The 57,671-nt window shown below is 55.8% G+C and carries 46 protein-coding genes and 1 tRNA gene (2 of these 47 cut by a window edge); 24 read left to right on the top strand and 23 right to left on the bottom strand.

Going from position 1 to position 57,671, the window contains the following annotated elements; all coding sequences use genetic code 11:
* From ACJ77P_RS13600 to ACJ77P_RS13580, 5 genes are all read left to right on the top strand, one after another.
* On the top strand, window positions 1-1,460 hold the 3' portion of the coding sequence (locus tag ACJ77P_RS13600) for an FAD-binding protein (RefSeq protein WP_367360013.1). Its footprint begins 385 nt before the window's first position; only the last 1,460 of its 1,845 coding nucleotides appear in the window; the start codon falls outside the window, past its left edge; its stop codon occupies window positions 1,458-1,460.
* A gap of 42 nt (window positions 1,461-1,502) precedes the next feature.
* Window positions 1,503-2,912, top strand: a complete 1,410-nt coding sequence (locus tag ACJ77P_RS13595; RefSeq protein ID WP_367360012.1) for a glutamate synthase-related protein — start codon at window positions 1,503-1,505, stop codon at window positions 2,910-2,912.
* Window positions 2,909-4,390: a glutamate synthase-related protein gene (locus ACJ77P_RS13590; protein WP_367360011.1), complete on the top strand. Its 1,482-nt coding sequence runs from the start codon at window positions 2,909-2,911 to the stop codon at window positions 4,388-4,390. The genes ACJ77P_RS13595 and ACJ77P_RS13590 overlap by 4 nt, the downstream gene beginning before the upstream one ends.
* A gap of 17 nt (window positions 4,391-4,407) precedes the next feature.
* Window positions 4,408-7,080, top strand: a complete 2,673-nt coding sequence (locus tag ACJ77P_RS13585; protein WP_367360010.1) for a glutamate synthase — start codon at window positions 4,408-4,410, stop codon at window positions 7,078-7,080.
* 97 nt (window positions 7,081-7,177) lie between these two features.
* Window positions 7,178-7,251: transfer RNA gene (locus ACJ77P_RS13580), tRNA-Gln, on the top strand.
* 123 nt (window positions 7,252-7,374) lie between these two features.
* Here ACJ77P_RS13580 and ACJ77P_RS13575 read toward each other — a convergent pair.
* The 3 genes from ACJ77P_RS13575 to ACJ77P_RS13565 form a co-directional block, all read right to left on the bottom strand.
* Entirely contained in the window at window positions 7,375-8,769 is a 1,395-nt protein-coding gene (locus ACJ77P_RS13575) for a deoxyribodipyrimidine photo-lyase (protein WP_408998542.1), read from the bottom strand.
* A 156-nt stretch (window positions 8,770-8,925) separates the two neighbouring features.
* Entirely contained in the window at window positions 8,926-11,529 is a 2,604-nt protein-coding gene (locus ACJ77P_RS13570) for a PEP/pyruvate-binding domain-containing protein (RefSeq protein ID WP_408998541.1), read from the bottom strand.
* Between the two features lie 296 nt (window positions 11,530-11,825).
* A complete protein-coding gene (locus tag ACJ77P_RS13565) occupies window positions 11,826-12,377 on the bottom strand; it encodes a class I SAM-dependent methyltransferase (protein ID WP_408998540.1) in 552 nt (183 codons plus the stop codon).
* Between the two features lie 783 nt (window positions 12,378-13,160).
* On the opposite strand from ACJ77P_RS13565, the gene ACJ77P_RS13560 reads away from it, so the two are divergent.
* From ACJ77P_RS13560 to ACJ77P_RS13520, 9 genes are all read left to right on the top strand, one after another.
* Window positions 13,161-15,257, top strand: coding sequence for a glutamine synthetase III (locus ACJ77P_RS13560; protein WP_408998539.1), 2,097 nt, complete (start codon window positions 13,161-13,163; stop codon window positions 15,255-15,257).
* A 346-nt stretch (window positions 15,258-15,603) separates the two neighbouring features.
* Complete coding sequence (locus ACJ77P_RS13555; protein ID WP_367360006.1) at window positions 15,604-16,218, top strand: hypothetical protein; 615 nt, start codon at window positions 15,604-15,606, stop codon at window positions 16,216-16,218.
* Window positions 16,219-16,406: 188 nt separating this feature from the next.
* Window positions 16,407-17,195 carry an enoyl-CoA hydratase/isomerase family protein gene (locus ACJ77P_RS13550; RefSeq protein WP_367360005.1) on the top strand — a complete coding sequence of 263 codons (789 nt, stop codon included), beginning with the start codon at window positions 16,407-16,409 and terminating at the stop codon, window positions 17,193-17,195.
* 12 nt (window positions 17,196-17,207) lie between these two features.
* Window positions 17,208-17,666, top strand: coding sequence for a VanZ family protein (locus ACJ77P_RS13545; RefSeq protein WP_367360004.1), 459 nt, complete (start codon window positions 17,208-17,210; stop codon window positions 17,664-17,666).
* A gap of 198 nt (window positions 17,667-17,864) precedes the next feature.
* On the top strand, window positions 17,865-19,808 hold the full coding sequence (acs, locus tag ACJ77P_RS13540) for an acetate--CoA ligase (RefSeq protein ID WP_367360141.1): 1,944 nt from the start codon (window positions 17,865-17,867) through the stop codon (window positions 19,806-19,808).
* A 90-nt stretch (window positions 19,809-19,898) separates the two neighbouring features.
* Window positions 19,899-22,349, top strand: a complete 2,451-nt coding sequence (locus tag ACJ77P_RS13535; RefSeq protein WP_408998538.1) for a glycogen/starch/alpha-glucan phosphorylase — start codon at window positions 19,899-19,901, stop codon at window positions 22,347-22,349.
* Window positions 22,346-23,554: a PP2C family protein-serine/threonine phosphatase gene (locus ACJ77P_RS13530; RefSeq protein ID WP_367360002.1), complete on the top strand. Its 1,209-nt coding sequence runs from the start codon at window positions 22,346-22,348 to the stop codon at window positions 23,552-23,554. Before ACJ77P_RS13535 ends, ACJ77P_RS13530 begins: the two co-directional genes overlap by 4 nt.
* Window positions 23,555-23,581: 27 nt before the next feature.
* Window positions 23,582-23,926, top strand: coding sequence for an STAS domain-containing protein (locus ACJ77P_RS13525; RefSeq protein ID WP_367360001.1), 345 nt, complete (start codon window positions 23,582-23,584; stop codon window positions 23,924-23,926).
* Window positions 23,927-23,932: 6 nt separating this feature from the next.
* Entirely contained in the window at window positions 23,933-24,361 is a 429-nt protein-coding gene (locus ACJ77P_RS13520) for an ATP-binding protein (RefSeq protein WP_367360000.1), read from the top strand.
* Between the two features lie 183 nt (window positions 24,362-24,544).
* On the opposite strand, the gene ACJ77P_RS13515 is transcribed toward ACJ77P_RS13520, so the two are convergent.
* From ACJ77P_RS13515 to bioB, 6 genes are all read right to left on the bottom strand, one after another.
* Window positions 24,545-24,859, bottom strand: coding sequence for an Hpt domain-containing protein (locus ACJ77P_RS13515; protein WP_367359999.1), 315 nt, complete (start codon window positions 24,857-24,859; stop codon window positions 24,545-24,547).
* The gene (locus tag ACJ77P_RS13510; protein WP_408998537.1) at window positions 24,840-26,903 is read right to left on the bottom strand and encodes a response regulator; all 2,064 of its coding nucleotides are present in this window, start codon (window positions 26,901-26,903) and stop codon (window positions 24,840-24,842) included. The genes ACJ77P_RS13515 and ACJ77P_RS13510 overlap by 20 nt, the downstream gene beginning before the upstream one ends.
* Before the next feature lie 117 nt (window positions 26,904-27,020).
* On the bottom strand, window positions 27,021-28,736 hold the full coding sequence (locus ACJ77P_RS13505) for a murein L,D-transpeptidase (RefSeq protein WP_408998536.1): 1,716 nt from the start codon (window positions 28,734-28,736) through the stop codon (window positions 27,021-27,023).
* 172 nt (window positions 28,737-28,908) lie between these two features.
* Entirely contained in the window at window positions 28,909-29,721 is an 813-nt protein-coding gene (gene murI, locus ACJ77P_RS13500) for a glutamate racemase (RefSeq protein WP_367359996.1), read from the bottom strand.
* Window positions 29,722-29,876: 155 nt separating this feature from the next.
* Complete coding sequence (locus tag ACJ77P_RS13495; protein ID WP_408998535.1) at window positions 29,877-31,097, bottom strand: class I SAM-dependent RNA methyltransferase; 1,221 nt, start codon at window positions 31,095-31,097, stop codon at window positions 29,877-29,879.
* Window positions 31,094-32,077: a biotin synthase BioB gene (gene bioB, locus ACJ77P_RS13490; protein ID WP_408998534.1), complete on the bottom strand. Its 984-nt coding sequence runs from the start codon at window positions 32,075-32,077 to the stop codon at window positions 31,094-31,096. Before bioB ends, ACJ77P_RS13495 begins: the two co-directional genes overlap by 4 nt.
* Before the next feature lie 89 nt (window positions 32,078-32,166).
* On the opposite strand from bioB, the gene ACJ77P_RS13485 reads away from it, so the two are divergent.
* Both ACJ77P_RS13485 and ACJ77P_RS13480 read left to right on the top strand, forming a co-directional pair.
* Window positions 32,167-33,177, top strand: a complete 1,011-nt coding sequence (locus ACJ77P_RS13485) for a biotin--[acetyl-CoA-carboxylase] ligase (RefSeq protein WP_408998533.1) — start codon at window positions 32,167-32,169, stop codon at window positions 33,175-33,177.
* A gap of 265 nt (window positions 33,178-33,442) precedes the next feature.
* Window positions 33,443-34,165, top strand: coding sequence for a hypothetical protein (locus ACJ77P_RS13480; protein ID WP_367359993.1), 723 nt, complete (start codon window positions 33,443-33,445; stop codon window positions 34,163-34,165).
* Between the two features lie 298 nt (window positions 34,166-34,463).
* Here the strand turns inward: ACJ77P_RS13480 and ACJ77P_RS13475 are convergent, their stop codons facing one another.
* A complete protein-coding gene (locus ACJ77P_RS13475) occupies window positions 34,464-34,619 on the bottom strand; it encodes a hypothetical protein (RefSeq protein ID WP_367359992.1) in 156 nt (51 codons plus the stop codon).
* A 184-nt stretch (window positions 34,620-34,803) separates the two neighbouring features.
* Window positions 34,804-35,130: a hypothetical protein gene (locus tag ACJ77P_RS13470; RefSeq protein ID WP_408998532.1), complete on the bottom strand. Its 327-nt coding sequence runs from the start codon at window positions 35,128-35,130 to the stop codon at window positions 34,804-34,806.
* Between the two features lie 459 nt (window positions 35,131-35,589).
* Between ACJ77P_RS13470 and ACJ77P_RS13465 the strand changes: the two genes are divergently transcribed.
* Window positions 35,590-36,000, top strand: coding sequence for a hypothetical protein (locus ACJ77P_RS13465; protein ID WP_408998531.1), 411 nt, complete (start codon window positions 35,590-35,592; stop codon window positions 35,998-36,000).
* A 104-nt stretch (window positions 36,001-36,104) separates the two neighbouring features.
* Here the strand turns inward: ACJ77P_RS13465 and ACJ77P_RS13460 are convergent, their stop codons facing one another.
* Both ACJ77P_RS13460 and ACJ77P_RS13455 read right to left on the bottom strand, forming a co-directional pair.
* On the bottom strand, window positions 36,105-37,106 hold the full coding sequence (locus tag ACJ77P_RS13460) for an inorganic phosphate transporter (RefSeq protein WP_367359989.1): 1,002 nt from the start codon (window positions 37,104-37,106) through the stop codon (window positions 36,105-36,107).
* Entirely contained in the window at window positions 37,099-37,719 is a 621-nt protein-coding gene (locus ACJ77P_RS13455) for a DUF47 domain-containing protein (protein ID WP_367359988.1), read from the bottom strand. Before ACJ77P_RS13455 ends, ACJ77P_RS13460 begins: the two co-directional genes overlap by 8 nt.
* Before the next feature lie 416 nt (window positions 37,720-38,135).
* Between ACJ77P_RS13455 and mutM the strand changes: the two genes are divergently transcribed.
* Window positions 38,136-38,915, top strand: coding sequence for a bifunctional DNA-formamidopyrimidine glycosylase/DNA-(apurinic or apyrimidinic site) lyase (mutM, locus tag ACJ77P_RS13450; protein WP_367359987.1), 780 nt, complete (start codon window positions 38,136-38,138; stop codon window positions 38,913-38,915).
* 102 nt (window positions 38,916-39,017) lie between these two features.
* Here mutM and ACJ77P_RS13445 read toward each other — a convergent pair whose 3' ends face one another.
* On the bottom strand, window positions 39,018-39,785 hold the full coding sequence (locus tag ACJ77P_RS13445) for a DsbA family protein (RefSeq protein WP_408998530.1): 768 nt from the start codon (window positions 39,783-39,785) through the stop codon (window positions 39,018-39,020).
* Between the two features lie 181 nt (window positions 39,786-39,966).
* Between ACJ77P_RS13445 and ACJ77P_RS13440 the strand changes: the two genes are divergently transcribed.
* The 4 genes from ACJ77P_RS13440 to ACJ77P_RS13425 all read left to right on the top strand — a co-directional run bounded on the left by ACJ77P_RS13440 (window position 39,967) and on the right by ACJ77P_RS13425 (window position 44,779).
* Window positions 39,967-40,200, top strand: coding sequence for a DUF3343 domain-containing protein (locus tag ACJ77P_RS13440; RefSeq protein ID WP_367359985.1), 234 nt, complete (start codon window positions 39,967-39,969; stop codon window positions 40,198-40,200).
* 469 nt (window positions 40,201-40,669) lie between these two features.
* Entirely contained in the window at window positions 40,670-42,316 is a 1,647-nt protein-coding gene (locus ACJ77P_RS13435) for a methyl-accepting chemotaxis protein (RefSeq protein ID WP_408998529.1), read from the top strand.
* A gap of 241 nt (window positions 42,317-42,557) precedes the next feature.
* Window positions 42,558-42,758: a cold-shock protein gene (locus ACJ77P_RS13430; protein ID WP_093883538.1), complete on the top strand. Its 201-nt coding sequence runs from the start codon at window positions 42,558-42,560 to the stop codon at window positions 42,756-42,758.
* Between the two features lie 248 nt (window positions 42,759-43,006).
* Complete coding sequence (locus ACJ77P_RS13425) at window positions 43,007-44,779, top strand: DEAD/DEAH box helicase (protein ID WP_408998528.1); 1,773 nt, start codon at window positions 43,007-43,009, stop codon at window positions 44,777-44,779.
* 73 nt (window positions 44,780-44,852) lie between these two features.
* Here ACJ77P_RS13425 and pheA read toward each other — a convergent pair whose 3' ends face one another.
* Together pheA and aroF are read right to left on the bottom strand one after the other, a co-directional pair.
* Window positions 44,853-45,917, bottom strand: coding sequence for a prephenate dehydratase (pheA, locus tag ACJ77P_RS13420; protein WP_367359983.1), 1,065 nt, complete (start codon window positions 45,915-45,917; stop codon window positions 44,853-44,855).
* A complete protein-coding gene (gene aroF, locus ACJ77P_RS13415) occupies window positions 45,904-46,728 on the bottom strand; it encodes a 3-deoxy-7-phosphoheptulonate synthase (RefSeq protein ID WP_408998527.1) in 825 nt (274 codons plus the stop codon). Before aroF ends, pheA begins: the two co-directional genes overlap by 14 nt.
* Before the next feature lie 411 nt (window positions 46,729-47,139).
* Between aroF and ACJ77P_RS13410 the strand changes: the two genes are divergently transcribed.
* Window positions 47,140-48,099: a hypothetical protein gene (locus ACJ77P_RS13410; RefSeq protein WP_408998526.1), complete on the top strand. Its 960-nt coding sequence runs from the start codon at window positions 47,140-47,142 to the stop codon at window positions 48,097-48,099.
* On the opposite strand, the gene ACJ77P_RS13405 is transcribed toward ACJ77P_RS13410, so the two are convergent.
* The 7 genes from ACJ77P_RS13405 to ACJ77P_RS13375 all read right to left on the bottom strand — a co-directional run bounded on the left by ACJ77P_RS13405 (window position 48,060) and on the right by ACJ77P_RS13375 (window position 57,307).
* A complete protein-coding gene (locus ACJ77P_RS13405) occupies window positions 48,060-48,224 on the bottom strand; it encodes a hypothetical protein (RefSeq protein WP_408998525.1) in 165 nt (54 codons plus the stop codon). The genes ACJ77P_RS13410 and ACJ77P_RS13405 overlap by 40 nt on opposite strands.
* A 65-nt stretch (window positions 48,225-48,289) precedes the next feature.
* Window positions 48,290-50,329 (bottom strand): acetate--CoA ligase family protein, encoded by a 2,040-nt coding sequence (locus ACJ77P_RS13400; RefSeq protein ID WP_367359979.1) that lies wholly within the window; start codon window positions 50,327-50,329, stop codon window positions 48,290-48,292.
* 391 nt (window positions 50,330-50,720) lie between these two features.
* Entirely contained in the window at window positions 50,721-51,392 is a 672-nt protein-coding gene (locus ACJ77P_RS13395; RefSeq protein ID WP_367359978.1) for a formate dehydrogenase subunit gamma, read from the bottom strand.
* 2 nt (window positions 51,393-51,394) lie between these two features.
* Window positions 51,395-52,192 carry a 4Fe-4S dicluster domain-containing protein gene (locus tag ACJ77P_RS13390; RefSeq protein WP_367359977.1) on the bottom strand — a complete coding sequence of 266 codons (798 nt, stop codon included), beginning with the start codon at window positions 52,190-52,192 and terminating at the stop codon, window positions 51,395-51,397.
* 10 nt (window positions 52,193-52,202) lie between these two features.
* Window positions 52,203-55,271 (bottom strand): formate dehydrogenase-N subunit alpha, encoded by a 3,069-nt coding sequence (gene fdnG / locus ACJ77P_RS13385; protein ID WP_367359976.1) that lies wholly within the window; start codon window positions 55,269-55,271, stop codon window positions 52,203-52,205.
* A gap of 302 nt (window positions 55,272-55,573) precedes the next feature.
* A complete protein-coding gene (locus tag ACJ77P_RS13380; RefSeq protein WP_408998524.1) occupies window positions 55,574-56,458 on the bottom strand; it encodes a formate dehydrogenase accessory protein FdhE in 885 nt (294 codons plus the stop codon).
* A gap of 279 nt (window positions 56,459-56,737) precedes the next feature.
* Window positions 56,738-57,307, bottom strand: a complete 570-nt coding sequence (locus ACJ77P_RS13375; protein WP_367359974.1) for an FmdE family protein — start codon at window positions 57,305-57,307, stop codon at window positions 56,738-56,740.
* 117 nt (window positions 57,308-57,424) lie between these two features.
* Between ACJ77P_RS13375 and ACJ77P_RS13370 the strand changes: the two genes are divergently transcribed.
* Window positions 57,425-57,671 carry the 5' portion of an integrase core domain-containing protein gene (locus tag ACJ77P_RS13370; RefSeq protein ID WP_408999433.1) on the top strand. It continues 65 nt past the right edge of the window, so only the first 247 of its 312 coding nucleotides appear in the window; its start codon is at window positions 57,425-57,427; its stop codon lies off the right edge, out of view.

The raw sequence follows: 57,671 nt of genomic DNA, 5'->3' as shown, positions 1-57,671 counted from the left end.
AGGTTGGGCTGTGCCTGATGACCTACCCCTCCAGCAAGTTCTCTACCGTGGCCGGCTGGATCTCCACGGGGGGCTACGGAATCAACAGCTTCAGGTACGGGCACCTGTCAAGGCAGATTGTGTCGATGAAGGTGATCACCGGCGCCGGGGAGCTCAAGGCGCTTTCCCCTTCCGACCCGGAATTCAACTTCTTTGTGTCCACCGAAGGGGAGCTTGGGATCATCGTTGAGGCCACGCTCAAACTGCGGGATGTGCCGGAAGCCTCCTATGCCCATCTGCTTTATTTCAAGGACGACCGGTCGGCTTTTGAATTCATCGGCCGCTTCTTGAAAAGCAGGAGGTCCGAGAATCTCAATCCCAACGTCATCCGCTTTCTGGATGAGAATCATCTCAACGACACCAACGAGGTCATCCGGGCTGAGATTTTCAGGAAGAGCGCCGGCGTCCTGTTTGAGTTCGGCAGTGCCGAGGATGAAGAACGCTTTGAAGGATACATTGCCAAATCAGGGATCGTCGAGGCGGCGCCCCGCTATGCCGCGCGCTACCTCTGGAATGAGCGCCTTTTCGGAATGAAGACCAAGCGCCTGGGGCCGACCATTCTGGCGAGCGAAATCATCATCCCGATTTCCGCGGCCGCAGAGTTTATTGAAGAGGCAAAGATGCTTGGAGACCGGTTCGGCGTGGAAATCTGCATCGATTCCTATATCCTCGATGAAAAAAAGGCGCTGATCATGGCCACCTTCCTCTGTGACTCACGGAAGAAAAAATACATGATCAATATGCCCCTCGTTTCCATGCTTACTCAAAAGGCCGTTTCCCTGGGGGCCGAGCCCTACGGCCTGGGCCTCTGGAATGCCGCCTTCATCGATGCCCTGTACAATCCGGAGAGGCAGCGGGCGCTCAAGGCGTACAAAGCCAAGATGGATCCGAACGGCATCCTGAACCCGGGAAAATTCTTTGCGGTCGACTCAACGGCCCTTGCCTCCCTCGTCTTTCAACCGGCTGTGTTCCGCTTTTCCATGAATCTCCTGACCTTGCTGTCTCCGGTCATCGGCAAGGCGGCCACGCTGCTCTTCGGGAAGGACAGGAAAATCGACCACCTTGATTTCGAGTTAAGCACCCATGCCTGCGCCAAGTGCGGCAACTGCCTTGCCGTCTGTCCAGCCTACCTGATCACGCACAACGAGGGGGTCACGGCAAAGGGGAAAGTCGCCCTGGCCAAGAAACTCATTGAAGGAAAGGAAGTGACCAGGGATGAAGCGGCAAATGCCTTCATGTGCATGCACTGCAAGGCCTGCGAGGAGATCTGCCAGACCAATCTCGAACTGATGAGGTTCTGGGATGCTCTGGAACAGAGGCTTGAAGGCAAGTTCGGCCGTCCGGAAGCCCAGATAAAGGAATTTCTGCAGAAGGTCGACAAGAGTAACGAATACTGGGAGATGGTGGAGAGAAACGCCTGATCCAGATCGATCAACTTCATTTCACAGAGAAGAAGAACGACGATGCCGAAGAAATACCACATTTCCACAAAAGCGACCCCCCTGGACATGGAATACCTGTTCAAGTTCAGGATCACGCGGGGAGAAAACTGCATCAACTGCGGCAAGTGCACCAAGGTGTGCATCTATGAAGCCCATAAGAGGGAGAGGGGCGATCCCCGGAAGATGGCGGCTCCCAACACGGCCGTCTGCAGGAACTGTTTCCGGTGCATCCAGGAGTGCCCCCGGGGGGCCCTGGAAAAATCGCTGAACCAGGACTTCCTGAACAACGACGGCTCTTACTGGAAATCCCATATGCTCATTGCCCTCTGGAAGCAGGCGGAGGACGGAAAGGTGCCCGTATCCGGTGCCGGATACAGAGGTCCATTCACCGGTGCGGGATTTGACGGCATGTGGACGGACATGTCGGAGATCGTCCGTCCGACCCGGGACGGAATCCATGGACGTGAGTACATCAGCACCGCCGTTGAGCTGGGCAGGAAACTCAATCATCTGTCCTTTGATGACAAGGGGCGGCTGCTGTCGAAGACATTCGATACGGTCCATCTCCCCCTTCCCCTGGTCTTCGACCTTCCGGCCGACAACCTGAAGGGAAATGTCCTGGCAGCCCTGGCCAAAGCGGCGGCGGAGATTGAGACATTCCTTCTTCTGCCCGCGGACGGCCTGACGCCGGAGATGGAGCCCTACGCCGGAAACATTGTTCCATTGCTGACCCATCAGGACATCGACCGGCACTCGGCTTTCCTGAAAAAAGCGCGGCTGGCCGCCCTGGAGTATGACGGTGAACTTCTGAACAATATTTCGGGCATAAAGGACAAAATGAAGGAAATCTGCGGCGCTCCGGTCATCGTTCGGATCCAGGCGGGCAACGGCGTCGAGGACGCGGTTTCCAGGCTTGCCCAACGCGGCGTGGAGATCATCCATATCGTTGCCGACTACCGCGGCATGGAGGCGGATGGTCATGCCACCTCCCCTCCGAGGGTGCTCAAGGACATCATCCGGTCCGTCCACCAGCGGCTTGTCCGTGAAAGGATCCGCGACGAGGTCACCCTGATCTTTTCCGGGGGAATCGCCATGGCGGAGCATGTTCCCAAGGCCATGATCTGCGGCGCGGACCTGGCGGCCGTGGACCTGCCCCTGCTCATCGCGATGGGGGTCCGGCTGTATGAAGAGCCTGAAAAGTTCCTGGTTTTTCCAAGCGGACTGGAAGAAATCCCCGTACCGATCCTTGCCCAGAGGGTCATCAATCTCATGGGCGCCTGGCATTCGCAGCTCCTCGAGGTGATGGGAGCCATGGGAATCCGGGAAGCCCGCCGTCTGCGGGGAGAAACAGGCCGGGCGATCTTCTTCGAGGAGGTCGACGAGGACACTTTTGGAAAACTATTTAAAAACAGGGAAGCAGTCAACCTATGAAACCATCAGCCGTAACCATCAAAGAGATCCCTTCGCGTTTCCGGCACCAGGTGCCGAAATACAAGATCACCCGGTCGGATGCCTGCATCAACTGCGGAACCTGCGCCAGGACGTGCCCTTACGGCGTTCATGAACGAGTGGAGGGGCACAACAGGGTGAATCCGCCGATCGACTACAAGTGCATCGGCTTTGAGTGCCGGAGCAAGGAGTTCTGCTGCATCGGCAAGTGCCCGCGCCAGGCCTTGAGCCTGTCGCTCAACCCCATGTACGATACCCTGGGAGATTATCGCTGGACGGCGGACATCATTACGGCGACGTGGATCATGGCCGAGACGGGTTACCCGCCCACGCGGACGGACCTTGAATATTCCGTCGGCAATTCCGGCGGCGGCTTCGACAAGCTGCGGTTCAAATTCCCAGCCAATCCGCCGTATGTCGACACTTCCCAAATCTCCACGGCCATCGAGCTGAACCGGAGAAACGACGGGCGGGGGAATGTGGTCATCTCGACCCCCATGTACGGCGGTGGAATGTCCTTCGGTTCCGTCAGCCTCCCCACCATGGTGTCCAAGGCGCACAATGCCACCATCTGGAACACCTTTACCTGTTCCGGTGAAGGCGGTTATCCGGAGAACCTCATCCCCTATGATGACCATGTGATCACCCAGGTGGCCACCGGTCTCTTCGGGGTCCGCGAGGAGACGATCCAGCGGGTGAGGATCGTCGAGTTCAAGTACGCCCAGGGTGCGAAGCCAGGTCTTGGCGGACACCTGCTGGGAGAGAAGAATACGGAAAGCGTCGCCAGGATGCGCGAGGCCGTCAAGGGAACCTCCCTGTTTTCGCCCTTTCCCTTTCACTCGGTCTATTCCATCGAGGATCACAAGAAGCACATCGACTGGATCAAGGAGATGAACCCCCAGGCCCTGGTATCCGTGAAGGTTTCCACGCCCAATGACGTGGACATGGTGGCTGTCGGCTCCTACTATGCCGGTGCGCATATCATCCACATCGACGGCGGTTACGGGGGCACCGGCGCGGCGCCGGATATCGCCAAGAAAAACATCGCCATGCCCATCGAATACGGCATCGTCAAGGTTCATCGTTTCCTGAAGGATGAGGGCGTCCGGGACGCCATTACCCTCATCGCTTCGGGAGGGATCCGGACCGCCCATGACCTGGCGAAGGCGATCTGCCTTGGCGCAGACGGGGCCGTGGTTGGAACGGCTGAGTTGATTGCCCTGGAATGTGTCCGCTGCGGCAATTGTGAATCGGGGCGCGGCTGCGCCCGGGGCATCGCTTCAACGGACTCCGAGCTGGCAGACCTCTTCACCGAGGAGTGGGCGACCCAACGCCTGACCAATTTCTACCATGCATGGAATGTCCAGCTCGTTGAGATCCTTCAGAAGTTCGGCATGAAGAGCGTTAAGGAGCTTGTCGGGCGGACGGATCTGCTGGAGCACATAGATTACAGTAATTAAGGCGGAGCTTGCAAATCATGGATAGCGCTGACAAAATATTGCTTTCACGCACGGAACTCTGCAGCCGGGTGCCCGATCTCCCCTCGAATACGGAGGAGGAAGGCGGCTGCGGCGTTACGGGATTCATCAGTTCCATCCCCGTCACCGGGAAGAACATCTTCGAGCCGTCCGTCCAGATGCACAACCGGGGCAACGGGAAGGGCGGGGGCATCGGCGCGGTGGGGTTTATTCCGGAAGCGCTGGGAGTCTCCCGGCAGGTCCTCGATGAGGATTACATGCTCCACATCGCCCTCCTTGAAACCGATGTGGCCGAGGAGATAGAACAGACTTACATTCAACCGTATTTCCGGATTGACAAGTCCGAGAAACTGGCCACGATCGATGATTATCGAAGCATCGGCCTTGAAGTCAGACCCCCGGACATTATGCGCTATTTCGTCCGCGTCAGGGACGACGTCCTGGACCAGTTCATTCGGGAACATGATTTCTCCTCGCTGGACCGGCGGGATGCCGAGGACGAATTCGTCTATCAGAACAGCTTCCGGATCAACACCCGGTATTACGCCTCTCTCGGTGAAAAGAAGGCCTTTGTCATGTCCCATGGCCGGAACATGATGATCCTGAAAATCGTCGGGTATGCGGAAAATGTGGTCCGCTACTACAAACTGGATGACTTCAAGGCGCACGTCTGGCTGGCCCACCAGCGGTATCCCACCCGGGGGCGCGTCTGGCACCCCGGCGGTTGCCACCCCTTCAGCGCCCTCAATGAAGCCCTGGTGCACAACGGTGATTTTGCGAACTATCAGGCCATTTATGAATACCTCAAGCAGAGGAACTACACCCCCCTGTTTCTCACCGATACGGAGGAAGCTGCGCTGCTCCTGGACCTGTGGAGCCGCGTCTACAAGTATCCCCTGGAATACCTGATCGAGGCCATGGCGCCGACCTCCGAAATGGACTTCGACATGCTTCCGGCAGAAAAGCAGGAGCTCTACAAGGCCATTTCGACCCATCACGTCAACGCCTCACCCGACGGACCCTGGTTCTTCATCATTGCCCGCAATGACGTCAGGAACAGCCGGTTTCAACTGATCGGCATTACGGACACGGCCATGCTCCGCCCCCAGGTGTTCGCCCTTCAGGAGGGGGAGGTGTCCATCGGCCTGATCTGTTCAGAAAAGCAGGCCATCGATGCAACGCTCATCTCCCTGGAACGGGAAGATCCGCGCTTCGGGCCCATTGCCGACAAATACTGGAATGCCCGCGGCGGCAGCTATACGGACGGCGGCTCTTTCATCTTCAGTCTTCAGGATGCCGGCGACGGTTCGGAAAACAGGAAGCTCATCTGTACGGACAAGTTCGGAAAGGTCATCGAAACGCCCAAAGACAAGCTCATCTGTGACCTCTCAAAACCGGTGGCCGTGACGGAATCGTGTAAGGAAATCGAACAAAAGCTGGCGGGCCTGTTTTCCGAAAAAGAACCTACGGATGCAGCACAGAAAATGTTCACCTATATCCGGAGCCAGATCGTGAATTTTGAACCCGGCGACTTCCGGTTTGCCATTGAAACCATTAAACGGTATGCCTTGGAAAAAGATGAATTCAAGCAAATGGCGATTGAGGCCCTGACTCTTTTGTACGATCGGCGGTACGACACGGGCAGGATCAAGAGAAGTTCCGTCCAGCATGTCCTGAAGGTCAACCTGGATGAGATCTTTTCCATGACTCCGCTGATTTCGGAAGAATCGGAGTCCGCTTTTCGCCGGATCGATTTTACGACCCGGGATCAGCTGCGGGCGCCCAGGAAGAATGAGCGGACCCTCATTGTCGACGCAGAACGCTTCGAGCCGGAAGGTGACCTCTGTGACGCGGTGCTGATCGTGGCCGCTTACAAACTTGGCTGGAAGAGGTTCATTGTTTACAGATACCGTGGCCAGCGATTTACCGGCTGCGGGTTCGGCCCGGTCGTCAAGGATGTGCGGATTGATGTTTATGACTCCTCGGGTGATTACCTGGCATCAGGCATCGACGGCCTGGAGATCCATGTTCATGGAAATGCCCAGGATCAGCTCTGCCAGATCATGAAAGACGGGAAGCTGGTTGTCTACGGCGATGTCGGCCAGACATTCATGTACGGTGCCAAGGGCGGCAGTGCCTACATCATGGGGAATGCCGCAGGACGGCCCCTGATCAACGCCGTCGGCAAACCCCGTGTCGTCATCAACGGGACGGCACTGGACTACCTTGCGGAGTCCTTCATGGCCGGCGATCCCCTCAACGGCGGCGGCTTCGTGATCCTCAACGGCATCGGTTTCGACGATAACGACGGATCGATCCGCGAGTATGAATCGCCATATCCGGGCTCCAACATCTTTTCCCTGGCGTCCGGCGGGGCGATCTACGTGAGGGATCCCCGGAAAAGGCTGGTCAATGAGCAGCTCAACGGCGGGCAGTTTGCGTCCGTCACCGAGGCGGACTGGAATCTCATCCTGCCCTACCTCGAGGAGAACGAAAGACTGTTTGGCATCTCAGTGGACAGGCTCCTGACGGTTGACGGACAAAAAAGACCGCCGGCAGGGGTGTACCGAAAGATTATCCCGCAGGCGGCCGGGGCCCCCGCGAAAAACGACGACGGGCTCAGCGAGTGGGAATCCGGACAGGGGGCAATGCCCTGCGGCGCCGCATCATAAAGCATGGACAGCCGGAGCAGATCCCGGAAACGGACCTTTGCCGCCAGCGGCGGAAGAGCAATACGAATCCGGATCGGGATCTTTCCCCTTCTGTCCTTGAGGGGTCGTCTAACGGTAGGACGCCTGGTTCTGGCCCTGGAAATCGAGGTTCGAGTCCTTGCCCCTCAGCCATTCCGCCTTTCAGGCGCCGCGGAGAAGGCCCGCTTCCTGCCTCTGCAGGGGAGCCTTCTCAATCCGGTTGCCGGCGAGGTGAGGCCGGATCTCTTTTCATATCCTGACTCCCGGCTGATTTTTCTAGCGGGGAAGATCGTTCCCCCCTGCTCCGGCTTCAGCGTTCTGTGATTCCCATCGTCGGACCAATTGCACATACCCGTCCGCATCAAATTTTCTCTTCAATCCCCCTGCGTTCATGTATCGGACGTTGCCGAAAATGGGACGCTCTCCCCAGGGGCGGTCGTGCTTCCCGAAGCACCAGGCGACCCCCATGAAGCCGCTGGGATCCCTGCCGTCCAGTTCATACTTGTTGTTGAGGTAGAGGGCGGTCTGGTAAGCCTCCTCGGGAGTCGAACTCCACTCCAGGATTTTCTTTCCCCAGTACATTCTCATATAACCGTGCATCTTCCCCCGTAACACCATCTCCTTCTGCGCCGCGTTCCAATAGGGATCGTGAGTGTTCCCCTCCTCGAATTCCCGGCGGGAGTAACGATAAGGCCGGGGGTCATGCCTGTGGGCCTTGAGGCTCCTGATTGCCCAGTCGGGAAGGGATGCAAACGTATCGTAGCGGTCATTGTAGAAGACGAAGTTGATGCCCAACTCCCGCCGCACGATGAGTTCCTCGAGATAGGCCTCGGCGTCGGCGGCTCCCGAGCCGGAGATTCTCAGGGCGATGTGCAGGGGTGAGATCTGTCCGAAATGGAGATAGGGGCTCATGAGAGAGAGGTAATCCCGCGTGGGATCATTTCTGAACTCGGCATAATGCTCCAGTTTGTCCTCGAGAAAAATTTCAAGATGCCTGCCCGCCTCCCCGGATCCGCCCCGAAGAACGGGGACCGGCTGGACACTCCGATCCACTTCGAGGTGCGAAAGGGCCTTTTCCACATCCTCGACGGGAAAAGATTCGAAATCCAGGGCAAGGGAATCGGCCAGGGGCCGGGTCTCCTTCAAAGGGATCAGGTACGAAGTCAGCTTACGATGAATTTTTTTCCGGATCGTGGCTGCGGAATATTCCTCCTTGGGGGACGCTTCTTTTACCGGGACGACGACGTCGCTTTCGACCTGGAGGAGAGGGCAATCCATGGCCGCGGCCCCATCCCTTCGCCAGGCCTTCTGTATCCTGAGATAGCCCCGGTCCACAACCGCCAGGGAGGCATCCCGGCTCATCATGACGGCCCCCCGCTCCGGCGAACAGCGCTGGATCACGAGCTGTATGCCCCTCTTCTCCAGGGTGCGCTTTGCATCGCGGAGGCCCTCCAGCATAAACGTGTAATGCCGCTGGTTGCCCTCGGGAAAAGAGTCCGTCATTCCGAAAAATGCAACAACCGGTATGCCAAGGGCATTGGCCTGCACAATGGCATATTCCAGGGCATGGTTGCACTGCGCTCTCTGGGAAGCCTGCATCCAGTACAGCACATACTTCCCCTTTCTTTGCTCCGCGGCATTGAGCGCCTCGACTCTTTCCTCCTGGATCATGATCCTCCCTCGGCATTCCTGGATGCTTCTTTGATGGATCCAATCGATCGTGGCCGCGGTGTCAGTCCTGTAACCCTGACCTTGATGGCTTCCGTGTGATGGACGTCCACAAAGAGATTATTCCTGATACTGGAAAAAGATGCAAGAGGCCGCTTCCTACCGGATGATCGAACGGTAACAGAGAACCTTCCGGGAAACGATGTCGGCAAAGAGCGAGAATTCCTCCTTTTCCACGTCACGGACGATGACCGTCTTTCCATGGCGGGCGCTTTCCGGGAGAAGAACGGGCAGCCGGTTTTCCCCCTCCCTGATGACGCCGACATTGAAGAGGAACTCCTCCTGTTCCGGGAAGAGGGCCACATAAAAAATGTCCGTCTCCACCAGGTCCTGGAAGAAGTGCGTGCCGTAGGACAGTTCCGGCATCAGGCTCCCCGTCATGTAGGCGATTTCGACAATCGCAACGAAATTGTTGATCTCGGCGAACCGCACCGGCACGCCCAGCGAGGGGGTCGTGGTGCCCCATCGGCCCGGTCCCAACAGAATGGCGGGGCAGTCCTCCCGCTTGCTGATCCGGTTCAGTCTGCCGATCAGCCGGGCAACATCGTATTTTTCCGAGAGAGACAGCCGGCTGTATTCTTCGTAATCCACGTAGACAAGACGCTTCAGCCCCTGGGCAATGCTGCCGCCCATAAAGTTGCCCTCCGTCTGGAAAAGGATCTGCTCCAGGGCCGGCTTGGACGGGATGTCCACCCGGGTCCCCTCGCGCCGGCCCTTGGTCTGCAGCGGACGGCACTGGACGAGATTGATCATGAAAGCGCCGTCGCCGGTAAAATTGGTCGTAAATTCGATATCCACGGGATAATCGTACTTCTCTTCAAGCGTTTTCATCATGTTCTGCATGACGCCCGGGAAAGGGGTTTCAGAGAGAAGCCTGTCAAAGGTCAGGATCCACCTCTCTTCGCCGCCCCGCCCCCGCTCTTTTAACAGCTGCTCACTTTCATGATCCCGAATCCCGACCATCTCGGACTGGATTCCCATATCCCCGGACAGGACAGCATTGGCCGGGATGGTTTCAAATTCATTTTTGCCGATGTTGAGGACATCCACATCGTGCTGAGAATATCTCCTGATGTCACTGCCCCCGGAATGGGGACGCAGGGAAGGGGCATCCAGGGGAAAAACGCGGGGGTAATCGTTCTCGACCCGGTTGACCGCCCGTGTTCCCAGCCCCAGCACCAGCCGGACCATTCCGGCCCTGGGGTCCATCTCCTTCTTCCAGACAAAGGTGTTGTAGGAGATGCCGACGCCCGCCAGATCGGGGAAGAAAAACTCCTTCCGGTAGGAGCCGGAGACCCGCTGAACCAGGAGGGCCATCTGCTCGTCATGCTGTTCCAATCCCCGCTGCAGCCGGTAGGCCAGGGCGTCTTCATTCATCGTGCTGGCGAAAATGCGACGAACCGCCTCCCTGAACTGCCGGTAGCGTTCTTCGGGAGGCCCCTGGTTGACGCAGAACAGGCTTTCATATTTGCCCGCAAAGGCATTTCCAAAGGCATCTTCCAGGAGGCTGCTGGAGCGCACAATCAGCGGGGATTGGCCAAAATACTCAATCACCCGCCAGAACTGTTCCTCGATTTCATCGGGAAATCTGCCGTGAAGCATCTGCTCGCGCAAAGTCCGCGCGACATCGAAGTACCCTTCCTGAGTCTTCTGATCCATGCGCAGTTTCCACCAGCCATTTTCCACAATGTAGGTGTAGAAGACATCCGAGCCGATGAAAAAGGAGTCGTGCGGCTCCAGATAGCGCGGCCAGTCGAAGGAAGGATCCTGAAGGAGCATTTTGCGCGCGATCAGCATGCCTGCCGCCTTGCCGCCGATGTAGCCCGTCCCGATGAGCCGTGCCTTGATGTTGCAGAGGTCTTCCAGGGTGAGGTAGTTTCTGGCGAGCTCATGGATCCGCTCCTCCCGCCCGATCATGATCTCGCAGAGATGGTCGAGGATCTTTCCTTTCTCCTCGTCGTCCATCTCTCCCTGCAGCAGATCCCGGACATGAAGAAAAAGCCGATCCCAGTAATCGAGATTTCGTTTGGCGCTTTCCAGCCCCTTTCCGGAAAAATAGCGGACGAGCTGCCCTGTGTCCACGCTGCTGCTTACCGGCGAAAAACGGTTTCCACTCTTGAGGTGCGGGAGAAACATGGTGGGAAGATGGCGTCCCATGACCTTCAGGGGATGGACGTATATCCTGTCTTCCACATTGTAGACATCCAGGAGAACCTGGGTGGTTTCCCGAATCCGGGCAACGGTTTTATAGGAGTGGTTGTCGCGCAGCAGGGCAAAATAGGCAACGGTATCGAGCTGGTAAAGATAGGGACAGGTGATCCGGAAGAAGTTGCCGATCATCAGATCCGTGGCCCAGGCGGACAGAAGATCCGAAAGGGAATCAAAGACGTAAAAGACCCCATCTCCTTCGCGGGTCGCAATGTTGTAAACCTCCGACGAAAACGACTCGAAGCCGCTCTGGGCATCGAGGTGATAACGGGTAATCCGCCTGTTCTCTTCCAGAAGCGGCTCATGCTGTGCAAAACGCAGATAAACGACTTTTCGATTTTCAGAAAGGGCGTGCTGCACGAAAGGCTTGACAAAAGAGCGGTAGTCCGAGATGGAATCCACCTGCCAGACGACATTGTCGCCGATTCTCAGGCCGTCGATAACCTTGTCTAAACCTTCGAGCCCCGTGCTCACTCGGGCGGGTATTTTTTCCATGACATCTTCTCCAGGGAACTCGTGAAAATTGTTCTGAAGCGGTTTGATTAACACAGCGAACCTTCCGCTCGTCACCTGCGGGTCAGCGCATCAGCCGGCATGGCCGGGAACCCTGCCGCGTTGAAAAACCGAATCATCCTTCGCTCATTTCAAGTAAGATCAAGATGTGTGCCCATGAACAAGAAATGTCCAACTAGCTGATCATGAACGATATCTGTAAAAATTTTCTAAAGGGCTTTTCCCCTGGCCGGGGCATGGATCAACAATTTTGTTCCAGATGGACATCGGGATGGGAATCAGGCGGGCTTGCGGCAGACAAGCTGGGCCATCGCCCTGGTGGGATTTTCCAGAAGGCCTTCAAAGGAATGGATGATCTCCCAGTCCCTGAACCAGCCAGCCAGTTCCCCGGGCCTCAACAGAAAATCGGGATTGCGGGGGCGGCCGTATCTGGGCTGTTCGATGGTGAACGTTTCATAAATGAGGATTCCTCCCCTGCGGATCGCCCGCCTCAGAGACGGCATCAAGGGCCGGTGGAGGTAACGGAAAACCATGATGGCCCGGTAATAGTCCTCCTGGAGGGGGTTCTCTCCCGTCTCCAGGTCGATTTCCCGGAACTGGACCTGAAGGCCTCTGGCCTCTGCCGATCGCCTGGCGTCTTCCAGCGCCTCCCTGGACTGGTCAGCCAGGATAACCGGCAGGTTCAAACCGGCCAGAAACAGGCCGTTTTGTCCCGCACCGCACGCCAGATCCAGGATGGGGCCTTCGGGTTCCTGCGCCTTCAGAAGGGGTGAAAACTTGACGAGCAGCGGGTTCGGGGCCTTCTCCCCCTTGCCTTTATGGTCGTTCATGGTTGATCTCCTCTCATCACGATGGCTTCCCATCCTTTTCTACCATATCCGAAATCGGGCAGGCAAGGCCAATGGCAAATCCCTTCCATAGGGCCGTTCTGGAATCCTTATATTCATTCCGGAATAATTATGTTATGTTCGCGGAAAATTCAGCCTGGAAAGCCATGCCTGAACAAAAATCCCGTCTCAGATTTCCTGAACGACCCCGATCTCTGCCCAAGGCAAACTCTACAAAATGGGAAAGAGGCGAAAACCGTGAGGAGCCATGAGACGAACATCTGTCTGGATTCAAGAACAGAGGGGATCGACCCGGCCGCAATGACAGTATCTTCTTGAGTATTCTCTCTTGTCACGGCCGTCTGAAGATTGCACCCCGGGTCTTTTTCCCTGCTATTTCACCTCCGTGCAGGATGGCAGGAAAGATGCACTTTACAAGCCGGTGAAAAGAACGTTATGGAACAGCCGGTGAACACCGGGAGAATTCCTTCCGTCGACGAAAGAATTCAGACAGGAAAACGGACAGCGGCACATCAGAATTAATGAAGTATTACAAGATGTTGTAACGATATCTTTTTGGAGCATCCCACGGATGCCGAAAAGAAAAGGATTTTGACGCAGAGGGGAAAGGCGGGAAACGCCCGGTGGTATTTAACACAAAAATGTGCACATTCCCTGTTGTCGATACAATAATGTGCGCACTGAAACGGTCGGCTAAGAATAACTCCAGGCTCATGAGGTGAAATTCATGGGCATGATGCGAAAAGGTAAAATAAGGAGATAACGATGGATCTTGCTGAAATTTTTGGTTCTAACGTATTCAGCGATAAAGTGATGAAGGGGCGGTTGCCCAAGGATGTTTACAAGGCGCTGAAGGAAACGATCGAAAAAGACATGCCCTTGCGGCCGGACATCGCCAATGTCGTTGCCAATGCCATGAAGGATTGGGCTGTCGAAAAAGGGGCGACGCACTATACACACTGGTTTCAGCCCCTGACAGGAATAACCGCTGAAAAACACGACTCTTTCATCTCGCCTGCCGCAGACGGCAGCGGAATTGTGGAATTTTCCGGCAAGCAGCTTATTCAGGGAGAGCCGGATGCATCCTCCTTCCCGAGCGGTGGTCTGCGATCCACCTTCGAGGCGAGAGGTTATACCGCCTGGGATTGCACCTCCAACGCCTTTCTGAAGGAGGACGAAAGCGGCAACGTCACCCTGACGATTCCCACGGCCTTTTACTCCTACCACGGCGAAGCTCTCGACAAGAAGACGCCTCTGCTGCGCTCCATGAAAGCCGTGTCCAAGCAGGCCCTGAGGGTTTTAAAGGCCATGGGCAACGTGACCGCAACCAAGGTCACCTCCACCGTCGGCCCGGAGCAGGAATATTTCCTGGTTGACAAGCAGTTCTACATGGAGCGTCTCGATCTGATGCTGGCGGGGCGAACGATCTTCGGCGCGCCGGCCCCCAAGGGGCAGGAACTGGAAGACCAGTATTTCGGCTCCATCAAGGACCGGGTTTCGGATTACATGAAAGATCTCAATACCGAGCTGTGGAAGATGGGCATAAGCTCCAAAACACAGCACAACGAGGTGGCGCCGACGCAGTTTGAGATGGCTCCGCTGTATGCCACAACAAACATCGCCACCGACCACAACCAGCTCGTCATGGAAACCATGCAGAAGGTCGCCCTGCGCCATGATCTGGTCTGCCTGCTCCATGAGAAGCCCTATGCGGGGATCAATGGTTCCGGAAAGCACAACAACTGGTCGCTGTCCACCGATGACGGCACCAATCTCCTGGACCCCGGCCGCACCCCCGGTGAGAATGTCCTGTTCCTCCTGTTTCTGAGCGCCCTGATCAAGGCTGTCGACACCCATGCCGACATCCTCCGGGCGACCTGTGCGTCTGCCGGGAATGATCACCGTCTCGGTGCCAACGAAGCGCCTCCAGCCATTGTCTCCATTTTCATGGGGGAAGAAGTCACGGAAATTCTGGGAAAGCTTTTCAAGGGCGAAAAGGTCGCGGCCAAGGGTGAGCAGTATATGAAGGTCGGTGTGGATACCCTGCCCGAAATTCCCATGGACAATACGGACCGCAATCGAACCTCGCCCTTTGCCTTTACGGGAAACAAGTTCGAGTTCCGGATGGTCGGATCGGCACAATCCATTGCAGGGGTCAACGTGGCCTTGAATACCATTGCCGCCGAAGCCCTCGATGAAATCGCCACCCGCCTCGAAAAGGCCAGGGATAAAAATAAAGAAGCCGCGGCGATCATCAAGGAAATCTACGAGAAGCATCACCGGATCATCTTCAACGGAAACAATTACAGCGAGGAGTGGGTCCGGGAAGCTGAGAGGCGGGGCCTGCCCAATGTAAAAAACTCCATCGACGCCTTGAAGGCCTTTGTCACGGAGAAGGCTATCGGCCTTTTCCGAACGTATGAAGTTCTGTCCGAAAAGGAACTGCATTCCCGCTACGAGATCTATGTTGACACCTATGCGAAACAGATCAACATCGAAGCGCGGGTAGCCATCGACATGGTCAAGAAGCAGATTCTGCCCGCCGGTCTTGAATATGCGACATTCCTGGCGGATTCCATTTCCAGTTTCCAGGCTGTTTCGGTCCGTGCGTCTGTCCAGGAAGATCTGATCAAAAAGCTGGGCGCCCTGCTCTCATCGACCTATAAAAATCTGGCCAGGCTTGAAGAAGCCTTGACAGCGGCTCAGGGGATTTCCGATTGCTCCAGGCAGGCTGAGGCCTATCGTGACAAGGTGTTTCCGGCGATACAGACCTTGCGGACAGATATCGACGGCATTGAGATGCTGATGCCCAGCGACATGTGGCCCATCCCCACGTATGTGGACCTTCTCTTCAAACTGTAAAAGGACCTGCAGACGGGAAAGGCAGGATCATGTCCATGATCCTGCCTTTCCCGTTCGTTCCGGAATCACGCGATGGGCTCTTCGAATCAATGGAGTTCGTTGCAATGCCCTTGAAGTACGCCGTGCGGATTGGAAAACAGGTCATATTCCATTTTTTCTTAGCCGACTACGCCTCACGCCTAATCCATGTTTCCCAAACCGTAGTGAAAATACCTTAAAACTGGTATTGCATTATTTTGAAAATCAGGCTTTTATAGCACAGTGATTGCAAGGTTTGCAGGGAATGTCAACTTCAAGATCCGTGGAACACGCTTTAACTTTGATGGATAAGCCGGTGGGAGGTCTTATGAAAAAGCTTCTGGTTGTTTTCCTGTGGGCATGTGCTCTGTCATTGGGCCTATCGGCAGTGGCAGGGGCCGCAGAGCTTGATTTCGATGATCTCAGCGGGACCTTGACGCCCCTGCCTGATGGTTACGCAGGTTATTCCTGGTCCAATTTTACCTATCTTGACGCTACGGCCTCTCAGTATGCGAAAAGCGGCTACTCCGCGGGCGTGGTGTCGATCAACAACGTGGTCTATAACAGCCAGGCTCGCGATGCATCCATCGTAGCCGATTCGCCTTTCACCTTCAGCGGGGCCTATTTTACAGCCGCATGGAACAATGGCCTTCACATTGAGATCAGTGGATACCGCTCAGGGATGCTTATCGGGTCGGATGAAATTGTCGTCTCTGCCTACGCTCCCATGTGGTATGCTCCAAACTGGTCCGGCGGCGTTGACCGGTTGGCTTTCCACTCTTACGGAGGGACGGGTGTTGCCGCGTATTCCGGCTTCGGAAAACACTTTGCCATGGACAACTTGCGAGTTGCTCCAGTGCCCCTGCCTCCGGCGGCCCTCCTGCTCGCCCCGGGACTGATCGGTATCGCGGTCATCCGGCGACGACGGATCGGCAAGCGGTGAAAGAACAGAATGGCCGAAAAAGGCGGGGTTTCACCCCGCCTTTTTTATTGCCTCCTTACTCCGTTCGGCGGTTGAATCTTTTCTGCAGGATATGATATCTCTCGCGTGACGGGGCAGAGTGCCCTCTGGAAGGGCCGGAGAAACTCTGCGGCAGATGATCAACATGCCACAAAGCCTGGAGAAAAATCATGACTGAAGACCATATCCTGTACAGCGTTGAGGGACATCGCGCCATGATCACCCTGAACAGGCCGGAGGCGAAGAACGCCTTCAGCCCCGAGATGATCCGGCTGTGGCGCCAATGCCTTGAGGAGGCGCGGAGAGACGATCGGGTCAGGGTGGTCGTCATTACGGGGAAGGGGGACACGTTCTGCTCGGGCGGCGATATCCGGGATATGGCCGAGGGGAAACTACGCTCCTGGGACATGAAGAGTTACCTCTGGGAAGGGGTTCATCGCATTGTCCTGACCCTGGAGGACCTCGACAAACCGGTCATTGCGGCAATCAACGGCGCCGCCATGGGCGCGGGCCTGGACATGGCCCTCATGTGCGACATCCGGATCTGTTCGGACAAGGCGAAGCTTGCCGAATCCTATATTCTCCTGGGCGTCGTACCGGGGGACGGAGGGGCATACTTTCTGCCGCGCCTGGTCGGCGTCTCCAAGGCCCTGGAGCTTCTCCTCACCGGTGATGTTCTCTCTCCCGAAGAAGCCCTCCGGCTGGGCCTTGTAAATCGAGTCGTACCCCACGACCGCCTCCTGGACGAAAGCATCGCCCTGGCGGAAAAAATAGCCGACAGGCCGCCGCTGGCTGTCCGGATGACGAAACGGGCCGTCTACCAGGCGCAGACCAGCACCTTGAGGGCGCACCTCGACTACATTTCTTCGCAATTATCCCTCCTTACCGAAACGGAAGATCATCTTGAGGCGGCGAAGGCCTTTCTGGAAAAAAGAAAGCCCGTCTTTCAAGGACGATAGACAGGTGAGCCGGTGAATCATCCGTTTCTTCGATACTGGCTTCCCGTTCTTATCTGGATGGGCGTAATCTTCTCCATGTCCACCGGAACATTCTCTGCGGATCATACATCCCGGTTTATCGGGCCTCTCCTGCGCTTCCTGCTGCCAGGATACCCGGAGCATGACATCGCCGTGCTTCATGGACTCATTCGAAAGGCCGGACACGTCACGGAGTATTTTATCCTGGGACTGCTTTTCTTCCGTGCCCTCCGTGGAAATGCTCGGCAGGGCTGGCAGCTGCGGTGGGCCCTCTGCACGATTCTTGCTGTGGCGGTCTTTGCCCTGAGCGATGAGTTTCATCAATCCTGGGTCGCTTCGAGAACGGCTTCTCTGGTGGATGTGAGCATTGATTCGGCAGGCGGCGTCCTTGCCCTGATCGCTATTCTCCTGAAAAATAGATTTTTTGGACATGCCAACTCCGGACTCGCCTGAGATTGCCTGAGCGGTTTCATATTTCTGAAAAATCTTCTTGAAATAATTAATAATTACAGATACATAATTACATCATGCCGGTCGTGCAATTTCTTCGACAAGAAGAATCCATCAGGAAAAAAGAAGGCCACATTTCCGGTGGCAAAAGAGAAAAGCGAAGAATTTTCCAGTTACAGAGAGGCGTTAAAGGGGGGAGCCATGACGGATACGTTGTTTCCTGTTCCGGATTCCTGGGCAAAAGCGGCCTGGATAGACAATGTTACCTATCGGCGAATGTACGAGCAGTCGCTTTCAGATCCCGAGGGTTTTTGGGGAGAACAGGCCGGCTGCCTCGATTGGTTTCGCCCATGGACGAAAGTGAAGGAGGGATCCTTCGACGGCGATGTCCATATTTCCTGGTTCTGTGGTGGGAAACTGAACGTCAGTTATAACTGCCTGGATCGTCATCTGCCCATGCGTGGCGATGCGGTCGCCCTCATCTGGGAGGGGGACGATCCCGCGGTAAGCAGGTCCTTTTCCTATCGCCAGCTGCATGAAGAGGTCTGCAGGTTCGCCAATGTTCTGAAGTCTTTGGGATTGCGGCGGGGTGATCGCGTCACCATCTATCTGCCCATGATTCCCGAACTGGCGGTGGCCATGCTGGCCTGTACCCGGATCGGAGTCGTGCACTCCATCGTATTCGGCGGTTTTTCCGCGGACTCTCTGGCGGAACGTATCCGGGACTGCCAGGGGCGGGTTTTGATCACTGCTGATGAGGGATTGCGCGGAGGGCAGAGAATTCCCGCAAAAGAGAACGCGGACAAGGCCGTAGAAAAATGTCCCATTGTCGAAAAGGTGATCGTGGTGAAGCGCACGGGCGCCGCCATTTCATGGATACCGGGAAGAGATCTTCCGTGGGGCGAACTTATGGAAAATGCATCGACCGACTGTCCGCCGGAAGAAATGGATGCCGAGGACCCGCTTTTTATCCTCTATACCTCCGGGTCCACGGGAAAGCCCAAAGGCGTGCTGCACACAACGGGGGGCTATCTGGTCTTTTCGGCCATGACCCATAAGCACATCTTCGACTATCACGATGGCGACATTTACTGGTGTACCGCGGACATCGGCTGGGTAACGGGACACAGCTATATCATTTACGGCCCGCTGGCCAACGGCGCTACCACGGTCATGTTCGAAGGTGTACCCCATTATCCGGACTGGTCCCGCTTTTGGAATATCGTTGACAAGCACGGGATCTCCATTCTCTATACCGCTCCGACGGCCATTCGCGCCCTGATGCGCCAGGGCGACGAGCCGGTGCAAAAAACATCCCGCAGGAGTCTGCGACTCTTGGGCACTGTCGGGGAACCCATCAATCCTGAAGCCTGGCTCTGGTATTACGACGTGGTTGGCGAAAAACGCTGTCCCATTGTAGATACCTGGTGGCAGACGGAAACAGGCGGAATTCTCATTTCACCCCTGCCGGGCGCCATGCCCCTCAAACCGGGGTCAGCCGCCCGGCCCTATTTCGGTGTAAAGCCGGCCATCGTTGATGCCGCCGGCAATTTCCTGGAGGGGCCGGCAGACGGCAATCTCGTCATTACCGATCCATGGCCGGGTATGCTGCGAACGATCTATGGCGATCATTCCCGATTTCTCCAGACTTATTTCTCCATGTACAAGGGGGTTTACTTCACAGGTGACGGCGCGCGCCGGGATGAGGATGGCGACTACTGGATTACGGGGCGGATCGATGACGTCATCAATGTATCGGGGCACCGCCTGGGAACAGCAGAGGTGGAAAGCGCCTTGGTGGCTCATCCCGGCGTGGCGGAGGCGGCCGTAGTGGGTTTTCCCCACGAGATCAAGGGCCAGGGCATTTATGCCTATGTGACCTTGAAAGCGGATTGCCCCCCTTCTGAGGTGCTGCGGGAAGAGCTCCTGCTGTGGGTCAGGAAGGAAATCGGGGCCATCGCCGTGCCCGATGTTCTCCAGTGGTCTCCCGGCCTGCCCAAGACCCGCTCGGGGAAGATCATGCGGCGGATCCTCCGTAAAATCGCCGCAAATTCACTTGACGATCTGGGCGATACGAGCACCCTCGCCGAACCTGCCGTCGTTGAGGAGCTGACCAGGAACCGGCCGGCTGCAGCCGGGGGATAAATCAGGCATTGCGTCTCCTTTTTGATTGACAAGATCGGCAAGTCTTATCAGAATGACAGCTTAAATAACGAACCATCGAGGATTCCATCCATGACTCGGAACTACCTGGACAATTCAAGAGCGGCCCTGAAGGAATCGATGGATTATCATCTCCGTTGTTCACTCTGTAGGGAGACTCCATCAAAGGACTATCGGGATCATTTTCTCGCGACGGCTTTTTCCTTGCGGGACCGGATGACGGAGAAGATCCTCCAGACCGAACGGCGCTATCAGGAGGCCGGGGCAAAGAGGGTCTATTACCTCTCCATGGAATTTCTAATCGGAAGGCTGCTGGGCGACAGCCTCTACAATCTAGGCCTTTTCGACCTTTGCCGGGATGTTTTGTCCGAAGCCGGCATTGATATTGATGAGGTCCGGGAGCAGGAAAACGATGCCGGGCTCGGTAACGGGGGGCTGGGGCGTTTGGCGGCCTGTTTTCTCGATTCCATGGCGACACTCGATATCCCCGGGTTCGGTTACGGAATTCATTATGAATACGGCCTTTTCAAGCAGGAGGTCGATAACGGTTACCAGAAGGAAAAACCCGATAACTGGCTGGCGGAATTCAGCCCCTGGGAGATCAAGCGCCCCGACGAGAAATGTATCGTTCCCATCTATGGCCGGATCGAGCACTTTCAGGACCGTGCAGGCGAATACAATCCCATGTGGCTCGACTGGAAGGTGATCATGGGCATTCCCTTTGATATTCCCGTCGTCGGCTACGGGGGGAAGACGGTCAACTGGCTGCGTCTCTACGGAGCCGGTTCCTCCACGGATTTTGATATTCAGATCTTCAATGAGGGGGACTATTTCCGGGCGGTGGAACAGAAGGTTTCCTCAGAAACCATCACCAAGATGCTTTATCCCCGGGATACCCTCAAATCGGGGAAAGAGCTCCGTCTGGTGCAGGAGTACTTTCTGGTGGCCTGCTCCCTGAGGGATATTGTCCGTCGATACCTGAAGGACCATGGTGACTTCGACCGATTTTCCGATTCGGTGGCCATCCAGATGAATGACACCCATCCCTCGCTAGCGGTGGCGGAGCTGATGAGACTGCTCGTCGACGAGTACGCCCTTCCCTGGGATTCCGCCTGGGAGATCACCCAGAGGACGATGGCCTACACCAATCATACCATTCTTTCCGAGGCCCTGGAGAAGTGGCCGGTAAGCCTTCTGGAGCGGGTGATTCCCCGTCATCTCCAGATCATCTATGAAATCAATTCCCGTTTTCTCGCGACAGTGGCCTCCCTCCATCCCAGCGATATCGATCTGATACGCCGGATGTCGCTTATCGAGGAAGGCGAAAACAAGCAGGTCCGAATGGCCCACCTGGCCATGGTGGGTTCCCATTCCATCAACGGCGTCTCGGCCCTCCATACGGAAATACTGATGAAGAATAATTTCTCCGATTTCCATGCCCTTTGGCCGGAGCGCTTTGTGAGCATCACCAACGGAATCACCCAGCGACGCTGGCTCCTCAAGTCCAATCCGCAGTTAGCCGGGCTGATATCCGAAAAGATCGGGGATTCCTGGATAACCGATCTTGCTCAACTCAAGCGGCTGGAGTCCTGCGCCGATGACCCGGACTTCCAGGACCGGTTCCGCGGGATTAAGCGGGCCAACAAGGAGGCTTTGAGCAGGATCATATCGAGAACCGCCTGGGTTTCCGTCAATCCCGATTCCCTGTTCGATGTCCACGTCAAGAGGATTCATGAGTACAAACGCCAGCTGCTGAAGATCATGCATATCATCTATGAGTATCTGCAGATTGTCCGGGGAGAAAAAACCCCGACGGTCGCCAAAACCTATATCTTCGGCGGCAAGGCCGCGCCCGGCTACTGGGTGGCGAAGCAGATCATCAAATTGATCCACAACGTGGGACAGGTGATCAACTCGGACAAAAGGCTGCAGGACATCATGAAGGTTGTCTTCCTGCCCGATTACCGGGTGTCGCTGGCGGAGAAGATCATTCCCGCGGCGGATCTCAGCGAGCAGATCTCCATGGCCGGCACGGAGGCCTCCGGAACGGGGAATATGAAATTCATGCTGAACGGCGCGCTGACCGTGGGAACGCTTGACGGCGCCAATGTGGAAATGCTCCAGGAGTCGGGGGAGGATAACATCTTCATCTTCGGGCTGAAAGCCGGGGAAATTGAAGAGATGCAGAGGGCAAACACCTATCGTCCGACGGAGTACTACCGGAGCTATCCGGAAATCCGCATAGTGGTCGACACCTTTCGCGATAATGTCTTCTGCCCCTCTGAACCGGGACTCTTCCAGTGGATCTACTCCCGCTTCATGCATGAGGAAGACACCTACTTCCATCTGCCGGACCTTCTCGAATACATCCGTATCCAGGAAAAAATCGAGGAGGAATACCGAGATACGGCCTCTTGGACCAAAAAGGCGATTTTCAACGTCACACGGTCGGGAAAATTCTCCAGTGATCGGGCCATCTCCGAGTATGCGGGTCTTATCTGGAAGGTGGAAGCGGTTAAATGAGGAGGCTGAAAGATCGGATCCTGATCATAGATGACAGCCTGGATTTCAGGGCGCTGCTGGCCAGGCTGCTCAAGGCGTCGGGTTTTGAAATGATGGAAGCCGAGAGTGGCGAGGAGGGTCTGCAGAAAATCGGAGAATTTCAGCCGGATCTCATTCTTCTGGATATCATGATGCCGGGTATCGATGGATACGAGGTTTGTGAGAGAATCAAGGCCGATCCCTGCTTTCGGGATATCCCCATCATCTTTCTGTCCGGCAGGACCGATGCAGCGGACAAAATCCGGGGGCTTGCCATCGGCGGCGCCGACTACATCACCAAGCCGTTCGATCGGGGCGAGGTGATCGCCCGCATTGAAAATCAGCTCAAGATCCGAAGACTGACCGACGAGCTGATCGCGACCAATGCCGAATTGACTGAAAAGCAGAAGAAGCTCGACGAAGATCTTCAGGCCGCTGCCGGAATTCAGCAGAACCTGCTGCCCCGCAATCCGCCGGAGGTCGACAATCTGGACATCGCCTGGAAATTCATGCCCTCCGAGCAGATCGGCGGCGACATCTTCAATGTGCTCCGCCTGGATGAGGATCATCTTGGCTTTTACATGATCGATGTGAGCGGGCATGGAGTTCCCCCTGCCCTGGTGACCTTTTCCATTTCCCAGACCCTTCAACCCCACATGGGATGCACCATCAGGAAAAGGCCCGGTTTCACCCCGGATCATCAGGTGGTTTCTCCCGGTGAGGTTTTGAAGTCGCTGGACGAGGAATATCCCTGGGAACGCTTTGAGAGGTTTCTGACCATCATCTATCTCATTGTCAATATCCGGAATGGTCATATGATCTACAGCAACGCCGCCCACCCACCGCCTATTCTCCTTCACGCCGATGGAGCCCTGGAGTTGCTGGAAGAGGGTGGGACGATTATCGGGCTTGATGGGATCCTGCCCTTTGAGGAAGGGGAGAAGATCTTATCGCCTGGCGACAAGATTATCCTCTATACCGACGGAGTGTTTGAATTCGTGGATTCCAGGGGGGAAATTTTCGGTGAGAAGCGGTTTCATGAACTTGTAAAAGGCCTCTACAGGCTTCCCATCGGCGCCGTCCTTGACGAGATTGTCCTGGCGATTGAGCGGTTCGTTCAGGGGGCCAAGCTTCAGGACGATGTCAGTCTGCTGGGGATCGAATTCAAAAACGGGAAATGTCAGTGAACATATTACAGGCTAAGGAAGGAATCTATGCAACTACACCAGAACAAGATGGGGGATGTTTTGATTGTACGACCGCTGGAAAGAAGGATTGACGCAGCCACCGCAACGGAGTTCAAGGAGAAAATGAGCGAGTGGATCGGTGCCGGGAACCGGAGGATCGTGCTTAATCTTTCCGAAGTGGATTTTATTGACAGCAGCGGTCTCGGCGCCATCGTGTCCAGCCTTAAAAAAATCGGCAATGACGGCGACCTGGTGATCTGTTCCGTCCGGGAAACGGTCATGAGCCTTTTTCGTCTGACCCGGATGAATCGGGTGTTCGATATCCTGTCCTCGGAAGAGGAAGCAATCGGGGCCCTCTCCAGACGATTGTGAGGAACAATGGAAACAACTGGCTCCATCAAGCTGATTATTGAAAGCAAGCTCGAAAATGTTCCACTGATCGGCGGGGCTGTGCGCGGAATCGCCAGTGCCCTGTCTCTCGATGACGTCAGCGGCTATCATCTTGAACTCTGCGTCGTAGAGGCGGTCACCAATGTGACGAAACACGCCTATACGCTCGAAGCGGGAAATTCCGTGGAGCTGAACATCCTGCTCTTTCCGGACCGGATCACCTTTCAGGTTTGTGACCGGGGAAAAAGCCTGGATCCGGCCAAGGTCCGGCTGCTGCGCTTTGACCCCCAGAAGCGGGAAACGCTTCCGGAAAGCGGCATGGGCCTTTTCATCATGCATGCCCTCATGGACGAGGTTTACTACGAAACGGAAAGCGGACTCAATATTCTGACGATGAGCAAATATCTGAGGCGGTAGGATGAAATCCCCGCGAGCCCGGTTTCGACTCCGGAAGCGACGGGCTTCGGCACTGTCAGCGACGATTTCCTGCCCGCGCCCGCTCAGGAGCAGATCCATCGCTTCGAAACCCGACGGGAAATATGAAATGGCATCAGGCCGTATCCCGGCGATGCGACCGGGTGCTGATGGCTCCCCGGCGACCTACTCGTAGACGATGTCGAGAGAATCGAGGTAGGCCGACAATTCCGAGACTTTTCTTTTCATCTCTTCCTTATCCCCATTTTTTGCAGCCTGCTCCAGGGATTTTCCCAGATCGGTGATTCCGTCAAATCCGTAGCCGCTGCCGCATCCTTTCATGTTGTGTCCTAAAATCCGGATCGTCTCGTCGTCATTCTGTTCCAGCGCTTTCATGATGGCGGCCACGTCCTGGCGCCGGCCTTCGAGAAAGCCGGGGATAAGATCGGCGAGATCGGGATCGATCCGGACGGTGATTCTGTCATTGGGCTTCTGTGTCATGCTGTTTCCCCCTTCCTGTATATTGGGCGATGGCTTCCAGAAAAAAGGCCTTTTTGATGGGCTTGGTCAAGTGACCGGTGCAGCCGGCACTCAGGCTTTTGTCGCGGTCTTCCTGAAGGGCATGAGCCGTCAGGGCAACGATCGGTGTTTCCTTGAGCCGATGCTCCCTTTCCCATTTTCGGATTTCCCGGGTCGCTTCATACCCATCCATCACCGGCATCTGAATGTCCATGAGAACGAGATCGTACTGACCGATCTTGAATTTCTCCAAGGCGGCGGCTCCGTCTCCGGCGATATCGAGACGGTAAGGCTGCCCCTTGAGATAGGAGCGAAGAAGAAGGCAATTATCAGGCGAGTCGTCGGCGAGAAGGATGCCGAGCGCCTGCCCGGCCTCGGGTACCGCCGGAGATGACGGCAAAGGCTTTCTGGCGGAAACCTTTACCTTGCTCAAGGCATTCAGGATGACGTTTTTGAGGTCGGCGCGTTTGATGGGCTTGATGAGATGGGCCCGAATGCCCAATTGGCGAAATCGTTGAGGATCCCCCCTTCCCAGGTCGGAGGTCAGCATGATCAGGGTCGTGCCGGCCAGGACGGGATTCTTCTGGATGCGCTCCGCGATGCCGGCCCCATCAATCACGGGCATATGGTAGTCCAGCAGCACCAGATCGTACGGCCGCTCGGTTTCCCATGCCGCCTCCATCTCGGCCAGGGCGCTTTCCCCATCCTCCACTTCCGCAGGATAGGCTCCCAGCCCCATCAGGATTTCCCTGAGAATCATTCGATTCGTGGCATTGTCGTCCACGATGAGAATCTTGAGCCCCAGAATTTTCCCCTCGTAAGATTCGGCCACTTCAACGGCCTTTGAGGCTTTTTCCTGCATGCCGAAACGGGCGGTAAAGGAGACGGTGGTCCCGCGACCTTCTTCGCTTTCAAGGCTGATGTGCCCCTCCATCAGCTCGACGAGGCGTTTGGCAATGGACAGTCCAAGGCCCGAACCGCCGTACTTGCGGGTCGTTGAAGAGTCGACCTGGGTGAATTTGTCGAATATTTCTTCAAATTTATCCCGGGGGATCCCGATGCCCGTGTCGGCCACGGAAAAGAGCAGTTCGATCCGTCGCGGCTTTTCCTGCTCCTGTTCCGGAACGGGTTCACCGGCCTCCTCATCATGCCGGCTGACGCGAACGACCACCTCGCCTTTCTCCGTGAACTTGATGGCGTTTCCTATGAGATTGACCAGAATCTGCCTGAGCCGGACCGGGTCTCCGATCAGGTGGAGCGGGACATCCGGACGAAGGTGGCAGGCCAGTTCCAGCTTCTTCTTGTGGGCGCGGATGGCCAGTTCTTCAACCGTCCTTTCGATCATTTCCCCGAGATCAAACTCCACGTTCTCAAGTTCCAGGTGGCCCGCCTCCACCTTGGAAAGATCGAGGATGTCATTGATAATATTCAGGAGGTTTTCTCCCGCATTTTTGAAGATTTCCACATAATGCTGCTGTTCGGGGGACAGGGGGGTCTCCATCAGGAGCTCCGCCATGCCGATAATGGCATTCATGGGGGTCCGTATTTCATGGCTCATGGTGGCCAGAAAATCCGTCTTGGCCAGGTTGGCCGCTTCGGCTTCTTCCTTGGCCTTGAAGAGCGCCTCCTCGGCCCGATTAAAAAAGTAGTCGCTGAAGGTGAAAATGGTGCGGCTCAGGCAGGCATTGAGCTTTTCCAAAGCAAGCAGCAGGGCGTCACCCTGAAGTTCCCTGACAAGGATGGGGATCAGGATGGTGCGGTAAATTTCAAAGGCTTTCTGAACTTCTGAAAGGGAAAAGCCGCCTTCCAGCCTCATTTTGCTGATATCGGCGATAAAGGCGTCAATCTTGGTGTAGTCCTGATGCACCAGTGCATCGTAGTTTGCATCGGTCGACTTCGAGGTCGTGGCCAGAAGCTCTTCCAGGGGGCGGCTGGAGTATCGATTACTGACCTCTTCATGAAGGCGTACCGCCCACTGCCTGGCCAGCTGTTCGCCGTATTTCCGGAGCACTTCCGTAAGGTCCATCGCTCTTGAATAATCCCTTTCCGGATGTTGACGGGAAGAATGTCCTGTTGACTAGTAGAAGGTATCATTCTGCAATCCGTTATTTCCAGCAATTTTATCTCTGGGCTTCCCCCCGATTCAATCCTTCTCTGTTGCGGTCCGGTGCGCCGCCTGTTCCATGGCGAGCTGCAAAGGGGCGTCATACCGGTAAATGTCCTCGCGAAACTGCACGAATCCATCCGCATCGGCCCAGGCTGTGAAATAGAGCACCTGGATTTCCACGGCTTTCGGAAGGCGGATGGTTTTCATTTCACCCGAGTCCATTGCGGAAACAAGCTCCTCCCGTGACGGTTTCCCCCGGAGGAGCGTCATGGCGAGATCCGTTGTCTTTTCGACGCGGATGCAGCCATGGCTGAAACTTCTCACCGTCTTTTCAAAGAGATGACGGTCCGGGGTGTCATGAAGGTACACATCAAAGGGATTGGGGAAGATGAATTTAATCCGGCCGAGAGGATTTTTCGGTCCCGGCTCCTGACGCAGCTGGTACTTGAAATTGGAGGCCGTCACCTTCTCCCAGTTGACCTCCCAGGGAGGAATCACCTTGCCTGAACTGGAAAGGACTTTCATGTTTTCCCAGTAAAAATATTCGGGGTATTTCAGGATCAGGGGCACCACCTCATCGACGGCGATGCTCCGGGGAACATACCAATAGGGATTCAAGATGAAATGTGAAATCCGGCTTTCAAAGACGGGGGTGTTCTGGGCGTATTTTCCGACGACAATCCGGCTGTTCATCAGCTCATCGCTTCCTTCGAGAACCCTGAGCCGGAATTCCGGGATATTGATGACAACGACCTGGTCCCCCGTATCTTCAGGTATCCAGCGAAGGCGTTCGAGATTGACTTCGATCTGGCGGATTCTCTGAGCGACGGGAACATTCAGGGCTTCCAGGGTTTCGGGACCGACAGCGCCGTCGGCGTAGAGCCCATGCCTCTGCTGAAACGTCCGGACTGCCTGGTCGAGAGATTCATCGAACAGATCTGTTCCCCCGGTGATCTCGAAATGATCCGAAGCGTTAAGGTCTCCCGATATCTTCAGTCGCTTTCGCAGCAGGGCAACGCGCCTGCTCTTGGCTCCCTTTTTCAGCCCTGCCGCATCGGAGGGTATAAACGGCCATCCCCCCCTGCGGTCGATTTCCTGGTATTTGAAAAGGGCCATCCGCAGTCGTATGTAAGAGGGGGTGATCGGCGCAAGGCTTTCCAGAACCGGCTGCACCTGTCCCGAGTCCAGGGCCTCTTCGAGAGCCTCGCCGAGATCGGGGGCCACCCGTTCCCGAAGATACCAATGAGCTTTTCTCTTGTCCCCTTTCATTCTGCCGGAGGCAAGGTCGGAGGCATAACGGAAAAAGGCATCGGTCAGGAGAAGATCGAGGTTCGCGCTTTCTTCCGCTGAGAGAGGGTTGCGTCCGAAAAATCCCCAGAATCCGGAAAGCAGGTCTTCGATTGCGGCAAGGTGATAGTCCTCCGGCCGCAGTCCATGGCGCGGGGCTTTTTGCAGGGCGTTCAGCAGAGCATCCGCGGTGGGCAGGGGACCTTCCCGGTCGACCCATACCGGGCGGAATCCGTGACGCGCGTAGAACTTCTTCACCCCCGGGGTGAATGAAGGCCTTTCTCCTCCGGAAGGGGCCGGATTCCGGGGATTCGCCGCCTCGATCCGGTTTTGGATGGCGACCGCCATTTCATCAGCCTCCATGGCGCTTCCGGCTGCCAGTAGAGCGTTCTGGCCTGAAGAGGCCATCAGAAGCACCAGGGACGAAAAAACAACCAATAACGTTTTGCCGATACAAGAAACCAAGTCTTTACTCCTGATCTTCAACTGGGAAATCTGTGACAAGGGAAGAAGGTCCCTTTCCAAAGCCCTGAGTTGCTGCAAATATGGCACCATGATGTCTTGATTTCTCAGGGATATCCTTGCCAACGGGATGAAGAAGGCATCACATGCCGCCCCTGTTCAGGGCAAAAGCCCATTACAATGAGACCCGTTCAATACCGGGCAGAGAACGTCCGAGAAACCGTTCCGCAATCTGCTGAAACCGAAGGGGAACATCCGTCACATAGAAGCGGTATTCCGGCGGCGTTCGCTCGGAATTCGTCAGCCTCCGGCTTTGAAGCAGGTCGGCGGTCATGTCGGCCATGGCCTCGGCGGAGTCCACCAGGCGGATGTCCGGACCGACGACATCCTGAAGAAGTGCCTTGATCAGCGGGTAATGGGTACAGCCGAGAACCAGCGTATCGATGTGTTCGGCCAGAACGGGACGGAGATATTCCTGGGCGGTCAGGCGGGTGACGGGATGTTCGAGCCATCCCTCTTCAACCAGGGGGACAAAGAGGGCGCACGCCTGAGAAAAGATATGGGTCTCCGGCGCCAGCTGGCAGATGGCGCGGGCGTAAGCGTTGCTGTTGATGGTTGTGGGCGTGCCGATGACCCCGATGGAATGCGTCCTCGTTTCCGCCGCCGCACGGAGGGCGCCGGCCTGGATCACATCCAGGACAGGGACGGCCGAAAGGGATTCGACGTTGGAGCGGGCAACAGCGGCCATCGTGTTGCAGGCAACGATGAGGAGCTTGACCCCCTTCTGAAGGAGAAACTCAGCGATCTGAACGGCATAGGCATTGATGGTTTCCACGGATTTGACGCCGTAGGGCACCCGGGCCGTATCTCCGAAGTAAAGGATGTTTTCAAAGGGCAACCTTTCCATCAAAGCCCGCACGACGGTCAGCCCGCCGATGCCGGAATCAAATACGCCGATGGGACGGCACTCAGTGGATGTTTTCTTCATAATCGACGGGCAGGCTCTGTAACGTTCCTGTAACCCTGTGGCGCATGTTCAATAAAGCATTCGTTCATTCTGTGTGGGAAGGGTCTGTTACCGCATTTCCCGGGAATTTGCAAGGGATGCCTGTTTTTCCCACCCGTCTCAAGCGGTGGGGTCGTTCAACTCCGAGGGCCGTTCGTCCCTTCCTGCTTCGAGGCCGTTTTCCAGTCCCTGTAGGTCCCCTCGTAAAGCTCGTATTCCAGAAGGCGGCACTCAATGCCGCTGTTGAAGAATATCATGCGTCGCCGGGTCTTCAAACCGACGTTTTTGGCCAGCTCGACGTTTCCAGTAAAGATGAATCCCCGGTATCCCGAACAGGAAGTTTTGAGGAAGCTGCCAAGGCCGGCATACGTCCGCTCCAGTTTCTGGACATTGCCGAGGCGCTCGCCGTAGGGAGGATTCATGACGACAATTCCTCCTTCCGGGGGGATGTCCGTTTCCGAATAATCGCAGACCGCCAGGTGGATCCAGTTTTGAACGCTGGCGTTTGCCGCATTCTGCTCCGTGGCGGCGATGGCCCGGCGGTCCATATCCGTGGCGATGATCTGGCCCGGAAAATGGCGGACGGACTTTTCCTGGGCCTTTTTCCGCAGCTCCTTCCAAGCGGCTGCAGGAAAGCCCTTGAGGTGGCGAAAGCCGAAATTGCTCCGCAGAAGGCCAGGCGCGCGGTTCAGGGCGATCAGGGCGGCTTCGATGGCGATGGTTCCGCTGCCGCACATGGGATTGACGAAAGCGCCTTTTCCACTCCAGCCCGTGGCAAGGACGATGGCCGCCGCAAGCGTTTCCTGCATGGGCGCCTTGACGGGAATTTTCCGGTATCCCCGGCGGGACAGGGGCTCACCGGAGGTGTCCAGATAAATCTGAACCCTCTGCCCCTTCCAGAAAAGATGCACCACCGCCCGGTCCCGGGCCGGGCCGGAATCCGGCCTCCGGCCGCAGGTTTTCTGAAGGCGGTCGACGATGGCGTCTTTGCATTTCTGGTTGGCGAAACGGGTGTCCCTGATGGAGGGATGATCCACCGTGGAGGTAACGCAGAGATAGCCGTCTTCATGGAGAACGTTTTCCCAGGCAAGGCCGTGAAGCCAGCGATAGAGATCGTCCGGGCCGCCGGCCTCGCCTTCGGCCATCAGGTAGAGAACACGGTGCCCCGTGCGCAGGGAAAGGTTCAGTCGCAGGGTGTCTCCCAGTGTGCCTTCGGTCACGATGGCGGCTTCCCGCTCCAATTCTATCGGAAAGCCCAGCGACTCGATTTCGCTTTTCAGGTAGGAAGCGATTCCCTTTGGACAGGTCACCAGGATCCTGCTGGATTTTCTCCAGAGGGGAAAGTGTCTGGAAGTCATGCAAATTCCTGCGCCGTTGCAATCATGTCCTGATCCATTCCGACATCCCGGCCCTGGGTGGTGAGGTAATTGCCCACGATGACGCCGCTGGCTCCAGCGAGAAACACCCAGGACTGAAAGTCCCTCAGCGTGATTTCCCGCCCGCCGCAGATGAGGAGAGGCCTGGCGGGATGGATGAAGCGGTACAGGGAGACGATGCGCAGGGCCTCCATAGTTGCCAGGAGAGGCTGGTTTTCCAGCCTTGTTCCGGGCCGGGGATTGAGGAAGTTCATCGGAATCCCATCGACATCCAGTTCCCTCAGGGTAAACGCCATTTCCACCCTCTGCTCCCACGATTCTCCAAGGCCGAAAATGCCGCCGCTGCAAAGGCGAAGGCCCGCCTTCCTCGCGATGCGGAGCGTCTCGATGTCTTCGTCGTAGCTGTGGGTGGTGCAGATCTCGGGGAAAAAGCTCCGAGCCGTTTCGAGGTTGTGATGATAAAAGGTGACGCCCCCGGCCTTGAGCCGCTCTGCAGAAGAAGCCGTCAATTGCCCCAGGGAGGCGCAGACGGTGAGAGGGGTTGATTTCTTAAGGGCTGATGCCGCCTGCGCGATCGTTTCAATTTCGCTCTCGTTCAGTTTGGTGCCGCTGGTGACCATGGAAAAGCGGGTCGCCCCGTTTGCATCCATCCGCCGACCTTCGGAAATCATGGCTTCTGCAGACATCAGCGGCCATTTTGATACGTCTGTCCGGTGATGAGCCGACTGGGAACAGAAGGCGCAGTTCTCGGCACAGGCTCCTGATTTGGCATTGAGAATGGAGCAGCGCACGATGCCGTCTTTTTGATAATGCTGCCGGATTTTGCAGGCGGCAAGGAAGAAATCCGGCGTGGAGCGGGAAGGCAGCTCCGTCAGGGAACAGGCCTCTTCAAAGGAGAGGGCATCGGGGCCCTCGTCGAGGATTTTCTGCGCCAGTTTATTTACCGTGGGGTCCAAGATCATGAAAGTGCTCTCCTGTTGCTTGATAAAGGTCATCGCCTATCAGAGGCGCAGGGCTTTGTCAACCGGTAATTGGAAACGGGTTGACAAATATGGGCCTCAATGATATTCCGCCCACGATGAACACCAAGGAACGGTTGCTCCGATACCTTAAAGAAGAGCAGGGACGGTTTGTTTCCGGGGAGAAGGTCAGTTCCCGGCTGGCGATTTCCCGCTCTGCAATCTGGAAGCACATCAGCAGACTGAAAGGGGAGGGATATGATATTGAATCATCCCCGCGCAAAGGGTATGCCCTGCGCAGAATCCCCGACTGCCTCCTGGCTGGCGAGATCCGGGAGGGCCTCGACACGAGCCTTATCGGTCAGAAGCCGATTTTTCATTTTCAGGAAACGGACAACACCAACAACCAGGCCAAGACGCTGGCCTACGACGGTGCGCCGGAGGGCGCCCTGGTAATCGCCGAAGGGCAGTCCCAGGGCCGGGGCCGCCGGGGGAGGGTCTGGTTTTCGCCGCCCGGCCAGGGAATTTACGCCACCGTCATCCTCCGCCCCCATCTTCCCCTCAGTGAAGCCCCGAAGCTGACGCTGATGGCGGCCGTGGCGGCCGCCGATGCGGTACAGAACCGGACCGGTCTGACGGTCCGCATCAAGTGGCCCAACGACATTCTGGTGAACGGTCGGAAGCTGGCTGGAATCCTCACAGAAATCGGAACAGAGATGGACTCCTTGGATTTTGCCGTTATCGGATTGGGTCTGAATGTCAATATACCCCGGGAATCATTTCCTCCCGGCCTCCGCATGCCGGCAACCTCCGTTCTCATCGAGCAAGGGAAGCCATTTCCTCGGATTTTCCTGCTCAGGGCCTGGCTGGAGGAGCTTGAAAAAATCTACACCCTCTTCTGCCAGGGCCATTTCAATACCATCCTGTCGCGCTGGAAAATTCTGGCGGACATTGTGGGCAACCGGATCGCCGTTGATCTTCCGGGCCGGCGGTACACCGGAGAAGTCCAGGAAGTGGACGAACACGGCGTTCTGATCCTTAAGGAACCCGACGGCACCCTCCAGAGGATCTTCTCGGGAGATGTCACCCTGTTGACGTCCTGATGGAGGCTGAAGAGCCAGCTTCACGCGACAGCAGATCCTCCACGTCATCGGAAACCCGAAAAAATTTTCGCGGTTGTGCTTTTGGCGTAATCCTTACGAGGAATCCTTAGAAAAAATACCATGTTTACCTGATTGATTTATTTTATCCGCCCCATTATAAAAACGTTATGAGATTGAGGTTCATGCGGGTTTCATGGCATGAAGAATCGGCAACGGCTTTTTGGAAAAAAAGATGTCATTTTTTAATTTAAAGGAGGGTCTGTTTATGAAAGGAATGAGATGCCACATGCGCATGATGTTCCTGCTTGCCGCTGGATTGCTTTTCGGAATCGTTTCAATGGCCGGCGCGGCGCCCCTGGTGGTTTACTCGAACGATTTCGACGGGGCGGAATCCTTTTATGGGGGTGTTGCGGGAGGTTTGTCGGGTATCGTTACCACGGAAGGCGTGCAGGGCTACAGTGCCGACGGCTTTTCTGGGAATTTCCTCCGCAATACGACTACGGGAAACCCAGCGGGAAGTACGGTGCTGACGCTGAGCAACCTGCCCGCCCACACTTCGATCGACGTCAATTTTCTCTTCGCCTTCATTGATTCCTGGGACAGCAGCAACGGCTCCGTTTCACCGGACTGGTTCAATGTGAAAATTGACGGGACCCCTGTTCTCCAGATCACCGCGGCCATCGCGAGTGGAAGCATCACTTACGGAGGAATGGAGCTTGGAACGATGTATAATCGGGGATTTTCCGGCTGGGCAGACCGCGCCTTCGACATGGGTCCCGAATCGCTTCTTTCGATGGCCCATAGCTCATCCACCCTGAGCATCGAATTCTTTGCCAGCGGGAGCGGGTGGCAGGGCAGCACCGACGAATCGTGGGCCATCGAGAATCTGCAGGTTACCGCCAATCCCGTGCCGCTTCCCGGTGCCTTCCTTCTCTTTGCCCCCGGATTGGCCGGCCTTCTGGCGATCAGGAAAAGATTCCGGAAATAACGAAGGGTGGTTGAAAGGGCGGGAGGGCCCACCGGTGATGATCCTGCCCGGTCTGTTTCTCCCCCTTCCGGATGGCCGCTTTCGAGTGGTGTCCGGATAAACAAGGCGGACGTTTCCGCCCGCCTTGTTTATCCGTTGCTTTCTGGCCGCTGAGTCATCTCAATAGCCGTATTTCCGAAAACGGTTGATACGTCGCGGCGTCCAATCTAAACGATGATGACGTCCCATTCACCCGCTTGGTCCTGTCAATACGATTCCGCCTTCATCACGTGCTGACTTTTCGGCTGAAATCCGGTGATCACCATTCCATTTCTTCCAGCTCTTCCGACTTGGCAATCAAGTCGCAGACGATTTCCCTTGGATCGATCCCCTGTTTCCTGCAATCCGCAAGGGCCTCCATCAGACCGTTCTCTTCCAGCAGCTTAAGCACGACCTCCAGATCCTCTTTGTCCATCCTTTTACCCCCAACGACACGTTTTGAATGGATTCAGAATATCGGATCCATGCGTGATGTCAAGAGGTTAATGCGAGGGCCGGTTTGGCTTGTTCCTGTCCGGCATGGACGTCTCCGGTCCGCAGGAGCCGGAAAAGAAGATTTCGTTGATTCCCGCCAAGCGCCCTTTGGCTTCAGCCGCCGGTTATATTCCCGTCCTGTCAGACAAGGACTGAACCTGCAGCTTCTGCTCGGTCTGACTACGCCAGATCGCTATCCGCTTAGAAGCCAGGATCTCCTGTTTAAGATGCTTCCGGAATTGTGACGGCTCAATGTTCATGACGCCGCAGATGAGCTCCAGAAAAACGTTTCCCCTGTCGAAAATAAAGGATTCCGCCAGTTCTCTTGATCCCGGCCGTTCTCCTTTGAGCGTCAGGACCGCATCCAGCATGACGGCAACCCACAGGCGGAAGGCCCCTGACCGGGTTGAAGGATCTGCATTGAAAATGGTCTCAAAATCATCTGCTTTCATGGGAAAATGAAGGGTATGGATTCCGGGTCGCTTCCGCCTGTGACACAATCACTCGGTTTCACGGCCCGGATTTCCATAGCCATGTTGACGACATGGTCTGGCTTGGAGTATCCTGAATGTTATAGCGTTCTATGAACTGTTCCTCCGGGTGGAGAAAAATCCAAAGAGTGGCTGTCTATATTGGTTCAAAGGAACCCAGGCGATGTCCTGATGATCATGTCCGGCAGGTTCCGAGTCATTTCGTGAGCGCTCAATCGATCTCAGGAAACTATCAGGCCAGGTGGAAGGAGAAGCGTCGGATGCTTGCGGGTGGCAGCGATGTTATGGCCAGAATTACTGGAAGCGTCTGTTTCCCGGCCGTTCTGTAACGTCTTTCATCTCCGAGCTCCCCTTTGAATGTTTGCCTTTCCTTATTGATTAGCAATTACAATGCCAGCTTCTTTCCCGATTTTCTTCTTTATGCACGCAGCGATTGGGTCCAGCCCGTTTCGAAGATTGCAGCTTCGCCGCTTCAGGTCCGCCGTAATGCTCCGCATCCTCTTCTTTTTCATCCGGGGCGGGGGAAAACTCCTGGAGATAACCATTCGACTCCTTCCCCTGGGCAACCAGCAGGAGTGGATGCTCTTTGACAGATTCATCATTACAGCCAAATCAACACGCAAGGTCACTCTGCTGATCGGTGGATTGCAGGGGATGCTGGGCGCGTTGGCCTTCTGGATCGTCGGCATTGAAGGGCCCATGCTGTGGGGCCTGATCATGGTCGTTACGACGATCGTTCTTCGGTTTTTCAGGTTTCATGCCGGGGCCGATTATTACCTCGCTCATGCAGTCCGTCTGTCATATGTGCGAACAGCTCTACCAGGATCTTGACGTTCTGGAGTAGGGCCATGTTCAGACCGAAGGGCCCTCTGTCCCTTGAAGGTTCTGTCGAGGATTTGACAGCGCCGAGAGTGCGGTTGAAGAGGGGGCTTGTCTTATTGGAGGAAGGGTTTCAGGATAAAGTAAAGCAAGGCGGAGATGAAGGAAGATACGGGGATCGTCAGAATCCAGGCCCAGATGATGTTTCCGGCGATGCCCCAGCGGACTGCGGTGAGACGGATCGTGGAGCCGACGCCGACGATCGCCCCCGTTATGGTATGGGTGGTGCTGACCGGAATGCCGGCGAGCGAGGCCCCGATAATGGATATGGCCGCCGCCGTTTCCGCACAGAACCCGCCCATGGGACGAAGCTTGGTGATCCGTGTGCCCATGGTCTTTACGATCCGCCAGCCGCCGGAAACTGTTCCCATGGCAATGACGAAATAGCAGAGAAACACGACCCAGAAAGGAATGTAAAAGGTCGGCCCCAGCAGTCCCTTGCCGAAAAGCACCATGGCGATGATGCCCATGGTTTTCTGGGCGTCATTCATACCGTGCCCCAGGCTGTAGGTGGCTGCGGAGAAGAGCTGCAATTTGCGGAAGATATGGTCCAGCTTGGATGGGTTGGACCGTCGGCTCAGGTTAAGGACGAGGATCATCAGCGCAAGCCCCAGGATCATACCGATCATGGGGGAAACGACAATAAAAATCGTTGCCTTGGTGATTCCCGACCAGACCAGGACCGATGAACCGCCCTTGACCATGCCGGCGCCGATCAGTCCCCCGATCAGCGCGTGGGAGGAACTGCTGGGCAGTCCGAAATACCAGGTGATGAGGTTCCAGATAATGGCGGCGCCCAAAGCGGAAAAAATCAAGAGGTTATCGATGATGTCCGGGTGAATGATGCCGGTGCCGATGGTTTTGGCGACGGGGACACCGATAAAGAAGACTGCGGCAAAATTGAAAAAGGCCGCCCAGATGACGGCGTATTTTGGAGGAAGCACCTGAGTGGAGACGATGGTTGCAATGGAGTTTGCGGAGTCATGAAAGCCGTTGATAAAGTCAAAGACCAGGGCCACTGCAACCAGAAAAATGACAAAGGCAAGAGAATCAAGCATTTTTCAGGACTATTCCCTCGGCAATATTGGACACATCTTCGCAGGTGTCGATGGCTTCTTCAATCCGTTCAAAAATTTCCTTCCACTTGATCAGTTCGACCACATCCTTTTCATGTTCGAACAGCCTGGTGACGGCCGTTCTCAGAACGACATCACCTTCATTCTCCGCCGTGTTGATAGCCACACAGGCGTCGATGATCATCCGGGCATTTTTCATGTTCCTCAGGGCGTGGACGACCTCCTTCACCTTGGAAATCGCTTTGTTGAGGATGCGGGTTTGTTCCTTCAGCTCCGGGGCCGGCTCCCTGATCCGGTAAAGGGACATTCGAATGGCACAGGCTTCGGTGATATCCAGAATGCTGTCCATCTTGTTGACGAGGGCATAAATATCTTCCCGATCGAGAGGGGTGAGAAAGGTCCGGTGCATTTTCTCATAGGTCCGGTGCGTGATGACGTCGGCCTCGTGTTCGATTTCTTTGAGCCGGACAATCTTGGGTTCCGCCTGGTCATAATTTTCCAGGATATCCATGAACAGAAGACCGCCCTCTTCGATCTTGACCGCCAGCTCTTCGAAAAGATCGAAAAACTTTTCTTCTCGAGGGATTATTCTCATCCGGTGCTTTCTCCTTCCCTGAAGTCGTCGACACGGCGTTGAGTATGAGGCGACAACTTTCGCCGTCAGTGCTCTATAAAATAAACGCACAAAAAGCAACTGTTTTATCCATGGGATGCTCATGGTGAATCCCTGGAAATCCTACACCTGATCCCTCCCGGCATCCGGCCGGACGTCAGGGCGGCCGGATGACCAAATGCTCCGCGGCCTTCACCATTGCCAAGACTTAGGGAACATGATATGATAATGTTAATATCAGACCTTTGATATTACTGATATTTTTACCAAAGAACGACGACCGTGTCCAGGCAATACGCTGCGTGTCGCATCGTTGCGCTGCCTGCCCCCGAACAGCAGGAGAATAGACACGGATCGGATCGAAAATCGAGACGTCAGAGTCGGAAAAGAGCCGCCTTATGCCTGAACTTCCCGAAGTTGAAACCCTCTGCCGACAGTTGCGATCGAAAATTGTCTCTTCAAGGATCGCGGGGATATCCATCCTGGACAGCAGGCTGCAACTGCCTGAACATGTGAAGGGGCAGCAGGTGATTTCCGTGACGCGGAGGGGAAAATGGATCGTCATCGGGCTGGATGACGGGAGGAGGCTGGAAATTCACCTGAGAATGACAGGGCGGCTGCTCTGGCAGGAAAAGGAGGCAGCGCTGCCGATGCATTGTCGCCTTGTCTTCGATTTGTACTCTCACCAGGTGGTTATCGTGGACCCCCGGCGTTTTGCCACCCTGTCGCTGGCGGGGGGGGGAGAAGGGCACGACGGGGCTGTTGACGCGCTGGCTTCCCGATGCGCTGAAACCTTGATCGCAAAGGGCTGTAAAAGAAGGCGTCCGCTGAAGTCTTTTCTGATGGATCAGGGGATCATCCGGGGAATAGGGAACATCTATGCCTGTGAAATTCTCTACCGGGCGGGATTGAGCCCCCGGCGCGAGACAGCCGGCCTCTCGCCCGACGACTGGCGGAATGTTGAAAAGGCGATTGGGGCGGTCCTGACAAAAGCCATTGACTGCCGGGGGACGTCCATCTCCGACTGGCGTGATCTCTTTGGCAACAAGGGTGAATATCAGAAGGAGCTTCTTGTCTACGGCCGTGAAGGGCAGAAGTGCCACCGGTGCGGGGAACTAGTCCACAGGGAGCGGCTTCTGGGGCGGGGAACATGGTTCTGCCCGGGATGCCAGATGTGATTTCCTGAAGAGGATCTGTCCCCGGTTTACACAAGAAGGCGGGTATCGTATGGAGAAAACAAACGTTGCAAGGGTTTTGACCGTGTAACGATCCAGGCCGGGTTATTTCGACGCGGCCGTCGCGGCAAGCAGCACGGCCATGCCCTGCCTGATTCGGGAAACTCCACTGTAGCTGCGGATGTCGGCGGGGTTGAATTTGATGACGCACGTGGGTGTCGAATGGACATTAAACTGCCTGATGATGTGGTTGAATTCGGGATATACGGGCTTTAAGTCGTAGACTTTGAAGGGGATGTTGCGTTGTTCGAATCTGCGGACGATTTTCTGTTCGTCGACGGTATCCTGGTGTTCAGCAAGGGAAAACAGCTCCCGCCGGGCTCTGAGAACGTTCCTGCTGGAACCCGAGGCGCAGGCGGCGTAAAGAAAATAGCGGTTGAACAGAACCGTCTCCCTGTGAATGGGAAGATCGACAAAATGAATTTTAACGGCGTTCCTTTTAATCAACTCCTGCAGGGTGGAATCCAACTCCTCTTCCAGGGTCTGACAGGGGCCGCAGAAATAATCGGTAAAGATGTAAAGTTCGTATAATCCGGACCCTATGGAGGGGAGCCCGGGCTTCTCAAGGCCGCCGGCCGCTGACACCCGGCAGGGAAAAGCGACGCTGATCGCAAGATATCCCGCCACGGTCAAGAGGAGCGCCATCATCCTGCCCGATGAAAGGCGGGGGACAGCCGCTTTTGCCCTTGTATAGGAAAGGGTTTTCCGGCAGTATCGGTTGCGCGATGCAAGGCCTGGGACATCAGAATTGAAGATCCTGATGATGGTCAGCAGGTAACGATACAGGGTTTGCATTTCTGATGACGCCGACAAGATGGCTTCCTCCTTGGTCGGAGCTGTGGCGGTATTCCGGGAACGTGTTGCTCGTGATAGCCCGGTTCCCCATATTGTAAAATGCAAAAAACCGCCCCCTTTTTCCCAGCGGCGGGAAAAAGTCTTTTTTTGATGAGGCGTTTATGCCGGAGAGCCGGCGGCACATCCGGCAGAGCGCGTCATGGACAATATGATGACAGAAGTTTATGAGGTGGTTCTGTTCGATTCCGTCAGTCATGCTCTGAAAGCGGAAAAAATAATGATATCAGGAAACATCCCTTTCAAGCTGATACCTGTTCCCCGCCACATCAGTTCTGATTGCGGTTTTTGTATCCGTTTCCCTTCCCGGTTCCATCAGCAGGTTGCCGATGCCTTGAAAGGCACCGTGGAGTTCGTTGCCATCCGGCCTCTTTGAGCAGGCGAAGTGCCGTTTCCTGCGGCGGCATCCCGTTCCGTCGATCGATGATCCGGCCAAGATGAGAGGCCGAAGGGTTCTGGAATACGCAGGAAAGAGACGGGATACACCGCCGCGGCCATCCGGCTGTCTCGAATGCCGGAACTGGAAAAAGCATAAAAAGGACGGTGCCCGTCAAAATCTGGTTATGCCTGCCGACGACAAAAAAGTCTCCGTGAATCTGTGTGATCCTCCGATGCCCTGGTCCCTGATCGTTCCCTGTCCGCCTGTGACTTTCCCTTTTTTGCATTTCACCCCTGTTTTTCCCCTGTTCTCAATCTATGGCATTTAATTTGCCTTAACAGTCCCCCACAAAAGGGTGGCCATGGCACGGTTATTGACTGCGTCAGAGGAACATCAGGCTGTCGGGTTCGTGTGCCAAGATATGGGTTTAATCATCTAATAACAAGAGAAATTCAGGAGGTAAGGCGTGAAAGGGATGAGATTAAGTGCCAAATTGACTGGCGGGTTCGTGGTGGTGGCATTGATTGCACTGGTCATCGGGCTGATCGGAATTACGCAGATCAAAAAGATAGAAAATGCCGATACGGCGCTGTATCAGGAAAATACCGTTGGGCTGGGTATGATCGGCAAGGTCAATGAGGCCTATATGAATCTGCGGGTTGTGATGATCTATAGCCTGGTGAACAGGTTTGCCCTGGATAAGGACATCAGCTCGGTGCTTGGAACGGTCAAGGAAATGGATACAAAAATCAAAGGGCTGATCGATAACTATGAAAAGACGGTTACAAGCGATCAGGAACGGGATCTTGTCAACAGGATCAAGAAGAATCACGAGCAGTATCTTGTCAACTGCGATAAAATGGTGGGGCTGGCGGCAGCGGGCAAGAGAGATGAAGCCATGGCCGTAATTCAGGTGGCAAACCCGCTGGGTCAAGCCATCACAGGCGATCTGGAAAAGCTCAATGAAGGGGAGATGAAGCAGGCAAAGCAACGAGCGGAGGACAACAGCAGAATTGCCAACCGTGCGGTGTGGCTGGCCGGTATCATCACCATTCTGGGCATGGTCCTGGCCGTAGGGCTCGGTCTGTTGATCTCCGTTTCCATTACGCGCCCGATCAACCAGGTCGTTTCGGGACTTTCAGACGGAGCGGAACAGGTGTCCGCTGCGTCATCGCAGGTCGCATCTTCCAGCCAGATCCTGGCGGAAGGGTCTTCAGAGCAGGCGGCTTCCCTGGAGGAAACTTCCTCTTCACTGGAAGAGATGTCTTCAATGACCAAGCAGAATGCCGATAACGCCAGTCAGGCCAGATCTTTGATGGAGGAAGTGGGCAAGTATCAGGCCCACACCAGAGAGCAGCTGGAGAACCTGGTTGGCGCCGTTTCGGAGGTGGTCAAGTCCAGTGAAGAAACGAATAAAATCATCAAGACCATTGATGAAATCGCATTCCAGACCAATCTTCTGGCCTTGAATGCCGCGGTGGAAGCGGCCCGGGCAGGCGAGGCGGGCGCCGGTTTCGCCGTGGTGGCCGAAGAGGTCAGAAATCTGGCGATGAGATCCGCCGATGCTGCGAAAAACACCAGCAGTCTCATTGAAAACACCATCAAGGCCATTCAGAGAGGGAATGAATCCACCCAGCAGACCCAGAATGCGTTCAAGGACCAGATGGCTGTGGCCAGCAAGATCAAAGACCTGGTCGACGAAATTGCGGCTGCCACTTCGGAGCAGTCCCATGGCATTTCCCAGGTCAACATCGCCGTTGCGGAGATGGACAAAGTCACGCAGCGCACTGCGGCCAATGCGGAAGAATCCGCCAGTGCATCAGAGGAACTGAACGCTCAGGCTGAGCAGATGAAGGGCTACGTTGCAGAGCTGGTCCAGATTGTAGGAGGCTCCAGCCATGCGGTAACGTCTGCCGGTGGAAGAGGCGCATCAAGGGCTCTTTTGCAGACGGACCGGTCTGGCCGTTCGGGCCGAAGCGGCGCCAAACGGGCCGTCCTGTCCAATTTCAAACCTGATTTGAAGGGCCGGAAGCTATTGGCTTCGGGAAGAACCCGCGCGGTTTCTCCCGAAGAGATTCTTCCCATGGAAGACGAGGGATTCAAAGATTTTTAAAAAGGTTAAAAAAATAGTTGCATCCCGGTTTCGACTATGGTAGAAGCTCTCATGTTTGTGCAGTGTCCGTTTTATATTAAATAAAATCCATTAAAGAGAACCGCACAATCCTCAGGCGAGGGCGTGCGGTTTTTTTGTTGGGTAAAGCGGGTGCTGCCGGTTCGAGTGGTCTACGGACCATGCGGACCTAATTAATTGAATGGGTTTTCAGGAAGAAAACCACAAAAAGGAGTTGTTAAAGATGTCAGAAGGAACAGTAAAATGGTTCAACGCGTCCAAGGGGTTTGGTTTTATCGCACAGGACAATGGAAATGACGTATTCGTTCATTTTTCCGCTATCAAAATGGATGGTTACAAGGCCCTCGAGGAGGGAGCCAGAGTCAGGTTCGATGTTGTCAAGGGCAACAAGGGTCCCGCGGCGGACAATGTTGAATTACTGTAATATCGGGTTGAGCTTCAGGGGATAACAAGGCCGGCGAGAAGGAGGCGGCGACAGGCTCAGGCCGTCTGCGCCAGGGAGCCGTATGGAACGCCGACATCGTTAGCCCGAGAAGGACGGCCGGAAAAAAGAGCTGATTGAACTCAAACAGGGGACAAGGTGCTAAGCCTTGTCCCCTGTTGTGTAGAGCGGAATCGCTTTGTTTCCGTCCGCCGGGATTTTGTGAAAGGGATTGTTACATAGAAGAAGATATGAAGACATTTGATGAGCTTGAGCTGAAGGCCGATATTCTTAAAGGGTTGGACGGGCTGGGTTTTTCTCTTCCGACGCCGGTGCAGGAAAAGGTTATTCCAATTCTCCTGAAGCAGCAGGTCGACGTGGTCGGACTTGCGCAAACAGGAACGGGGAAGACGGCTGCCTTCGGCATACCGCTGATCCAGTTGACGGATGTGCGGAGAAAGCAGACCCAGGCTCTGGTCCTGTGCCCGACCCGTGAGCTCTGTGTTCAGGTGACTGGAGATCTGAACCTGATAGGTCGGTACGTTCCGGGCCTGAGAATCACTTCGGTTTACGGCGGGGCGAGCATTGTTCATCAAATTCATGAACTTCAAAAAGGGGCGCAGATCATCGTGGCCACTCCGGGGCGCCTTTATGATCTGATCCGCCGGCAGTCCGTCGATCTTTCCGCCCTGAACTGGGTTGTCCTGGACGAAGCGGATGAGATGCTGCAGATGGGTTTCAGGGAAGAGCTGAACGCGATTCTGGCTGAAACACCCGATTCAAAAAACACCCTGCTCTTTTCTGCGACCATGTCGGGTGAAGTAGCCGGGATTGCATCGGATTACATGAAAGATCCCGTTGAAATCACCGTTGGCCGCCGCAATGCCGGGGCGGAAAATGTCCATCACGTCTATTATGTCGTGTCAGACCGGTACCGTTACCAGGCCCTGAGGCGCATTGCCGATATGACCCCGGATCTCTACGGGATCATTTTTTGCCGGACGCGGCTGGAGACGCGCGACATCGTTGAAAAGTTGATCGAGGATGGCTACAGCGCCGATGCCCTCCATGGTGAGCTTTCCCAGAGCCAGCGGGACCACGTGATGCACAAATTCCGCAGCAGAAATATCCGGATGCTGGTGGCCACGGATGTGGCGGCCAGGGGGCTGGATGTCAACGATCTGACCCATGTGATTCATTACAGTCTCCCGGACGAGCCTTCAGGCTATACGCACCGGAGCGGCCGCACAGGCCGTGCGGGAAAGGCGGGTATTTCCGTCGCCCTGATCGGTGTGCGGGAAAAGTACAAACTCCGGGGCATCGAGCGGAGTCTCAAGAAGAATTTCGAGGAAGGCCGCATTCCTTCCGGTCATGAGATCTGTAAAAAAAGGCTCCTCAGCCACATGGAGGCCGTCAAGCAGGCCGAGATCGATCCGGAACAGATCGACCCCTTTCTGCCCGTTATCTCCAGGACCCTGGAAACCCTCGACCGGGAGGAACTGATCAAACGTTTTGTTTCTATGGAATTTAACCGTTTTCTGGCGTCTTACCGGAACGCACCGGACTTGAATGTCGTCGAAAAGGTGACCGTTAAGAAAAAGATTCGGGAGGCCGGAAAATCGTCTTCACCGGTTCACAGGAAATCAACCCGCTTTCTGATCAATGCCGGAAAGAAAGACGGCATCAGCCAGAAAGGCCTGATGCGCGATCTGTCTCATGCCATGGGGATACCGCAGCTTCGCCTGGACGGAATCGAAGTGATGAACAACACCTCCGTCCTGACGGCTGACAGCCGATTTGCCCGGAAGATGGCGCAGGCCCTGCGGACGTTAACGGCCAACGGACGGCCTGTCACCATAGAGATTGACCGGAGAAACAGCGTTGGACGCAAGGCCGAAAAGCAGCCTTACGATTCAAGCCGCACGAAGCAGGATGGAAAAGTCCGGAGAGTCCTGCCTGAAGGCGAGCACCGATTCGCGCCCAGGGAGACGACAGGGCGGCATCGCGGATGCCACCTGAGCTGAGCGCATCGGCAATCCGTTCACTCGCCAACGCCTGAGCCTCTGGCACCTTCTCGCCCGGGAAAGCCGGTTCAATTTACCGGGCCGGTGCGGCTTCGGGATAATAGCCCAAGATCCGGGACATGGGCGTCATTTCCCGAATCCTTCCCAGCGCTTTTTGAACGACCGGATCATCCTCCCTTCCCAGAAAATCCAGAAGAAACGCATAGGCGCCGGGATTCCGGCGGATGGGCCGGGATTCGATTCGCGTAAGGTTGATCTCATTTTCGGCGAACACCTGCAGGACTTCGAAAAGGGCACCGGCCCGATGCTGCGTGGAAAAGACCAGTGAGCATTTATTTCCGGGAGTGGCACTGGGCTCCCGGGAGATCAGGAGAAAGCGGGTAAAATTATCCGTGTTGTCCCCGATATCTTCCTTGATGACGTCCAGACCATAGAGTTCTGCGGCAATCGGACTGGCGATGACCGCTGTGGAACTCGGCCGCTCCTGGGACAGCCAGCGCGCCGCGCCGGCCGTGTCGTAAAAGGGGCGCGGCTCCAGTTTGTTTCGCGACAGGAAGCTGCGGCACTGCGCCAGGGCCTGGGGGTGGGAATAAACCACCTTGATCTCCCGGTAGTCGGTACCGGGCAGGGCCAGGAGGCATTGGCGAACGGGAACCACGACCTCGCCGGCGATGTTAAGCTCCGTCTCTACCAGGATGTCGTTGACTTCGGTCACGGCGCCTTCCAGGGAATTTTCCACCGGCACCATCCCAAAGTCCAGCTCCTTGTCCCGCACCCCCTCGAACACATGGGCGAATTCCATGCAGGGAATGGGGATCATGTCTTCGGCATAGCGGCGGACGGCCAACTCGCCCCAGGCCCCGTGCTCTCCCTGAAAGCCCACCAGCTTAAGGTTTCGCTCCTGCAGCAGTTTGCTTTCCGAGATGATCGACTGATAAAGCTCCGTAATGAATTCCGGGCGGATCAGCCCACGGGCCTGGGACAGCATCTGTTTTAAAACCTGCTCCTCGCGGGCAGGGTCCAGGATGAACTGCTTGAGTTTGCCGGTCCTCAACACGTATTCCATGCGCTGGTTGATGAGCTTGACTATCTGCATATCCGTCTGATCGATTTCGGCCCGTATTTCAGCTAAGTGCATCTTTTTTCTCCTTCATATAGCGTTCCAGGAGTCTGACTTCCTTTACGATTTCGTCAAACTCGCCGTGGGTCAGCGCCTGATCCTTGTCACTGAGGGCTTCCGGTGGATTCCGGTGGACTTCCAGTGTGATTCCGTCGGCCCCGGCCGCGACGGAGGCCAGGCACATGGGTTTGATGAGGCTGACTTTTCCCGTGCCGTGGGTGGGGTCCGTGATTACCGGCAGATGGCTGATTTCCTTGACCGCTGGAACAGCGCTAAGATCGAGTGTGTTCCTCGTGTAGGTTTCGAAGGTGCGGATCCCCCGCTCGCAGAGTACAACCTGAGGATTTCCCTCGTTCATGATGTATTCGGCGCAATTGAGCCATTCCTCCAAAGTGGAGTACATGCCTCGTTTCAGCAGAACCGGCCGCTGGCATTTCCCCACTTCCTTCAGCAGCGAGAAATTCTGCATGTTCCGGGCGCCGATCTGCAGCATCTGGGCGAATTCCGCAACCCAGGAAACATCACGGGTATCCAGCACCTCGGTGATCACCGGCAGACCCGTGGCTTCTCCCGCTTTGGCAAGATATTTTAAGCCCTGCAGCCCCAGCCCCTGGAAGGCGTAAGGCGAAGTCCTGGGCTTGAACGCGCCGCCGCGGAGGATGTCGGCCCCGGCTGCCTTGACAGCCAGCGCCGTTTCCATGATCTGGTCGTCGCTCTCCACGCTGCATGGTCCTGCTATGATAACCAGGCTTTCACCGAACACGGCATTCCCCACCTGGATTTTACTTCGCTCCTTGCCGAGCCCGGCCACTAGTTTCAGATTTTCCATTGAAATTTCCTCTATTCAAGACCGGAAGTCAGGAAGGACCCGGAGTTCTTTCGTGTTCTCACCGGCTGTCTTTCAAAGGCGGCAGCGGAATCGAGATGGCTCCAGTTCCTGTTTCCTATAATGAAAACCGGACGATTTATTAATTTTATTAAATACCATGTTTAGTTTTCACCAACAACTGAAATTTCCCTCGTCAGGACGGCTCCTCTGCCCTGCGCCGTTGATCGGCTTATGCCCGGATATCTATCTCTGCGATGCCATTGACTTTTCAGGGCTTCTTTTCTTATAATATCCGAAATAAGGGATGGTGTTTTTATCTCAGGGAGGAGGGATCCTCTTCATCTTTCTTGAGGAAATCTCAAGCCTGAGACCAGCCCGGCCGATCGGGCCGGAACCGGAAGGAGCCTCAAGATGAATGCACGTAACACCAAAAGGCATGGCCGGAAGATCTGTTTCGCCATCGTTTTGCTGGGCGTCCTGATCCTGCTGACGGGTTGCGCAATGACCTCGGCTCGGCCCCAGGGGATCGTCGGCACGGCAACCCTGCTTGATCTGAGCGGACTGGCCTGGATCGAGGACGATCTGTTTCTTGGCGTTCACGATACCAAAGGCGGTCGGGAGAAGAATGCACTGCCCCGGGTCAGCATTGTCCGCCTTCCCAGATCCGAGACCAAGGGGGTCACCTGGAAATCTCCGGAGTTGAAATTTCCCGGACCCGGCGGCTCCGCCAGTGATCTGGAGAGCGTCAGCCGCATTCCGGGTGGAAGGGGCTTTCTGCTGGTTGAAAGCGGCCAGGCAGGCGAAGAGGCCCGGCGGATCTTCTTTGCACGATATCATGGGGGGGCGCTGACCATCGAGTCTTACGCATCCTGGCCCGTTCCCGTCGAAAATGTCGAGGCTACCGAGGTCTGCCAGGTCGGGCAGCAACTGGTTTTCCTTTACGCGGAGCGTGCCGGCGGCCTGCTGTCCACAAAAATCCGCTGGGCGAAACTTTCCCTGGATCCAATCCTGTTCGGGCCATTCAAGGAGGTCACGTATCACGCGGAAGACCCCGTCGGAATCAATACCCGGCCCATCGTTGCTCTGGCGGTTGACGGCGAGGGCTTCATCTACAGCGCGTCCGCCAGCGATCCTGGAATCGATGACGGCCCGTTCCGCAGTGTGGTATGGCAGATCGGGAGGGTCCTTGCCGATCAAGAAGGCAATCCGACGGTCGAGCTGGGCGGGGAAAAACGGTTGGCAACCCTGGACGGATTGAAAGTCGAGAGCATCGCCGTCCGCGAAACCAAAGAGGGCCGCAGGCAGATCTTTGTGGGAACGGACGATGAAAACTACGGCGGGATCATCCGCCTGCTTCCCGGGGCGCCCTGAAGCGGAGTCCGCTCACTTCGCCCTTTGAACAGACGGCCGTCCAGCGTCGGATTGCCGCTGTAATCCAGGACCAGAACATTCTCAACGGCGACGTACCCGATCCGGGAAGAGCGCTTGAAACCCACGGGTCACCTGGCGTTCCGATGATCGATCTGCCGCGATCCCGGGGAACGGGCAGGGCTTTCCGTGATCATATGACAAACAGGGCGTCAAGGGCGAGAATCCCTTTTTTGTAAACGCGCACGGGATTGAGATCGATTTCCCTGATCTCAGGGTGTGAAGAGATCAGCCCGCCGATTTTCACGATGGCCTCGGCAGCGCGCTCAATGTCCGCGGGAGCCGCTCCGCGCCATCCTTCCAGGAGTCTTCCGCCCTTCAGCTCGTACAGCATGGACTTTGCCTCTTCAAGGTTCAGCGGCGCAAGCCTGATGCTCGTGTCGCCCATGGCTTCGGCGGCAATGCCGCCCATCCCTGCCAGGACGCTTGGGCCGAAGCTGGCGTCGTTCTTGGCTCCGATGATGATTTCGACTCCCTTTTCCGCCATTTCTTCGATGAGGTATTTCCTCGGGCTCTCACCTTCTTTGCCTATCGCATCGATCAGCTCCAGGGCCTTCACCAGTTCATCCTCCCCGTAAATATCCAGATGCACGCCGCCGACCTCGGTCTTATGGGTAATGCGGCTGTCCAGCACCTTGACGGCGCAGGGTTTTCTCAGCCTTCTGAAAGCCTGCCGCGCTTCATCGTGATTGGAGCAGACCGCCCTTTCCGGTGTTGCGATGCCGATTCCGTTCAAGATGTCCTTGCCCTCCGCTTCGGTGAGAACCTTGCCTGCGAATCGGATTTCCCCCGGGGATTCTTCTTCCGCTGCGCCCGTTTCTCGGTATGCCGCCTTTGAATCACGGACCAGCGCCGTCACCGCCCTGGACACGCTGTCCGGGGAGGTGAAGACGGGGACCCCCATTTGCTCGACTGCTTCCACCGCCTCGGCCACGGCTTCAGGAAAGCCTGCTGTTGCGAAAAGAACCGGTTTGTTCGTTCTGTCGCGAATGGTGGTGAACAGTTCGATCGGGTCAATAACCGCAGGTTCGTAAATGGCGAAAATGATCAGAACATCGATGGAAGGATCCTCGGCCATCGCGAGGAAAATATCCTTGAAAGAAGGCCCGGGTCTTGTCGTATCCACAGGGTTCTTGATATAGCTCATGGGGAGAAGCTTTTTGATCTTCTCCACGGCGCTTTGCCCCAGTTCGGGCAGCACGACGCCCCTGCTCCTCAGGTAATCGGTGATGACCATGCCGGGCCCGGCCTGGCCTGTGAGCAGCCCCACGCCGGGCTCACGGCCTGGTTCGAGCCTGACGCGCGACAGGAGCGCGGCGGCATCGAGAAGATCGTCGACCGTATCCGCTATGACCGCTCCGGCCTGCGAAAGGGCGGCGCATTTCAGGGCGTATGAACCCATCAGGTTTCCCGTGTGGGAAGCGGCGAAGTCGGCCACATCCGCCTTTCCAACCGTGAGCACGACCACGGGCTTGCTCTTTACCGTATTCTTTACGGCCTCATAGAGCCGGCGGCCGTTCGGAGTTCCTTCGAAATAAAGGAGAATGACCTTCGTCTCCGAATGCTGAGCCAGGTAGTCAACGGCGTCGGCGGTATCCACATCGGCTCCGTTGCCTGTCCCCGTGGCGATGCTGAGTCCCAGCTTGCGGCCGTAGAGAAGCGATGCGATCGTGAAGGTCATCGCCCCGCTCTGCGAAACGAGGCCGATCCCGCCGCGCTTCATCTTCATGATCCAGGGAAGAAAATTGGCGGAGACTGTTGAATGAAGATTTGCAAACCCGGCGGTGTTCGGTCCGAGAAGGCGCACCCCGTAAGTCCGGCACGCAGACAGAACCCTCTCCTGCAATCGTTTCCCCTCCTCTCCCGATTCCGCGAAGCCCCCGCTGATGATCAGTGCGGATTTCGCTCCCGCCCTGCCTGCTTCCTCAATGGCGTCGGGACATGACGCGGCGGGCACAGTGAGCACGGCAAGGTCGATCTTTTCCGGGATATCTGCAATTCTCGGATAGGCCTGAAATCCGAGAATCGTGTCGGCCTTCGGATTTACCGGGTAAAGCCTTCCGGGAAAATCCTTCAGCGAAAACAGGACTTGATATCCGGCCTTGTATTCGTCGGACGAAGCGCCGATGACGGCAATGGATTTTGGATTGAAGAGAGGTTCCAAGGCATGCATGAGTTCACCATGCTTTCTGCGGTTAAGAGAAGATTGAGGAAAAAACCTGTGCGCCCTTCTACGCCTCCGTGCGGGTTGGTGAGCGAAGAGGAATGGCAGGAGGATCCGTTCGAGACGCGATATCAAACCGGCAACAAGTCAACTGTGTGAATTTACCTGCAATACATCAAAAAATACACCTCAAATTCTAGGCTTGCGAAGAAAGATTGTCAAGGCCCTTTCTTGAATGGTCGGTTTGTTCCAAGCCCCGCCCATCCCATCCCTCATTGCGCCATGTTCATAAATATTCGGGTGGTTCTGACTCCACGCAAAAAGGCAGAGCCATTGGACATGACTCTGCCTTTTATGCATATCGGGTGAAGCACCCTTATTTTATGTTGCCGGTCCTGTCTTAATGACCGTGCCCGTGCCCTTCCTGCTTTTCTTCGCCGTAGACCACCAGCGTCCCGTGTTCCTCCATCTCCTTTAGCCACTTGGGATGCTGCTTTTTAAGCCAGGCTCTCGTCACCCAGCCCGTGGTCATGGCCGGCAGCGATCCGGGAGATCCTACCGTTCCAAGGTAGAGGTGGATGAAGAAAAAGGCGAAAATCGCCACAAACCCGGCGGCGTGGAGCAGGTACATCAGCCGGACGATCATGGCCGGAATGCTCAGGGGAAAGAGCATGATCAGACCTGAAAAGACCATGGCCGCCCCGCCAAGCGCCACCACCAGGAAGAACATCTTCTGGCCGGGATTGTACTTTCCCACCTCGGGAACCTGATCGACATGCCAGAGATAACCGCCCGCGGACTTGATCCAATCCATGTCCTCCGGGAAAACAAAGATCCCCGCCTCTTTCCACCACATGCCTATGGCGAAGAAGAGAGAAAGGGCAAAAAAGAGGGCGGTGATGTTGTGGATGTATTTCAACGATTTCAGTCCGCCGAAGGGTTCACCGAGAAAGTTCAGGGAATGGAACATGATCCCCAGTCCCGAGAAACACAGCACCAGGCATGATATGGCCAGACACCAGTGAACGATTCGTTCAAAGGAGTCCGTGGCCTGAATTAATCCTTTTCTCATGATTATTCCCCTCCCTTCGTATCTTGTCCCTGATCTTCATCAGGCAGTTTGGGTCCGTGGATAATATAATGCAGGAACGACCCCGCAACGACGCCGCCGGCGGCCAGGAGACTCAGCGGTTTCAGAATGTCTTTCCAGAGCACCGTGGTAACCGGCACACTGGGATTCTTCGGCAGGCCCTCATAAACCTCAGCCTTTTCACCCAGCACATAAATGACATGGGTTCCGCCGACGAACTTGTCTCCGTAGACGTTGGCGTCTCCACCAAGTTCCTTCGCCCGGGCATAGGCCTTCTTGATCATGGCGTCCTTGGGGCCGATGGTCAGGGCTCCGGTCGGACAGGACTTGACGCAGGCCGGCTGCTGGTCTCCCTGGAGCCGGGTGTAGCAGAGATCGCATTTATAGACCTTGTCCGTCGCCCGGTCATACCGGGGAACATCAAAGGGACAGGCGGAAATACAGTACTTGCAGCCGATGCACTTATCGTGATGGATGCCCACAGTTCCATATTCCGTGTGATAAAGGGCGCCACTGGGGCACACCTTGACGCAGGCCGCATCGGTGCAGTGCATGCAGCCGTCCTTCCGGAAGAGCCACTTGAAGTCGCCCTCGTTGGGGGCGTATTCCTGAAAGCGGATCAGAGTCCAGGTGTTCCACTGGAGATCCGGCGGATTCTGGTAACTGCCCCACTGTTTCGTCCTCAGCCCGGGCATCTCATTCCACTGCTTGCAGGCCACCTGGCAACCGCGGCAGGCGGTGCACAACGTTGTATCGATCAGTTTTACGAATTCAGTTTTCATCGTCTCCCCCCTATGCCCTTTCCACGTTTACCATGAACGCCTTGTACTCCGGACAGAAGGTATTGGCGTCACCGACCGTGGGCGTCAGTAAATTTGTGCTGTCTCCACCGTCCTTGGGGAAGAGCCAGCCGTAATTGAAGGGAAGCCCGACCTGATGAACCGTCTTTCCTTCCACCTGGAAGGGCGTGAAACGCTTGGTCACCATGGCAACGCATTCCACGGATCCGCGAATGGAGGAAACCTTCACCCGCTGCCCGTTCTGGATGCCTTTCTCCTTTGCCAGGAGATCGCCGATTTCGATGTAGAGTTCCGGCATCGCCTCCAGGAGCCAGGCCTGCCATCGGGTCAGAGCCCCGGAGCACCAGTGCTCCGTGCAGGAGTATGTCGTGCAGACATAGGGATATTTCTCACTGGCATTGGCCACCTTGTCGAGTTCGCCCTTGAAGATCTCGATGGCCGGATTGATAAGCTGACTCGACATGGGGTTTTTGGTCAGGGGGCCTTCCAGGGGCTCGTAGTGCTCAGGGAAGGGGCCTTCCACCATGCCCGGACCGAACAATGCGCCCACGCCATCGGTCTTCATGATGAAGGGGTATTTCCCCTTCTCCTTATCCGCCATGGGCGGCCAGGGGCCGTCGGGGACATCTCCGACCCACTTATCGCCGACCCATTCCAGAAGTTTCCGCTTGGGATTGTAAGGCTTCCCATAGATATCGCAGGAGGCCCGGTTGTAGATAACCCGCCGGTTGACCGGCCAGGCAAAGGACCAGTTGGGGAAGAGGCCGAGACCCGTCGGATCTTCCTTCCCGCGCTTCATCATCTTGTTCTCGCCGTCGGCGGTGAAGCTCCCCGCCATGATCCAGTTGCCTGAAGAGGTCGAACCGTCCGCCTGGAGATTGCCGAAGGTCGGTACCAGCTGCCCCTTTTTGAAGGTTGTCGTCGTTCCCTTCGCCTTATCCTCGATGACCGTGTCCTGAAGGAAATAGCCGTTGATCTGCTTGGACACCTTCAGGGCGTCGAACCGGCCTTTGCTGTCGGTGTAATCCCACTTGAGGTTGAGGATCGGCTCGGGATGAACGCCGCCCTCCTTGGCATAAAGTTCCTTGACGGCGTCCATGATCTTGAGCGTCATCTCGCCGACGGGAATGGCATCGCCGGGGGCCTCGGCCGCCTTGTACTTCCACTGGACCCAACGGCCCGAGTTGCTCTGGCTGCCTTCCTTTTCCATGGTGGCGGAAGCGGGAAGGAGGAAAACCTCCGTCTTGATCTTTTTGGGATCGACACCGGGCCCGCGCCAGAACTCATAGGTCTCGTTGTTGAAAATGTTCTCGCCTACCAGCCAATCAAGCTTCTCCAGGGCCTTCCGGACCTTGCCGGCATTCGGGGAACTGACCGCCGGGTCGTTGGCTACGGAGAAGAGCCCCTTGACCTTCCCTTCGTACATCTTATCGAAGAGATGCATGAGGGAATAGGCCACGCCGTCATCCAGCTTGGGCAGCCAGGGATAGCCGAATTCGTTTTCCGCCGTTGCCTTGTCATCGAACATGGACTTGAGAAAGCTGACGTGAAACTTGGGATAGTTCGAATAATAGTTGGCCGATTGCGGGTCTTTCGATTCCGGTGTGTACTTATGGAGATATTTCTCCAGCGTATCCAGAGAAGCCACGTGCATCTTCAGGTACCCGGGCAGATTGCCATAGAGGATACAATGGTCCGTTGACCCCTGGACGTTCGGCTCACCACGGAGGGCGTTGATGCCGCCGCCGGCGATGCCCATATTCCCCAGAAGGAGCTGGATGATGGCCATGGTCCGGATATTCTGGCTCCCAACGGTATGGTGGGTCCAGCCCAGGGCGTAACATTCCGTGCCCGCCTTGTCCGGGACACCCGTCGCGCTGTATTCGGAGTAAACCTTGAGCAGATTTTCCTTGGAAACACCGGTAATGCTGGAGACCTTGTCCAGGGTGTAGCGCGAGTAATGCGCCTTCAGCATCTGGAAAACGCAGCGGGGATCGCTCAGGGTCATGTCCCGCTTGGGAATGCCCGCGTCGTCCTTTTCGAGGACCCAAGTGTCCTTGTTGTACTTCCGCTTTTCCGGATCATAGCCGGAAAAGAGACCGTCCTGGAAATTGAAATCGGGTCCTACAATAAAGGGAGCGTTGGTATAATTGACAACGTAGTCTTTGAAATACTTGTTGTTTTCAATGATGTAATGGATCATCCCGCCCAGAAAGGCGATGTCCGTGCCGGAGCGCAGGGGGACATGGTAATCGCAGCGGGCCGATGTCCTGGTGTAACGGGGGTCGACGTGGATGATTTTTGCCCCGTTCAGTTCCCTGGCCCGGAGGATCCACTTGAAAGCGATGGGGTGATGCTCCGCAGCATTGCTTCCCATAATGAGGATGCAGTCGCTGTTCTTGATGTCACAATAATGGTTCGTCATGGAACCGCGTCCGAACGACTCTCCCAGAGCCGCTACCGATGGGCTGTGTCAGACCCGGGCCTGGTGGTCGATGTAGACGAGCCCCAGCGCCCTGCACTTGACGCTCATGAGCCAGCACTCTTCATTGTCCACGTTGGAGCTGCCCAGATGGCCGATGGTTTCACATCGGTTGACAACCTCGCCCTTGGCGTTGGTCTTGACAAAGCCGGCATCCCGGGTGTCCTTCACCAGGCGGGCGATCCGTTTGAGCGTCCAGTCCCAATCCTTCTCCTCCCACTTGTCGCTCATGGGAGCCCGGTACAGGACTTTTGTGAGGCGGTGCTTGTTCGCCTCTGTCAGGTCGAAGAAGCCCGCACCCTTGGCGCACAGGGACCCTTCGTTGATGGGGTGGTCGGCGTCCCCTTCAATGTTGAAAATTTTTCCGGTCATCTTGTCCACACTGCAGACGAGTCCGCAGCCGACGGAACAGTAACAGCAGATCGTTGTTACCTGTTTTGCCGCCTTGACCCGGTTCATCTTGTTGAGCTCATCTGCGTAAGCTCTGGTGGGTTTCAGGTTGATGCCCAGGGTGGATAAGGCAATGCCTGATCCTACAGCGCCGGACAAGTGCAAGAAACCTCTCCTTGTGATGTCCATATCTACCTCCTTATGAATATGCCAAAATTGACCTATGTCACGCGTGGTATACCTATGTTTTTTTCCTTCCAGCGTCAAGGAAAAAACTCACATTTTGTCATGGAAATTCATATGTTATAAAAAATACAATACAAGAGAGATGACGGAAGGAGGATTTCTGGAACGGTTGCTAGATGTCCGTGATGGAAAAAATGAGGGCGTTCTTTCCTGCGCATTCTGAAGAAATTCCGGTGAGATCTGTCACCGTCAACAGGGCGGGCGGAGAGTTCTGGCATCAACCGGGAACCTTTTACCGAACGGTTCTAAAAAACATTCCAATCGGTGACGGTCATGGGGGCAAAATTCTTTTCCTGCATGATCACGTCGATATGGGTGAGGCCAAGGGCTGAAACGTCCAGGTCGCGGTCGTGCAGATCACTGACCCGGTACAGGGTAACAAGATAACGTTGACAGGAATCGCACGTGAAGGCCGCTTCCTGTGGTCTTTCTTCAATCAGGAAAAAATCCATCCCCTCCTGTCCTTCATATTCGCAATAAGGGCAGACCACCCGGCTGAAACGCCACAGGTGCCCGCAGCGCGAGCAGTGGAGCCGACGTTCGCCGATCTTTTCTCCAATGACGGCCAGAGAAGGGAAAGAGCCGCAGATGGGGCAATAGCCTTTTTCCCATTTGAGCCCCTGGATCCGCTCGGCGATCTTCAGCGCCCTCTTTTCCAGGACAATTCTGGAGGCGGAATTCAGAATAAAACCGATTCGCGGTGCGGCAATCGAAAGGGTGCCGCCCCAGGCGGAGAGAAGGTTCTGCTGTCCGTCACGATTTCCCGTGAAATAGTCCGAAAGGGCAAGCACCCCTTCGGAAAGGGCCTTTTCCAGGCGGTCCAGATCTTCCTTCAGATCGGGAAAGCCCTTCTGAAAAGCCGGGATCAGGGAGCGGACAAGATCCTCCCAGGGATCACTTTCCAAAAGCAAAGGGTGCTGCTCGATGGCCGGTACTCCTCCCTGAAAGCGGATCTCGTCGATCTGAAAAGGAGGATTTTCCTCCAGCTCCAACTCTTCCAGGAGGCGGTTTCTCGTTAAAATCAAAGGGCGGAAAGCTTCAAGGAGAGGCTGGTTGTGGGGGTGCCTTTCTACCTCCCGATCGATTATTTCTTCAAATCTCCTGATGCTGCCGCTCCTGTCTTTCATCATAGTGCACCCTTCGTTTTTTGCTTCTTCTGTATCGGAAGGAAGAGGCCGGTGTCAAGGGATATGTGTCTTTATCGACATATCGGGCCGGAAAAACACCCTGACTCTGTCGGGGTGGACGTTCGACCTGTCCGGCAGTGGGCCTGGCTTTTTAGCCAGGGCGGTTGGCGTGTGATTCTGAAGCTCAAAGGAGGACGGTGATTGGCGACTTTTGATCTCGCATGATCAAAAGGGGGGAGGTGCGCCCCGCCCCATGCTGCACGGGGCGGGGCGTCCGTTGATCTAACGATATGGATCCGATCCCTGGCAGCCGAGGCAGAGGTCCCCGTCGCTGACGGGATAGGACTCGCCGCATTTAGGGCACAGGGCAACCTTTCCTTTTTTCTTCTCCTGGATGAAATCCGGTTTGATCTGAATACGCCGCAGGCTGAGCAGATCCTGTCCGGCTTCCCGGATTTCTCGGTAAAGCCTGTCGGAATCCTGTTCCTTCTTGGGTTTTATCTTCATGAACCAGTTTCGAACCTCCTGCCAGGGCTCCATTTTATTCACATCCAGAAACACCCGAACCCCTTCCCCGGTATACTTGTCATAAAGGCTGAGCGCATAGCGCCCAAGGGGAAGGACCGTGAGCCACCCGTTGCCGGTGGTACAGGGGGTCAGAAGCTGTATCGCATCGGGGAGGCAGGTTTTTGTTTCGCAGAGGGCATCGTAAAGGATCCCCTCGGGTAGATTTTTTACCGCAAGGTCCACCATGAATCCCCCGATAAGGACGCCGGGGGCGGGGGAGCCGTGAAAGGACCTTACGATTTCAAAATATTCATCATAAGAGTAAGACATAATTTTCGAACTCATGGTGTTGTTTTCTCCTTAGCGTATAACGTCTCCAAAGACCGCAATCCCTCAGGCTGTATAAAGGGTTCAATTAACACTATGTTCTGGATCCCATAATGTCAAGATGAAAAATGGCGCATCCTTCCGCAGTCCAACGGCAAACTGGAACGCTTTCACGGAACCATCAAGGAAGAATGCATCCGCCCCGGGGTGCCACTATCCCTTGACGATGCCCGTAGAATGGTCCAAAAGTACATCACGTATTACAATGAGACCAGGCTGCACAGCGCCATCGGGTACGTTTCCCCCTTGGACAGACTTGAAGGCAGAGACATGGAAATCTTCAAAGAGCGAGACGGAAAACTGGAAGCAGCCAGAGAGCTGC

It is taken from the genome of Syntrophus buswellii (genome assembly GCF_046097065.1).
Lineage (GTDB): Bacteria > Desulfobacterota > Syntrophia > Syntrophales > Syntrophaceae > Syntrophus > Syntrophus buswellii.
Note: the sequence above shows the minus strand (reverse complement) of the source record. Positions and strands in the feature narration are given on the sequence as shown.

Coding starts and splice junctions, on each gene's coding strand:
- ACJ77P_RS13595 (WP_367360012.1), top strand. CDS start 1,503: ATGCCGAAGAAATACCACATTTCCACAAAAGCGACCCCCCTGGACATG.
- ACJ77P_RS13590 (WP_367360011.1), top strand. CDS start 2,909: ATGAAACCATCAGCCGTAACCATCAAAGAGATCCCTTCGCGTTTCCGG.
- ACJ77P_RS13585 (WP_367360010.1), top strand. CDS start 4,408: ATGGATAGCGCTGACAAAATATTGCTTTCACGCACGGAACTCTGCAGC.
- ACJ77P_RS13575 (WP_408998542.1), bottom strand. CDS start 8,769: ATGATCCAGGAGGAAAGAGTCGAGGCGCTCAATGCCGCGGAGCAAAGA.
- ACJ77P_RS13570 (WP_408998541.1), bottom strand. CDS start 11,529: ATGGAAAAAATACCCGCCCGAGTGAGCACGGGGCTCGAAGGTTTAGAC.
- ACJ77P_RS13565 (WP_408998540.1), bottom strand. CDS start 12,377: ATGAACGACCATAAAGGCAAGGGGGAGAAGGCCCCGAACCCGCTGCTC.
- ACJ77P_RS13560 (WP_408998539.1), top strand. CDS start 13,161: ATGGATCTTGCTGAAATTTTTGGTTCTAACGTATTCAGCGATAAAGTG.
- ACJ77P_RS13555 (WP_367360006.1), top strand. CDS start 15,604: ATGAAAAAGCTTCTGGTTGTTTTCCTGTGGGCATGTGCTCTGTCATTG.
- ACJ77P_RS13550 (WP_367360005.1), top strand. CDS start 16,407: ATGACTGAAGACCATATCCTGTACAGCGTTGAGGGACATCGCGCCATG.
- acs (WP_367360141.1), top strand. CDS start 17,865: ATGACGGATACGTTGTTTCCTGTTCCGGATTCCTGGGCAAAAGCGGCC.
- ACJ77P_RS13535 (WP_408998538.1), top strand. CDS start 19,899: ATGACTCGGAACTACCTGGACAATTCAAGAGCGGCCCTGAAGGAATCG.
- ACJ77P_RS13530 (WP_367360002.1), top strand. CDS start 22,346: ATGAGGAGGCTGAAAGATCGGATCCTGATCATAGATGACAGCCTGGAT.
- ACJ77P_RS13525 (WP_367360001.1), top strand. CDS start 23,582: ATGCAACTACACCAGAACAAGATGGGGGATGTTTTGATTGTACGACCG.
- ACJ77P_RS13520 (WP_367360000.1), top strand. CDS start 23,933: ATGGAAACAACTGGCTCCATCAAGCTGATTATTGAAAGCAAGCTCGAA.
- ACJ77P_RS13515 (WP_367359999.1), bottom strand. CDS start 24,859: ATGACACAGAAGCCCAATGACAGAATCACCGTCCGGATCGATCCCGAT.
- ACJ77P_RS13510 (WP_408998537.1), bottom strand. CDS start 26,903: ATGGACCTTACGGAAGTGCTCCGGAAATACGGCGAACAGCTGGCCAGG.
- murI (WP_367359996.1), bottom strand. CDS start 29,721: ATGAAGAAAACATCCACTGAGTGCCGTCCCATCGGCGTATTTGATTCC.
- ACJ77P_RS13495 (WP_408998535.1), bottom strand. CDS start 31,097: ATGACTTCCAGACACTTTCCCCTCTGGAGAAAATCCAGCAGGATCCTG.
- bioB (WP_408998534.1), bottom strand. CDS start 32,077: ATGATCTTGGACCCCACGGTAAATAAACTGGCGCAGAAAATCCTCGAC.
- ACJ77P_RS13485 (WP_408998533.1), top strand. CDS start 32,167: ATGGGCCTCAATGATATTCCGCCCACGATGAACACCAAGGAACGGTTG.
- ACJ77P_RS13480 (WP_367359993.1), top strand. CDS start 33,443: ATGAAAGGAATGAGATGCCACATGCGCATGATGTTCCTGCTTGCCGCT.
- ACJ77P_RS13475 (WP_367359992.1), bottom strand. CDS start 34,619: ATGGACAAAGAGGATCTGGAGGTCGTGCTTAAGCTGCTGGAAGAGAAC.
- ACJ77P_RS13470 (WP_408998532.1), bottom strand. CDS start 35,130: ATGAAAGCAGATGATTTTGAGACCATTTTCAATGCAGATCCTTCAACC.
- ACJ77P_RS13465 (WP_408998531.1), top strand. CDS start 35,590: ATGCACGCAGCGATTGGGTCCAGCCCGTTTCGAAGATTGCAGCTTCGC.
- ACJ77P_RS13460 (WP_367359989.1), bottom strand. CDS start 37,106: ATGCTTGATTCTCTTGCCTTTGTCATTTTTCTGGTTGCAGTGGCCCTG.
- ACJ77P_RS13455 (WP_367359988.1), bottom strand. CDS start 37,719: ATGAGAATAATCCCTCGAGAAGAAAAGTTTTTCGATCTTTTCGAAGAG.
- mutM (WP_367359987.1), top strand. CDS start 38,136: ATGCCTGAACTTCCCGAAGTTGAAACCCTCTGCCGACAGTTGCGATCG.
- ACJ77P_RS13440 (WP_367359985.1), top strand. CDS start 39,967: ATGGACAATATGATGACAGAAGTTTATGAGGTGGTTCTGTTCGATTCC.
- ACJ77P_RS13430 (WP_093883538.1), top strand. CDS start 42,558: ATGTCAGAAGGAACAGTAAAATGGTTCAACGCGTCCAAGGGGTTTGGT.
- ACJ77P_RS13425 (WP_408998528.1), top strand. CDS start 43,007: ATGAAGACATTTGATGAGCTTGAGCTGAAGGCCGATATTCTTAAAGGG.
- pheA (WP_367359983.1), bottom strand. CDS start 45,917: ATGCACTTAGCTGAAATACGGGCCGAAATCGATCAGACGGATATGCAG.
- aroF (WP_408998527.1), bottom strand. CDS start 46,728: ATGGAAAATCTGAAACTAGTGGCCGGGCTCGGCAAGGAGCGAAGTAAA.
- ACJ77P_RS13410 (WP_408998526.1), top strand. CDS start 47,140: ATGAATGCACGTAACACCAAAAGGCATGGCCGGAAGATCTGTTTCGCC.
- ACJ77P_RS13400 (WP_367359979.1), bottom strand. CDS start 50,329: ATGCATGCCTTGGAACCTCTCTTCAATCCAAAATCCATTGCCGTCATC.
- ACJ77P_RS13395 (WP_367359978.1), bottom strand. CDS start 51,392: ATGAGAAAAGGATTAATTCAGGCCACGGACTCCTTTGAACGAATCGTT.
- ACJ77P_RS13390 (WP_367359977.1), bottom strand. CDS start 52,192: ATGAAAACTGAATTCGTAAAACTGATCGATACAACGTTGTGCACCGCC.
- ACJ77P_RS13380 (WP_408998524.1), bottom strand. CDS start 56,458: ATGATGAAAGACAGGAGCGGCAGCATCAGGAGATTTGAAGAAATAATC.
- ACJ77P_RS13375 (WP_367359974.1), bottom strand. CDS start 57,307: ATGAGTTCGAAAATTATGTCTTACTCTTATGATGAATATTTTGAAATC.